At 71.7% G+C, this 57,671-nt stretch carries 50 protein-coding genes (2 of these 50 only partly in view); 14 read left to right on the forward strand and 36 right to left on the reverse strand.

Translation table 11 applies throughout. From position 1 onward, the window contains the following. Positions 1-500: the 3' end of an NsdA family TPR-like regulatory protein gene (locus BL253_RS19295; protein ID WP_420801687.1), read on the forward strand. It extends 853 nt beyond the left edge of the window; the window shows 500 of its 1,353 coding nt (coding positions 854-1,353); its start codon lies off the left edge, out of view; the stop codon is at positions 498-500. Between the two features lie 166 nt (positions 501-666). Here BL253_RS19295 and BL253_RS19300 read toward each other — a convergent pair whose 3' ends face one another. From BL253_RS19300 to BL253_RS19325, 6 genes are all read right to left on the reverse strand, one after another. Further along, positions 667-1,512, reverse strand: a complete 846-nt coding sequence (locus BL253_RS19300; RefSeq protein ID WP_076818509.1) for an SAM-dependent methyltransferase — start codon at positions 1,510-1,512, stop codon at positions 667-669. A gap of 338 nt (positions 1,513-1,850) precedes the next feature. Beyond that, the gene (locus BL253_RS19305) at positions 1,851-3,215 is read right to left on the reverse strand and encodes a tetratricopeptide repeat protein (protein WP_076818510.1); all 1,365 of its coding nucleotides are present in this window, start codon (positions 3,213-3,215) and stop codon (positions 1,851-1,853) included. Positions 3,216-3,436: 221 nt separating this feature from the next. After that, positions 3,437-4,237: an NYN domain-containing protein gene (locus BL253_RS19310; protein WP_076818511.1), complete on the reverse strand. Its 801-nt coding sequence runs from the start codon at positions 4,235-4,237 to the stop codon at positions 3,437-3,439. 389 nt (positions 4,238-4,626) lie between these two features. Then, the gene (locus BL253_RS19315) at positions 4,627-6,582 is read right to left on the reverse strand and encodes a M13 family metallopeptidase (protein ID WP_076818582.1); all 1,956 of its coding nucleotides are present in this window, start codon (positions 6,580-6,582) and stop codon (positions 4,627-4,629) included. A 67-nt stretch (positions 6,583-6,649) separates the two neighbouring features. After that, the gene (locus BL253_RS19320; RefSeq protein WP_076818512.1) at positions 6,650-7,705 is read right to left on the reverse strand and encodes a YihY/virulence factor BrkB family protein; all 1,056 of its coding nucleotides are present in this window, start codon (positions 7,703-7,705) and stop codon (positions 6,650-6,652) included. A gap of 85 nt (positions 7,706-7,790) precedes the next feature. After that, complete coding sequence (locus tag BL253_RS19325) at positions 7,791-8,675, reverse strand: oxidoreductase (protein ID WP_076818513.1); 885 nt, start codon at positions 8,673-8,675, stop codon at positions 7,791-7,793. A gap of 413 nt (positions 8,676-9,088) precedes the next feature. Here BL253_RS19325 and BL253_RS19330 point away from each other — a divergent pair, with 413 nt between their 5' ends. Further along, positions 9,089-9,784, forward strand: coding sequence for a hypothetical protein (locus BL253_RS19330; RefSeq protein WP_076818514.1), 696 nt, complete (start codon positions 9,089-9,091; stop codon positions 9,782-9,784). Between the two features lie 63 nt (positions 9,785-9,847). On the opposite strand, the gene mscL is transcribed toward BL253_RS19330, so the two are convergent. Further along, entirely contained in the window at positions 9,848-10,390 is a 543-nt protein-coding gene (gene mscL, locus BL253_RS19335; protein WP_081438468.1) for a large conductance mechanosensitive channel protein MscL, read from the reverse strand. 309 nt (positions 10,391-10,699) lie between these two features. Here mscL and BL253_RS19340 point away from each other — a divergent pair, with 309 nt between their 5' ends. Further along, positions 10,700-11,077 (forward strand): ATP-binding protein, encoded by a 378-nt coding sequence (locus tag BL253_RS19340; RefSeq protein WP_241834942.1) that lies wholly within the window; start codon positions 10,700-10,702, stop codon positions 11,075-11,077. Between the two features lie 131 nt (positions 11,078-11,208). Here BL253_RS19340 and BL253_RS19345 read toward each other — a convergent pair whose 3' ends face one another. From BL253_RS19345 to BL253_RS19385, 9 genes are all read right to left on the reverse strand, one after another. Next, positions 11,209-11,637, reverse strand: a complete 429-nt coding sequence (locus tag BL253_RS19345; RefSeq protein WP_076818516.1) for a response regulator — start codon at positions 11,635-11,637, stop codon at positions 11,209-11,211. Between the two features lie 139 nt (positions 11,638-11,776). After that, a complete protein-coding gene (gene ppc / locus BL253_RS19350; RefSeq protein ID WP_076818517.1) occupies positions 11,777-14,776 on the reverse strand; it encodes a phosphoenolpyruvate carboxylase in 3,000 nt (999 codons plus the stop codon). Positions 14,777-14,896: 120 nt separating this feature from the next. Continuing rightward, positions 14,897-15,643, reverse strand: a complete 747-nt coding sequence (locus BL253_RS19355; protein WP_131831527.1) for a hypothetical protein — start codon at positions 15,641-15,643, stop codon at positions 14,897-14,899. A gap of 554 nt (positions 15,644-16,197) precedes the next feature. Then, the gene (locus BL253_RS19360) at positions 16,198-17,136 is read right to left on the reverse strand and encodes a hypothetical protein (protein WP_076818519.1); all 939 of its coding nucleotides are present in this window, start codon (positions 17,134-17,136) and stop codon (positions 16,198-16,200) included. Continuing rightward, the gene (locus BL253_RS19365; protein ID WP_076818520.1) at positions 17,133-17,702 is read right to left on the reverse strand and encodes a SigE family RNA polymerase sigma factor; all 570 of its coding nucleotides are present in this window, start codon (positions 17,700-17,702) and stop codon (positions 17,133-17,135) included. Before BL253_RS19365 ends, BL253_RS19360 begins: the two co-directional genes overlap by 4 nt. A gap of 277 nt (positions 17,703-17,979) precedes the next feature. Beyond that, positions 17,980-18,816, reverse strand: a complete 837-nt coding sequence (locus BL253_RS19370; protein ID WP_081438469.1) for a GNAT family N-acetyltransferase — start codon at positions 18,814-18,816, stop codon at positions 17,980-17,982. Between the two features lie 123 nt (positions 18,817-18,939). Next, the gene (locus BL253_RS19375; RefSeq protein ID WP_131831528.1) at positions 18,940-19,617 is read right to left on the reverse strand and encodes a hypothetical protein; all 678 of its coding nucleotides are present in this window, start codon (positions 19,615-19,617) and stop codon (positions 18,940-18,942) included. 29 nt (positions 19,618-19,646) lie between these two features. Further along, positions 19,647-20,315, reverse strand: coding sequence for an amidase domain-containing protein (locus BL253_RS19380; RefSeq protein WP_076818522.1), 669 nt, complete (start codon positions 20,313-20,315; stop codon positions 19,647-19,649). Positions 20,316-21,003: 688 nt separating this feature from the next. Continuing rightward, positions 21,004-21,384 carry a hypothetical protein gene (locus BL253_RS19385; RefSeq protein WP_131831529.1) on the reverse strand — a complete coding sequence of 127 codons (381 nt, stop codon included), beginning with the start codon at positions 21,382-21,384 and terminating at the stop codon, positions 21,004-21,006. A gap of 183 nt (positions 21,385-21,567) precedes the next feature. Here BL253_RS19385 and BL253_RS19390 point away from each other — a divergent pair, with 183 nt between their 5' ends. After that, a complete protein-coding gene (locus BL253_RS19390; RefSeq protein ID WP_076818585.1) occupies positions 21,568-22,341 on the forward strand; it encodes an SGNH/GDSL hydrolase family protein in 774 nt (257 codons plus the stop codon). Between the two features lie 103 nt (positions 22,342-22,444). Here BL253_RS19390 and BL253_RS19395 read toward each other — a convergent pair whose 3' ends face one another. From BL253_RS19395 to BL253_RS19410, 4 genes are all read right to left on the reverse strand, one after another. Then, a complete protein-coding gene (locus BL253_RS19395; protein WP_076818524.1) occupies positions 22,445-22,819 on the reverse strand; it encodes a hypothetical protein in 375 nt (124 codons plus the stop codon). Positions 22,820-22,934: 115 nt separating this feature from the next. Then, positions 22,935-23,453, reverse strand: coding sequence for a hypothetical protein (locus BL253_RS19400; protein WP_076818525.1), 519 nt, complete (start codon positions 23,451-23,453; stop codon positions 22,935-22,937). Next, positions 23,450-25,648, reverse strand: coding sequence for a PEP/pyruvate-binding domain-containing protein (locus BL253_RS19405; protein WP_076818586.1), 2,199 nt, complete (start codon positions 25,646-25,648; stop codon positions 23,450-23,452). Before BL253_RS19405 ends, BL253_RS19400 begins: the two co-directional genes overlap by 4 nt. Before the next feature lie 170 nt (positions 25,649-25,818). After that, on the reverse strand, positions 25,819-26,487 hold the full coding sequence (locus BL253_RS19410) for a phosphatase PAP2 family protein (protein WP_076818587.1): 669 nt from the start codon (positions 26,485-26,487) through the stop codon (positions 25,819-25,821). Positions 26,488-27,042: 555 nt separating this feature from the next. Between BL253_RS19410 and BL253_RS19415 the strand changes: the two genes are divergently transcribed. Further along, positions 27,043-27,813, forward strand: coding sequence for an SDR family oxidoreductase (locus BL253_RS19415; protein ID WP_076818526.1), 771 nt, complete (start codon positions 27,043-27,045; stop codon positions 27,811-27,813). A gap of 551 nt (positions 27,814-28,364) precedes the next feature. Here BL253_RS19415 and BL253_RS19420 read toward each other — a convergent pair. After that, on the reverse strand, positions 28,365-29,741 hold the full coding sequence (locus tag BL253_RS19420; RefSeq protein WP_076818527.1) for an ABC transporter substrate-binding protein: 1,377 nt from the start codon (positions 29,739-29,741) through the stop codon (positions 28,365-28,367). Positions 29,742-29,982: 241 nt separating this feature from the next. Continuing rightward, positions 29,983-32,343, reverse strand: a complete 2,361-nt coding sequence (locus BL253_RS19425; RefSeq protein ID WP_076818588.1) for an acyl-CoA dehydrogenase family protein — start codon at positions 32,341-32,343, stop codon at positions 29,983-29,985. Between the two features lie 248 nt (positions 32,344-32,591). Between BL253_RS19425 and BL253_RS19430 the strand changes: the two genes are divergently transcribed. The 3 genes from BL253_RS19430 (at position 32,592) to BL253_RS19440 (ending at position 35,427) form a co-directional block, all read left to right on the forward strand. After that, positions 32,592-33,587, forward strand: coding sequence for a Rieske 2Fe-2S domain-containing protein (locus tag BL253_RS19430; RefSeq protein WP_076818528.1), 996 nt, complete (start codon positions 32,592-32,594; stop codon positions 33,585-33,587). Positions 33,588-33,863: 276 nt separating this feature from the next. Next, a complete protein-coding gene (locus BL253_RS19435) occupies positions 33,864-34,910 on the forward strand; it encodes an LLM class flavin-dependent oxidoreductase (RefSeq protein WP_198946323.1) in 1,047 nt (348 codons plus the stop codon). Positions 34,911-35,049: 139 nt separating this feature from the next. After that, the gene (locus tag BL253_RS19440) at positions 35,050-35,427 is read left to right on the forward strand and encodes a nuclear transport factor 2 family protein (RefSeq protein WP_076818529.1); all 378 of its coding nucleotides are present in this window, start codon (positions 35,050-35,052) and stop codon (positions 35,425-35,427) included. Positions 35,428-35,505: 78 nt separating this feature from the next. Here the strand turns inward: BL253_RS19440 and BL253_RS19445 are convergent, their stop codons facing one another. Both BL253_RS19445 and BL253_RS19450 read right to left on the reverse strand, forming a co-directional pair. Beyond that, positions 35,506-35,979: a hypothetical protein gene (locus tag BL253_RS19445; RefSeq protein WP_198946324.1), complete on the reverse strand. Its 474-nt coding sequence runs from the start codon at positions 35,977-35,979 to the stop codon at positions 35,506-35,508. A 594-nt stretch (positions 35,980-36,573) separates the two neighbouring features. Then, positions 36,574-37,686 (reverse strand): ABC transporter substrate-binding protein, encoded by a 1,113-nt coding sequence (locus BL253_RS19450; RefSeq protein ID WP_076818530.1) that lies wholly within the window; start codon positions 37,684-37,686, stop codon positions 36,574-36,576. A gap of 116 nt (positions 37,687-37,802) precedes the next feature. Here BL253_RS19450 and BL253_RS19455 point away from each other — a divergent pair, with 116 nt between their 5' ends. Continuing rightward, a complete protein-coding gene (locus BL253_RS19455) occupies positions 37,803-39,434 on the forward strand; it encodes an AMP-binding protein (RefSeq protein ID WP_076818531.1) in 1,632 nt (543 codons plus the stop codon). Between the two features lie 50 nt (positions 39,435-39,484). Then, positions 39,485-40,657: a thiolase family protein gene (locus BL253_RS19460; RefSeq protein WP_076818532.1), complete on the forward strand. Its 1,173-nt coding sequence runs from the start codon at positions 39,485-39,487 to the stop codon at positions 40,655-40,657. A 32-nt stretch (positions 40,658-40,689) separates the two neighbouring features. Here the strand turns inward: BL253_RS19460 and BL253_RS19465 are convergent, their stop codons facing one another. Continuing rightward, positions 40,690-41,469, reverse strand: a complete 780-nt coding sequence (locus BL253_RS19465; protein ID WP_076818533.1) for an SDR family oxidoreductase — start codon at positions 41,467-41,469, stop codon at positions 40,690-40,692. Positions 41,470-41,618: 149 nt separating this feature from the next. Here BL253_RS19465 and BL253_RS19470 point away from each other — a divergent pair, with 149 nt between their 5' ends. The 3 genes from BL253_RS19470 to BL253_RS19480 all read left to right on the forward strand — a co-directional run bounded on the left by BL253_RS19470 (position 41,619) and on the right by BL253_RS19480 (position 44,440). Then, the gene (locus tag BL253_RS19470) at positions 41,619-42,677 is read left to right on the forward strand and encodes an NAD(P)H-dependent amine dehydrogenase family protein (RefSeq protein ID WP_076818534.1); all 1,059 of its coding nucleotides are present in this window, start codon (positions 41,619-41,621) and stop codon (positions 42,675-42,677) included. A gap of 294 nt (positions 42,678-42,971) precedes the next feature. After that, positions 42,972-44,072 (forward strand): NAD(P)-dependent alcohol dehydrogenase, encoded by a 1,101-nt coding sequence (locus BL253_RS19475; protein ID WP_076818535.1) that lies wholly within the window; start codon positions 42,972-42,974, stop codon positions 44,070-44,072. Positions 44,073-44,161: 89 nt separating this feature from the next. Then, positions 44,162-44,440, forward strand: a complete 279-nt coding sequence (locus BL253_RS19480) for a hypothetical protein (protein WP_076818536.1) — start codon at positions 44,162-44,164, stop codon at positions 44,438-44,440. A gap of 14 nt (positions 44,441-44,454) precedes the next feature. Here the strand turns inward: BL253_RS19480 and BL253_RS19485 are convergent, their stop codons facing one another. The 11 genes from BL253_RS19485 to BL253_RS19535 form a co-directional block, all read right to left on the reverse strand. After that, positions 44,455-45,309, reverse strand: coding sequence for an SDR family NAD(P)-dependent oxidoreductase (locus BL253_RS19485; RefSeq protein ID WP_076818537.1), 855 nt, complete (start codon positions 45,307-45,309; stop codon positions 44,455-44,457). Next, the gene (locus tag BL253_RS19490) at positions 45,306-46,328 is read right to left on the reverse strand and encodes an NAD(P)H-dependent amine dehydrogenase family protein (RefSeq protein ID WP_076818538.1); all 1,023 of its coding nucleotides are present in this window, start codon (positions 46,326-46,328) and stop codon (positions 45,306-45,308) included. Before BL253_RS19490 ends, BL253_RS19485 begins: the two co-directional genes overlap by 4 nt. Next, the gene (locus tag BL253_RS19495) at positions 46,325-47,194 is read right to left on the reverse strand and encodes an SDR family NAD(P)-dependent oxidoreductase (RefSeq protein WP_076818539.1); all 870 of its coding nucleotides are present in this window, start codon (positions 47,192-47,194) and stop codon (positions 46,325-46,327) included. The genes BL253_RS19490 and BL253_RS19495 overlap by 4 nt, the downstream gene beginning before the upstream one ends. 135 nt (positions 47,195-47,329) lie before the next feature. Beyond that, a complete protein-coding gene (locus tag BL253_RS19500) occupies positions 47,330-48,520 on the reverse strand; it encodes a cytochrome P450 (protein ID WP_076818540.1) in 1,191 nt (396 codons plus the stop codon). A 70-nt stretch (positions 48,521-48,590) separates the two neighbouring features. Beyond that, positions 48,591-49,424, reverse strand: coding sequence for an amidohydrolase family protein (locus tag BL253_RS19505; protein WP_076818541.1), 834 nt, complete (start codon positions 49,422-49,424; stop codon positions 48,591-48,593). 154 nt (positions 49,425-49,578) lie between these two features. Further along, positions 49,579-50,151 carry a cupin domain-containing protein gene (locus BL253_RS19510; protein WP_076818542.1) on the reverse strand — a complete coding sequence of 191 codons (573 nt, stop codon included), beginning with the start codon at positions 50,149-50,151 and terminating at the stop codon, positions 49,579-49,581. Positions 50,152-50,302: 151 nt separating this feature from the next. Further along, entirely contained in the window at positions 50,303-52,015 is a 1,713-nt protein-coding gene (locus BL253_RS19515) for a class I adenylate-forming enzyme family protein (RefSeq protein ID WP_076818543.1), read from the reverse strand. A 23-nt stretch (positions 52,016-52,038) separates the two neighbouring features. Further along, entirely contained in the window at positions 52,039-53,247 is a 1,209-nt protein-coding gene (locus tag BL253_RS19520; protein ID WP_076818544.1) for an amidohydrolase family protein, read from the reverse strand. Between the two features lie 86 nt (positions 53,248-53,333). Further along, positions 53,334-54,614: an acyl-CoA dehydrogenase family protein gene (locus BL253_RS19525; RefSeq protein ID WP_076818545.1), complete on the reverse strand. Its 1,281-nt coding sequence runs from the start codon at positions 54,612-54,614 to the stop codon at positions 53,334-53,336. Further along, entirely contained in the window at positions 54,611-55,753 is a 1,143-nt protein-coding gene (locus BL253_RS19530; protein ID WP_076818546.1) for an acyl-CoA dehydrogenase family protein, read from the reverse strand. The genes BL253_RS19525 and BL253_RS19530 overlap by 4 nt, the downstream gene beginning before the upstream one ends. Positions 55,754-56,030: 277 nt before the next feature. Further along, positions 56,031-56,816 (reverse strand): TetR/AcrR family transcriptional regulator, encoded by a 786-nt coding sequence (locus tag BL253_RS19535; RefSeq protein WP_076818547.1) that lies wholly within the window; start codon positions 56,814-56,816, stop codon positions 56,031-56,033. Between the two features lie 244 nt (positions 56,817-57,060). Between BL253_RS19535 and BL253_RS19540 the strand changes: the two genes are divergently transcribed. Continuing rightward, positions 57,061-57,671, forward strand: partial view of an ABC transporter substrate-binding protein gene (locus BL253_RS19540; RefSeq protein ID WP_076818548.1) — the start only. Its footprint extends 709 nt past the window's final position; the window shows 611 of its 1,320 coding nt (coding positions 1-611); its start codon is at positions 57,061-57,063; the stop codon falls past the right edge of the window.

Here is a 57,671-nt window from a genome sequence, read left to right on the forward strand (position 1 = left end):
GCGACGTCACCGGCCGGGTCGGCGCGATGCTGCACATGCGCAAGGCCCGGGCGCACGCGGCGCTGGGCGACCAGGTCGCGTGCATGCGCGAGCTCGCCGTCGCGGAGGCCGCGTTCGAGCGGACGACGGCGCGGGAGCCGGCCTGGGCGTACTACTTCGACGAGGCCGAGTTCCAGGCCCAGGTCGGCTGCTGCTACGTCGACCTCGGCCATCTGCTGTCGGCCGACGGATGGCTCAGCCGGGCACAGGCGGCCCACCCGGCGGAGAAGGCCCGCGACCGGGCGACCTACCTGCTGCGCCGCGCGGGTGTGCGGATCGACCTGGGTGACGTCGACGCCGGCTGCGCGCTGGCCGCGCAGGCCGCCCCGTTGCTCACGGTCATCCGGTCGCGGCGCAACGCCCGGCGCGCCGACGAGGTCCGCCGCCGCCTGCGCCGGCACGCGTCCGTCCCCGAGGCCCGCGACCTTGAGCGGCACCTTGCCGAGATCACCGCCGGCTGAGGCCGGCCGGCCCTGCCCGCGTCGGGACCGGACGCATGGATGATCGGCCGCCGAGGGGCGGCCGAAAGAAAGACGCGAGCGCGAAGGAGATCTCCTGGACCTGGCCGTCCTGCTGGCGGCGGCCCTCGACGGATCCGGCGGAGTCGAGACCCGGTGACGCATGGTGTCAGCGCTTGCGCGCGAGGCCGCCGTAGAGGTTGACCTGCGCGTCGGTGACGGTGAGGTCGGTGCCGGCGTCCGGTCGCCAGCGGTGGACGACCTGGACGCCCGGCTCGACCATGTCCAGCCCGTCGAAGAAACGGCTGACCTCGGCGCGGGTGCGCGCCCGCAGGGGGATTCCCCGTGCCCGGTAGATCTCCGTGACCTGCCTGGCCTCCTCCGGGGCGAAGTCCGGGGTGACGTGGGTGATCGCCAGGAAGCTCCCCGACGGAAGGGCATCGAGATAGCGGCGCATCAGGCCGAACGGGTCGTCGGAGTCCGGGATGAAGTGCAGGATCGCGATGATCGAGAGCGCGATCGGCTCGTCGAGGTCGAGGGTCTCCAGCAACGTCGGCGAGCCGAGGATCTTCTCGGGTTCACGCAGGTCCGCGTCGATGTACGCGGTCCTGCCCTCGGGCCTCCCCTTGAGCAGGGCACGGGCATGGGCCAGGACGATCGGGTCGTGGTCGGCGTAGACCACCCGGGCCTCGGGGGCTACCCCCTGCGCGATCTCGTGCAGGTTGGGGGAGGTCGGGATGCCGGTGCCGATGTCGAGGAACTGCCGGACGCCGACCGCCCCGGCGAGGTGGCGGGCGACGCGGTGCAGGAAAGCCCGGTTCGCCTGCGCGGAGATCCGCGTGTTGGGGCCTGACTTCAGCACGAGCTCGGCGGCCTCCCGGTCGGCGGGGTAGTTGTTCTTACCGCCCAGGAAGTAGTCATAGACGCGCGCCGAATGAGGAACGTCCGTGCGCAGCTCGACCGGGTCGACCCTGGCCACCGCGCCGTCCCAGCTGAGCGTGGGCTTCTCGGTCACGGAAGACCTCCCGACATACGCACCCGTAGGTATGGATACGGCCTCCGTACACATGGGCGGGCGTCGGCCGCGCCCCGGACCACGGAAGGACCAGCAACATCCGCAGCTTAGCCAGAGGAGCCGCGGCCCAGGCGGTCCGGGGTCGCGGCCCCTCCGGGCTCCGGCCCTGGGACCAGCAGTTATGGCGAGGGCGCCAGTATTGTGGCGCTGATCACTCGGCGTTCGTCGGCGCGGGCCGCGGAGCGCCATGCGAACCGCGGCTGCCGCGGACCGCGGCGGCCCCGGAGCAGCCGCGGCCGCGGCGTCTTCCTGGCCGGCTGGTCGGCTCTCCTTGCCCGCTACCAGGCGAGCCAGGCCTCGTCGCCGTCGTTGGCGAGGAGCAGGGCGCGGGACGAGGGCTCGGCCGGCGGCTTCCGCGCCACCCGTTCGGTGACCAGGGCGCGGGTGAGGTTGGCCTGCCCGGACCTCGCCGCCGCGGCTATCAGGGTCAGATCGATGATGTCGCGCTGCGCGTGGCTCCCGCCGACCGCGTTGGCCTCGGGGCGGATGTCGATCAGCAGGTCCACCGTTGCCGCCGGCTCGTCGGCGGAGAACGTCGAGAAGGCGGTGAGCAGCGCGAGCCCGGCCCGTTCGGCCGCCCTTCTGTTGGTGGGGGCGGTCAGGCTCCTGTTGGCGGCGATGACCTGGTCCGCGCGGGCGCGATCGCCGGCCAGCCCGAAGGTCATGACCGCGTGCCAGTCGTTGAAGATGTACGCGGGCGCGCCCATCAGGTCGGAGACGTCCGCCGCGAGCGCGGCCGCGCGGGCGCCCACGTCCGTTCCGTACAGCGCGAGCCGCCACAGCAGGGCCGCCGCGTCGACGACGTTCAGCCACTCGGGCGACCTGACCGCGCGGATCCGCTCGTCGTACAGCGCGAGCGCCTCGTCGGCCCGTCCCAGCTCCAGCAGGTACAGCCCGAGGTGCCACCAGTTGTGCACCGCGAAATAGCTGTCCCGCCAGTCGGGGGCCGAGGAGTTCAGGAACGACGCTCCTGGCTCGAGGCTGCCTTCCATCTCGAACACGTGGGCCAGCGCGTGCACGGCCCACACGTCCTTCGGGTCGCGGGCAAGCGCGCGGCGGGCCGCCTCCTCCGCTCCTCGGTAGTCCGCGTTCTCCTCCAGGCCGAACGCGTACATGCCCTGGACGAACCCCCAGGCCGGGTCGCCCTCCGGCCAGGCGGGGAGCACCMGCGCCACCACGTCGCGCAGCGCGTGGCGGTTGCCGAGGAAGAAGTAGAGATCCTGCGCCACCTTCAGCGCCAGCAGGTCACGGGGGTTGACGAGCAGGGCACGCTCCAGTGCGCGGGTGGCCGCCCGCCAGTCGCCGTCCGCCCACGCCCGAGCGGCGGCCAGATGATGGGCCTCGCGCGGGGCCGCGGGCTCGGCGGGTGCGTCGGCGAGGCCGGTGGCGGCGACCTCCAGCGGCTTGAGGAGCTCGCCGGCTTCGGCGCCGCCCTCGGCGGTCGTCGCGTAGAGGGACAGGTAGGCGCGGAAGACCCGGGCGAGCGCCAGCTCGCCGTCCGCGGCGATCGCGGCCTCGGCACCGCCGACCGGGTCCCCGGCGAGCGAGACGAGATCCTCGATCGCCTGGTCCAGCAACGTGACAGCGGCCCGGTCGGCCGCCCGCACCGGGACGCCCCAGCGGTCCGTGTAGGTCTCGCTCATGACGTGATTATCCGCGGTTCCAGGCGAGCGGGCGTGAACGCTCGGAGCCGCGTTCGCGACAGCAACGGGTCGGTCCGGCGGGTGGGAGYCAGTCCGTCGGGGTAGGCCCGCCGCTCGATCGGGACGCGGAACCAAGGTCGGATGGGACGACACCATGCGCCTCTCGATCCGGAAAGGCCTGAAGATACGACGAAAGGGATCAGGGGCGATTCGTTGCCGTCCTACCCACCCAGAGCGCCGATTCTGGGTCTGTCGCCCTGAGCGTTTCGTTTGTCGCGTACGTAGATGATCCCGGGCTTTCCGTCGCCCGGGCTGCGACGGCTCACTTCGAAGAGGCTGATAGCGGCCAGCAGGTCGCTGAGCTTGGTATAGCCGTAGCTTCTGGAGTCGAAGTCCGGCTTTCGCTTGGTGATGATGTTGCCTACCGACCCCAGCGCCGCCCAGCCGTCGTCGTCGGAGGCCGCGTCGATCGAATTGCGCAGCAGGCCGATCAGGTCGGCATCGCCGTTGAGCTGCGGCGTGGGTGTGCGGATGGTGGCCAGTCTGGGTGCCGTGCCGGCCGCGGCGATGGRCTCGGCTTCGGTAGTGAGGTTCTCGACGTAGATGAACTTGTCACAGGCGGYGACGWAGGCCTTCGGGGTCTTGYGCTCGCCGAAGCCGTACACGGTCAGGCCGGACTCCCGCACGCGCTGGGCGAGCCGGGTGAAGTCACTGTCGCTGGAGACGATGCAGAACCCGTCGAAGCGGCCGGAGTACAGCAGGTCCATCGCGTCGATGACCATCGCCGCGTCGGTGGCGTTCTTGCCGCTGGTGTAGGCGAACTGCTGGATGGGCTGGATCGACTGGGCCAGCAGCTGGTCCTTCCATCCCCGCAGACTGGTTCCGGTCCAGTCCCCGAAGGCACGTTTGACATGCGCGGTGCCGTACTTGGCGACCTCGGCCAGCAGCCCCTCGATGCTCGCGGGCGACGCGTTGTCCGCGTCGATCAGCACCGCGAGCCTGGTCGTGTTCTCGCCGGCCATGCGCACACCTCAATCGTCGATACCGCTTCAGGCGCGGGGTGGCCCGGTCAGATCATCCCTGAACGGGCGACCGTCTTCTCAGCGGTGCGTCCTTCTCGGCGGTCCTGCTCAGGCCCGGCCGCCACACCACCGAGCAGGAGCTGCGCGACTACTGAACGTCGAGGCTGAGCGCGTTCGCGGTGCCGAAGCGCATCCACCTGGTCGACCGGATCCCGCACACCTCGAAGCGCGAGGGAAACCGGCACCTCCTCGCCGAGAGGTTCGCCCGGCCCGCGTCGGCCAGCGCCGAACAACCGCCGGCTGCTCCTGACAGAGCCCCAGCCTGCGCGTGATGGCCGGGGCGCCGGACTCGCGAGCCCGGCGCCCCGATGCCGCCGGTGGCTGCCCGGCTACCAGATGCGGACGCGGTCGGACGGGTCCAGCCATAGTCCGTCGCCCGGTGCGGTGTCGAAGACCTCGTGGAACTCGTCGAGGTTGCGCACGATGTTGGCGCGCAGCTCCGGCGGGCTGTGCGGGTCGGTGGTCAGGTACTGCCGCTCGAGCTCGAGGCGGCGCTTGCTGCGCCACACGAAGGCCCAGTTCATGAACAGCCGCCGCCGGTCGTCACGCGACGCCTCGCCGCCCTGGGAGATGACGTAGGCCTGGTGCGCGATGGTCAGGCCGCCGAGATCGCCGATGTTCTCGCCGACGGTGAGCGCGCCGTTCACCTTCTCGCCCGGCAGGTTGCGCGGCTCGAACCCGTTGTACTGCTCCACCAGCGTCTTCGACTTCACCTCGAAGGCGGCCTTGTCGTCCGGGGACCACCAGTCGTTGAGGTTGCCGGCGCTGTCGTACTGCGCTCCCTGGTCGTCGAAGCCGTGGCCGACCTCGTGGCCGATGACCGCGCCGATACCGCCGTAGTTCTCGGCCGGGTGCGCCTCGGGGCTGAAGAACGGCTTCTGCAGGATGCCGGCCGGAAAGCAGATCTCGTTGGTGCCGGGGTTGTAGTAGGCGTTGACGGTCTGCGGGAGCATGAACCACTCGTCGCGGTCGACCGGAGAGCCGATCTTGGCCAGATCCCGGTCGGTCTCAAACGCGGCGGCGGCCTGGGCGTTGCCCATCAGGTCGCCATGGCGGACGATCAGCCGCGAGTAGTCCCGGAACCGGTCGGGATAGCCGATCTTCGGTCGGAACGTCTCGAGCTTCTCGTACGCCCGCCGCTTGGTCCCCTCGGTCATCCAGTCCAGCCGGGAGATCGACTCGCGGTAGGCCGCGAGCAGGTTCGCGACCAGGTCGTCCATCTGCGCCTTGGCGTGCGGCGGGAAGTGGCGGGCGACGTACTCCCTGCCGACGGCCTCACCGATCGCGCCCTCGACGAACGACACCGCCCGCTTCCACCGGGCCCGCTGCTCGGGGGTGCCGGAGAGCGTGCGGCTGTAGAAGTCGAAGTCGGCCTCGACGAAGGCGTCCGGCAGGTAGGGGGCGGCCGCGCGCAGCACGTGGCTCAGTGCCCACTCCCGCCACACCTCGATCGGCGTCTCGGTCAGGACGGTCGCCAGGTGCTGGAGGTACGACGGCTGCCGCACGCACACCTCGGCCAGCGTCGCGTGCGGACCGGTCAGCTGGCCGCCCAGGCCGGTGACGTAGACGTCCCAGGGGAAGGCCGGGCAGAGCGCCGTCAGCTGCTCCGCCGTCATCAGGTTGTAGGTCTTCTGGACGTCGCGGGTGTCGGCCCGCTCCCAGTGGCCCTTCGCGAGCAGGGTGTCCAGGGCGAGGATCCGCCCCGCGGCGCCCTCGGGATCGGGGTGCTCGGCCARCCCGAGCATGCGGGTCAGGTAGGCGACGTACTTCTGCCGGATCCCGGCGAACTTCTCGTCGCGGTAGTACGACTCGTCGGGCAGGCCGAGGCCCCCCTGGACAAGGTGGAACAGGTAGCGGTCGGAGTCGCGGTCGTCGGTGTCGACGTAGGAGCCGAACAGCCCGCGACCGCCGATCCGCTCGAGCCCACCGAGGAACGCGGCCAGCTCGCGGATGTCGTTCAGGCCGCCCGCGGCGTCCAGCAGCGGCCGCACCGGGCCCAGGCCGAGCTCCTGGATCGTCTCGACGTCCAGGAAGGAGTTGTAGAGGTCGGCTATCTTCCGCGCGTCCTCGCCCTCGGCGGCCGGGTCCCGCGCGGCAAGATCGGTGATGATGTCGCGGACCTGCTGCTCGGCGGCGTCGGCCAACTGCACGAACGGGCCCCAGCTCGATCGGTCGGCCGGGATCTCCGCCTCGGCGAGCCATCGTCCGTTCACATGGCCGAAGAGGTCGTCCTGCGGTCGTACGTCGAGGTCCATGCCCTCACGGGCGTCGTCGAGGATGCTCACGAACGAAAGTCTCCAGTCCATCGGCCGTTCAGGGAAGTCGTCGGCCAAGAACCTTCGGCCGGCGACCTCAGCCGGCCGCGTCAGGCGTCGCTGGATCCTGCCGCTTCGTCCTGCGGGGGCGGCGGGGGAAGCCACGGGTGTCGCGCGGCGGGGTGTACGGCTCGGCGCCGGCCGGATGGCCGCCGGCGATCGCCCGCTGGCGGGCCAGCTCGGCGTCGAACTCCAGTCCCAGCAGGATCGCGAGGTTGGTCAGCCACAGCCAGACCAGGAAGATGATGATCCCGGCGAGGGTGCCGTAGGTCTTGTTGTACGAGCCGAAGTTGGCCACGTAGAACGCGAAGGCGCCCGAGGCGATCATCCAGATCACCATGGCGAGCACGCTGCCGGGCGTCAGCCAGCAGAAGCCCTGGTGCCGGACGTTCGGCGCAGCCCAGTACAGGATCGCGATCATCAGGATGACGAGGACGACGAGCACGGGCCACTTGGCGTACGACCAGACGTCGACCGCGGTTCGGCCGATCCCGAGCGCCGCCCCGGTCTGACGGGCCACGGCGCCGCTGAACACCACGATCACGGCGCTGAGCGCGAGCAGCACCATCAGCGCGACGGTCACCCCGATCCGCAGCGGAGCGATCTTCCAGACCGGACGGCCCTCGGGGATGTCGTACACGGCGTTGGCGGCCCGGATGAACGCGGCCACATACCCGGACGCGGACCACAGCGCCCCGGCCAGGCCGACGATCGCGAGCACGCTGCCCGTGCCGGAGCTGTCGCGGATGCCGTTCACCGCGTTGCTCACCACGTCCCGCGCGGAACCCGGCGTCAGGTCCTGCAGGTTCTCGAGGATCGTCGCGGTCGCGGACTTTCCGACCACGCCCAGCAGCGACACCAGCACCAGCAGGGCGGGGAAGATCGCCTGAATGGAGTAGTACGTCAGAGCCGCCGCCCGGTCGGACAACGCGTCGTCGTTGAACTCCGCGATCGTCCTGCGCAGCACCGCCCACCACGACGCCGGCCGCAGGTCGCGCAGCCGGTCCGGCTCGGCCTCCTGGACGGCCTCGTCCGGCCCGGTGCCCACCGCGAGCTCCGTGGGCTGGCCGCGCCTCCGCCTGATCGACACCATGCCGGCGCTCTACCCCGGTGTCGCCGCGATAACGCGGGCGGACTCAACCACTGCCGCGTCACCCGGTGGTCCCGCTCGAGGAGTGTCAGCCGGGCCCGTCGCTCACGGCCGCCAACAACGGCACCACCACATTGCTGACAGGCATCGGGATGCCGTGAGCCCGACCACGCCGCAGTACGACACCGTTGCGGATGTCCCATTYGAGCGGCCGGTTGGCTTCACGGTCGGCGAGGATGGAGGTTCCCATGTCGGCCGGGTTAGCCCGGAAACCGTCGACGATCTCCTGCGGCACCTCGTCACCCAGGACCGCGCCTTCGGCCCGGGCGACCTCGAGACATTCCCGTAGGTAGTGCAGGGACAACTGGGCGATGTCGGCGCGGCCAAACATGCCGGACCGGCGGCCACTGAGAGCCATCAACCCGGCGACCGCGTTCTGAAGCAGCTTGCGCCACGCCACGGACGTGAAGTCCACGGCCAGGTCGACCGAGCACCACGTTCCGCGCAGTGCCTCAAGCACCACGCGGGCTGCCGGTACGTCCGGCACGGTCAGGCGGGCTTCGCCGCGCAGCCACACCGAACCGCCCGGCTGGGCCTGGGCCGGGAACCACACGACAGAGGGCAGTACCGGGCAGCCGGGGACGTGGGGCGCGACGGTCGATTCCTGCTCGACGCCGTTCTGCAGAACACAGACGACGGTGCCCGCATGGCACAGCGCCGCCAACCACGGCGCCGCCGCGTCGACCTGCGTCGATTTGACGGCGAGGAAGACGAGGTCGACCGGCTCCTTGGTCCGCGCCGGATCGATCCGTACAGGACCCGGCACGAMGACGAGGCCTTCGGCATTCCGCAGCTCCAGGCGCTCGCGGGCCGTGCGGCCACACAGCACCGGGGTGCGGCCGGCCTTGTGCAGCGCCGCCGCGACGGTGGTGCCGATCGCCCCTGGGCCCACAACCGCGACGGTTGGATTCATGGACGTTGCCGTCTTCTCTGGATAGTCAGGCTGGGCTTGCGAGAGTCAGGCTGGCTTGCGATCTCTGATCGTGGAGGCTTCCTTCATGCTGCCATGTGACGGAGCGTGTCCGGGCGAGCGACCGTCTGGGCTCGGTGGAGGGCAACGGCGCCCCGCTGGCGGCCGTGACGTTGGCTCCGGCCGGACGGCGCTGGGCCGACCGGAGTGGTGCGTCGAACTGTTGGGACCACCCGCTGGCCGGGGCCAGGTGACGGCGGGTCCGCGTCGGATGGCATCGTGGGCCGAAGAAGTCCGGGCTGGTCAGAACCCGAACCCGGGTAGACCTACGGCCCTGGGCCGGCCAGCCGTCCCGGGACGTCCCGCGGCCAGCGTCGCCGGTGGCGGGAACGGGGCGGGAACGGGAGAGGGAACCGATGGCAGCCACGCGGAAAGAACCACTCCGCCGCGGCGAGGCACGCCTGCCGGCGGCGCTCGCGACCGCCGCCGCGATCGCCATCTACGGGCTTCTCCCGGGCCGGCTCGTCCTCGGGCCCCGACTGATCATCCCGGCGCTGGAAACCGCCCTGCTCGCCAGCCTCGTCGCCATCAACCCGCGCCGGATGACGAAGCAGACCCGCTGGTCGCGGGCGGTCTCCCTGAGCCTGGTCGCCCTCATAGCGCTCGCCAACCTCACGGCCCTCGGCATGCTCATCCGCGACCTGGTGGACGAGAACGTCCACGACGGCCGTCCGCTGCTGCTCGGCGCCCTGCAGATCTGGCTGACCAACATCATCGTTTTCGGGCTGGCCTTCTGGGAGCTTGATCGCGGCGGCCCGGTGGCGCGGACTCAGACCGACCGGTCAGCGCTGCCGCCCGCGGACTTCCGCTTCTCCCAGGACGAGGATCATGACACCGTCGACGAGGTGGCGCGCGGCTCCAGCCGTGCCACCGGATGGGTGCCGACCCTCATCGACTACCTGTACGTCTCGACCACGAACTCGACCGCGTTCAGCCCCACCGACACGATGCCGCTCTCGAGCCGCGCCAAGCTCCTGATGGCCGTCGAATCCATCGCCGCGCTGCTGACCTCCATCCTCGTCATCGCCCGCGGCGTCAGCATCCTGCAATAACTCCGCTATCCCGCCGTGGTGGCCGGCCGCGTTGCTCCGCCGCGGGCGGCCACCCAGCGACGTTCAGCGGGTCGGCGACGGCGTGATGGTCTTGACGGTTCCTTCGCCGGTGTCCGGCCGGGCGGCCGCCAGCTGGTCCTCGCCGGCCCCGGCGGTGAGCAGGTCGCGGATCTCGGTCAGCAGGCGCGCCTCGTCGCTGATCGAGGGTGCCTCTTCCTCGTCGATCTCTCCCCGCCGGCGCATGTCGTTGAGCTTCGCCAGCGGGAAGACGACGACGAAATAGATCACCGCGGCCACACTCAGGAAGGTGATCATGTCGTTGATGAACGTGCCGTAGTGAAAAACGCTTCGATGTATCCGGAAGGTGAGGTTGGAGAAGTCGGGTTTCCCGAAGATCGCCGCGATCAACGGCGTGAAGATGTTCTTGACCAGCGAACTGACCAACGCTGTGAAGGCGGTTCCGACCACGACGGCGACGGCCAGGTCGACGATGTTTCCCCGCGTGATGAACTGCCGGAACCCCACGAGTGGGGACCGGACGGCCTTCGCGGCCACGACCGCGTCGCCGAGTACCTCCCGCCGACCCGGCAACCTCAACCGACGCATGGCCTTCCACCCCTCTGATGCGTTCCGTCACTGGTCGACTCATATCCACCCGAACGCGTTTCATTCGCCCTCGACGCGGGCGGCTCCGATCCGGCCCCGCGGAGCGGACGAGTCGTGGCGGTCGCCGCCCGGTGGCACGGCGGCTCGCGGCGGGTGYGCGCCGCGACGGCGCCGACACCCTGGAATGGGCGGCCGACCTCGCGATGGGTCCGGCATGTTTCTCACCCGGCCCGGCCCGGTTTGAATCGCGCCGGCCGTGCGCAGGTCGCATGCATGACGACACGGCCGGAAGGCGCGCGAGGGCGCCTGGTGGGACGCTTCACTCTGCCGGCGGCGCCGCACTCACCTCGGCAGGCGCGACACCGGCTCACCCCGCTCCTGCACCGCCTGGGCATCGAGGGAGAGCTCGTCGATGTCGCCCTGCTGCTGACCAGCGAACTCGTCACCAACGCCGTCCTACACGGCCGAGGCGATCCGACCGTCGAGATCCGGGCCTCGGACCTTCAGGTCTGGGTCGGCGTCAAGGACCCCGACAGCCGCATCCCGCGCACGCAGCACGCCGACGCCGGCGCACTCGGCGGGCGAGGCCTGCACCTGGTCGACACCCTCGCGCACGCCTGGGACGCGGCGCCGATAGCCGGCGACGGCAAGACCGTCTGGTTCACGCTGCCGCGACAGTCGTCCTGACGTGGGTCCGGCCAGCCGGACAGTGCGGCCAGTCGGACAGTGCGGCCGGCCGGACGACGCGACCGGCCGGACGACGCGACCGGCCGGACGGCGAGGCCGGCCTGACACGACGGCCTTGGCGGCGATCCGGCTCAGGGCCGGTACGGCTGCGCGGTGTCGAGGAAGAACGTGTCGATCCGCTGCACCGCGGCGCTGAACTCGTCGAGGTCCACCGGCTTCTTCACATAGGCGTTCGCGTGGTTCTGATAGGCGGTGGTGACGTCGCCGGGCGCGCCTGAGGTCGTGAGCACCACGACAGGGATCGCCTGCAGCTGAGGATCCGCCTTGACCTGCGCGAGGAACTCCCGCCCGTTCATCCGCGGCATGTTCAGGTCGAGCACGATCAGATCGGGATGATCGCCGATGTTGGACTGGTGCAGCTGGTCGAGGGCGTCCACCCCGTCGCAGGCTCGACGGACCTCCCGCACAATCCCTCGATCCTCCAGCGCCTCCTCGATCAGAAGCGCGTCTGCCTCGTCATCCTCGACGAGCAGCACCCGGTACGGCCGTGACGCGATCACGCTGGCTCCGAAGCTACGAGAACAAGCACCGTCGGGAATCTCCCGGGGAGGACCCCGTACCCGCCCCGGAAGTACCCACACCCTAGCGACCCGCACCCTGTGTCCCGCGCCATAGGCCCTGCCCGGGCGTGAGCCCAGATCAGCCCGTGTTGCGCAGGCCCGCGGCGATGCCGTTGATGGTCAGCAGCAGTGCCCGGCGCAGGCGCGGGTCGATCTCCCCGGCCGGGTCGGCCTGGGCGTCGGCGCGAGAGCGGGCGAGCAGGGAGACCTGCAGCGCGTGCAGCGGGGCTAGGTACAGGTCGCGCACCTCCAGCGTCTGGCGGAGCACCGGCGYGTGCTCCAGCAGCGTCGACGTCCCGGTGACGGTCAGTACCTCGGCGACCGTGCGCTCGTGCTCGGCGCGGATCACGTCGAACAGGCCGGCGTGCTCGGCGGGTACCAGCGTGGTGACGTAGTCGGCGGCGATGCGCAGGTCGGTCTTCGCCAGCGTCATCGACACGTTGGAGAGGAACGTGCGGAAGAAGTGCCACGACCGGTACATCTCGGCGAGCGTGTCGCCCGCGCCGGCCGCCCGCGCGGCGGCGAGCCCCGTGCCGACGCCGAACCAGCCGGGCAGGATGATCCTGGACTGGGTCCAGCCGAACACCCACGGGATCGCGCGCAGGTCGGCCAGCCCGCCCACGCCGCCCGGCCGGCGCGACGGGCGGGAACCGATGTTGAGGTGGCCGAGCTCGTCGACGGGCGTCGCCGCCAGGAAGAACGGCACCAGCGCGGGGTCGGCGGTCAGCGCCCGGTAGGCCGAGCGCGCGGACTCGGCCACCGCGTCCATCGTCTGGTCCCACTGGGCCAGCACGTCCGACGGCAGCCGGGACGCGCGGTGCAGGATCGACGCCTCCAGCACGGCGGCGAGCGCGATCTCCAGGTTGTGGCGGGCCAGCTGCGGCAGCGTGTACTTGTCCGAGATCACCTCGCCCTGCTCGGTCACCTTGATCGGGCCGTCGAGGGTGCCGAACGGCTGGGCCAGGATCGCCTCACCGGTCGGCCCGCCGCCCCGGCCGACCGAGCCGCCGCGGCCGTGGAACAGCCGCAGCACCACGCCGTGGTGGCGGGCGACGTCCCGCAGCTCCCGCTGCGCCCGGTGGATCTCCCACTGGGACGCGGTGATGCCGGCGTCCTTGGACGAGTCGGAGTAGCCGAGCATGATCTCCTGGAGGTCGCCGCGCGCGGCGACCACCGCCCGGTAGGACGGGTCGGCGAGCATCCCGTCGAGCAGCCGCCCGGCGGCGCGCAGCTCGGCGACCGTCTCGAACAGCGGCACGAACCCGATCCGCGCCCGCGCGCTCACGTCGCGGCGAGCGCTCGCGTCGGCGCCGCCGCTCGCGTCAGCGCCGCCCGCCGCGCCGGCGTCGGGGACCGGGTCAGGATTGATGTCGACGAGGCCGGCCTCGCGGGCGAGCACCACGACGGCGAGGATGTCGTCGACGTCGCGGGTCATGGAGACGATGTAGCTCTCGATGACGTCCTCGCCGAACCGGTCGAGCGCGACCCGGATGGTGGTGAACAGCTCCAGCACGGCCGCCGCGGTCGGGTCGGCCGGGACGGGCGCCGCCGCGCCGGACAGCGGCCGGCGTCCCGCGAGCTCCCTCGAGAGCAGCGCGATCCGCTCGGCGCGGCCGAGGTCGGCGTACGGGCGGGGCAGCTCGCCGAGCCGGTCGTAGAGCACGCCCAGCGCGGCGTGGTGGCGTTCGGCGTGCTCGCGGATGTCGAGCGTCGCGAGCGACATCCCGACCGCCGCCGCCACCCGGATCGCGCGCCGCAGCGGCCCGTCGGCCACCAGCTCGCCCCGGTTCTCCGACAGCGACCGGTGCATCACGGTCAGGTCGGCGAGCAGCTCGCGGGCGCTCAGGTAGTCGCGGCCGGGGACGTGCGCGGTGCCGGCGGCCAGCCGGTCGCGGGTCGCCGCCAGCCGGGCGAGGATGTAGCTGCACTTCAGCCGGTACGGCTCCGCGGCGTTGAGCCGGATGAACCGGTCGTACACCTCCGGATGGGCGGCCCGGTCGGCGTCGAGGCCGGCCAGCAGCTCGTCGCTGACCTCGACGACCAGCGTCGAGGCCGTCAGGTCCTTGATCAGGCTGTCGACGGCGCCGAGCAGCACCCGGATGCCGAACTCGTGCTGCAGCGTGAGCACGTCGAGCGTGACGGCCGGGGTGACGTTCGGGTTGCCGTCCCGGTCGCCGCCGGCCCATGAGCCGAACCGCAGCGGTCGCGCGGTGACCGGCAGCCCGGCCCCGACCTGGGAGAGCGCCCCGTCGAGCTCCTCGAGCAGGCCTGGCAGCACGTCGGTGGCGATCGACGTCAGGTAGTAGGCGGCGGAGCGGGCCTCGTCGGTCGGCTTCGGGCGCTCCACCCGGATCTCGTCGGTCTGCCAGAGCACGTCGACCGCCTCGGCGAGCCGGCGGTCGACGACCGCCCGGCGCGAGGGGTGCGCGCGAGGGTCGTCGGCGGCGTCGAGCAGCTCGGCGACCGTGCGCAGCACGTCGAGGACCGACCTGCGGCTCGCCTCGGTCGGGTGCGCGGTGAACACCGGGCGCAGTTCGAGGCGGTCCACCAGCTGGGCGGGCAGCTCCGGGTCGAGCTGTCCCGCGGCCACGGCGGCGGCGATCCGGGCGCCCGTCTCCTCGAGCGCGCCGCGCGGTCGGTCGGCCAGCTCGCGCGCCCGGTGCAGCTGCTCGGTGATGTTGGCGAGCTGGAAGTACGCGGTGAACGCCCGCGCCAGCACGATCGCCGTCGGGTGGTCGACCGCGGCGAGCACCCGCTGCAGGTCGTCGCCGTCACCGTCACCATGACCGTCGCCGCGGGCGAGCGCGCGCACCCGCTCGACGAGCTCCAGCAGCTCGGCGCCCTCGTGCCGGGTCAGTGCCTCGCCGAGCAGCTGGCCGAGCCGGCGCACCCCGGCGCGTACCCCGGCGTGCCGCACGTCCGAGGCCACCCCGCCGGCGAACGTCCCGGCGTCGCGGCTCCCGGTACCTTCGGGGCCGCTCCCGGCGGTGACGCCGGGCAGTCCCCGCGCGGTGCCCGGCGTGGGACCGGTCCCGTCGCCGGTCGTCCGTGCCTCGCCGCGGTGGTCCCTGGACGTCACGCCGCCTCCGGTGGTCTCAGGCTTCGCGCGGGACGCGCTCAGCGATATGCGAACGATGTCGGCGCGGTCGGCCCTGGCCGAGCTCGCCGCCCGCTCACTGCCATGTTCCCCTGGTTCCGCTCACTGCCATGTTCCCCGGAGGTAGCGGGCAGGGCGTGCCTGTGACGAGCCGGAGGTCTCGAAGGAGGGCTGGCCCGGGTTGTCCGTGATGGTGCCGTCGCGGGCGCCGTCCGGACCGACGGTGAGCACCCGCCGCTCGCCGCCGACCTCGAGCTCGACCTCGACCCGCCAGCGGCAGTCGCAGGTCGTGGCCGTCACGGCGAGCAGGAACGAGCCGCTCGTGCCCGGGCGCAGCATGCTCTCGGGCCCGGCCGGCGCGGGAACGACGACGCGAGCGCCGGCCGCCGACAGCACCATGTCGAGATTGACGCTCGTCACCTCGCCCGCGAGGCCGGGCGGCGCGGCGCACGTGAGCAGGAGCCCGCGCCTCGGTTCCTTTGCCAGGCCGTCGAGGCGCGGGGTGAACCCGACGACCTCGACCGTCTCGTCCGGGCCGGCGGTGAGGTCGAGCTGGACCGGGGTGGTGTCCGCGGGCACCGCGCCGAGCGACGCGGCCCAGCCGGCACGGCCGTAGCAGTCGTCGCGGCCCCCCGGAGGCGCCGGTGGCACGCCCGCGTTCTCGCCGGTCACATAGCTGGCGACGCGCGGGGTGCTCGCCGCGCCCAGCGTCATCCGGTCCGGGTCGGTCTGGACGGTGAGGGTGTATGGAGTCGCGCAACCCCAGTCGAAGTCGCGGCAGACCCAGCCGCGCGCCCGGTCACCGGCGGGCGTGACGGTGAGGGTGACCGTCCCCGCGGCCACCAGCACGACGGCCACCCCGGCGCCGATGAGGATCCGCGCTCGGCGCCGCGACCGGCCGGGCGTCTGGCCGGGCGGCGGGGCGGCGGCCCGCTTGGCCGGCGCCGCGTCGTCCCCCGCCTGCCGAACAGCCCGCCGACCTGTCGTTTGCCTGCGCGCGGTGGCATGCCTTCCGGCGCGGCTGGCGGCCGGCCGGCCGGAGGCGCGCGGGTCCGCCCGCGTGTTCGAGCCCGACTCCCGTGGCGTCGCCGTTCCGGACGCGGGTGTCCCCGAGGATGGCGAGCCCGCGGTGTGCTCACGCGGCCCCCGCCGTTCGCGCCAACGCGCCATCCCGGTCCCGCTTCCCGCCGTCACATCAGGACAAGGGTCCATGACTAGCATGTCCGGGTAACAGGCAAGCGCGCTGCTGGGTTTCGCCGACGAGTCAGAGCGTTGGTCTAATCCAGCCGAGATAGACGGACTGTTGGGGAGCGGGACTGACCGTGCCGCCGACGAGTCGAGTCACCGGTCGGTCGGTTTTCATCGGTCAGTCTTCATCGGTCTTCCCGGTCGCTCTTTCCGGGTCAGGATTCGTGGACCTGGAAGATCAGAGTTCCGGTGGCGTCGTAGGCGTAGAGCCCGAGTGGTGAGCCAGCGATGGTCTTCTCGTCGAGTGGAACGGGAAGAGCGAGTTCGATCCGGGTGATGAACGCGCCGGTGTTCGGGTCGACAGGGACGACGGTCGCCTCGCCGGTGGGCAGCGCCGCGAACAGCACCGCCACCCGGGAGGAGATGCGTCCTCCCGCCAGCCAGGTCACCAGGCCGCCGGTGTCRCCGCCGAAAGAAGTAGCTGCATGAAACAGCTCGATCGGAGCGTCCGGCGCGCGTGCGAGGTCGTGCGGCTGGTTAACTGCCCATGCATACTGTTTGGTCGGCATGCGGTTGAAGTCCAGGGAGCCGTCCTTGGCCGTTGGGACCGGGCATTCCTCGGTCCAGTGGTCCCCGGCGGCGACCAGCACGGAGGTGCCATACCGATCCTGGACCGCGGTGAGAATCCTGCTCGGGCCGGACGGCACGTCACCTATGCCGGGCACGTCGGTCATCCGCGGCTCCGGACCGCAGCCCCGGGTGACCGCTGCCTGGTCCGCGGCGGACAGCGTGAGAATCCGGCTGGTGTTGACGATCCGAACAGGAACCTTGGGCTGCCCGTCGCCAGTGGGAACATCGAGAGGGATTCCGGCCGGGCCCAGCCGGCTGAGCGGAAGAGACGCCGTGCCTCCGTTAGGCCCGTTGGTGAGTACGACGGCGAGGGCGATGACAACGCAGGTGATCGTCGCCACGCCGGCTGGTACGGCGAAGGTGAGCCGCCTGCGGCGCCGCACGGCGGGCACCGTGGCGAGTGCGGCCGGCAGGAGCTCGGGTGGTGGGTCGACACGTAGCCGAGACGTGGCCGTGGACAGCCACGTCGTGACTGCCTCGTTCGCCGGATCCGCGCCGTCGACGCGGAGGTGGGTGTCGCTCACGATGTCTCCTCCCGACTCGACGCGGCACCCGGGCGGGCGGGACGGCGCGGCGCTGTCGTGATCTCCGTGATGGCCAGGGCCGGGTGAGTTCGTAGCTTCGCGAGCCCCTTGGCGGCCTGGCTCTTCACGGTGCCGGTGGAGCAGCGCAGCAGCGCGGCGACGTCGGCTTCGGAGAGATCCTCGCAGTACCGCAGGATGACGACGGCGCGTTGCCGCGGCGGCAGGGTCGCGAGCGCCGGCGCGAGCCCGGCGCGGTCCTCGACGGCGGCCAGCTGCGCCGACACCTCGGCTCGTTCTGGCGGGACGTCGACGAGGACCTGGCCGACTCGGCGGCGGCGGAACCTTCCGGCGTTGGCGTTCACCATGACGCGCCGGGCATACGCGTCCGGCCGGTCGTGGCCGCGGACCCGGCGCCAGACGACGAACGTGTGGGCCAGCGTCGTCTGGGTCAGGTCCTCGGCCTCGCCGGGATCCCCTGTCAGCAGGTAGGCGAACCGCAGCAGCTCGGCCACCCGCGGTCCGAAATACGCCGCGAATCCGCCATCGCCACTGTCATCACTGTGCACCGCGACCTCCTACCTCTACAGAGGCCGACAGGCCCGGAAAGGTTGCCTGGCAACCGGATCCCACCATCGGACGCGCTCCGCCGCGCTCCCCGGGCGAGGTGCTCCRTCCGCCGCTCGGGACAGCGCGTCGGCCTCGACGACGGCCGGCCACTCGGGCGCGCCGCTTCACAGAACGGGAGATCTACGGGCGCCCTGGCGGCGCCTGCGGCCGCGGGGAGCCATGCTCGCGAGCGACCAGCTTCCGGTCGCCGCAGGCCGGGCTGGATGTCGCGCGACATCAGACCTGCTCGAACGGGTCCCGTGACTTTGACTTGTCCAGGTGGGACCGGTGGATCGCGACGACATACTCGTCCCAGAACCGTCCTCCGAGAAAGCTGTGGCCCCGGAAGCATCCTTCCACGTCAAAGCGGTGCCCTGCGCCGCTCGCGATCAGCTGGTAGTTGTACTCCGGCACTTCCATGTATATTTTCCGGATGTTCCAGACATGGAAGATATATCGGACGAACAGGTCGACCGCGTCCACCGGAAGGCCCGTCCGGATGTAGGCAGGCGTGAAGGCCGCGCCGAGGTAAAGGTATCCGCGAGCCATGTCGGCGTTATAGGCGACCACGTGACCTGCCGGCTCGCGACTGACGACGTCGATGACGACGAACTGGGCGAGCACCGTCTGCCAGAGGCTCGCCTGGAAGGCCTCCATGGTCGGGATGACCCCGTGGAAGCGCCAGCGGAAACCGACCTCGGGCATTGTGGCGAGATCGTAGAGAAACGGCACCGACTGTGGCGTGACCGGCACAAGTGAAAATCTTGAGTTCTGAAGTCTTGGGGAGAGGCCGTCGAGACCGGCCGGCGGGCGAGGCCTGGCGGCCGGTGCCCGCGCTCCGGCGGCCAGGACCCGGTCGATGGAACCGAGAGTCTCCAGGTCGGACAGTTCGAGGGAGTCTGTTTCCAAGCCGTTCGCCGAGAGCCAGACCAGCATTTCCAGCCGTTGGATGGAGTCCAGCGACAGGTCCGAGTCGACCGAGAGCGACGGGCGCAGGTCAAGGRAGGCGTCACGGAGGAGACCACGTATGAAGGAAGACAACCTCGCGCTGACCGTCTCGTTGGCCAGATCCAAGTCAACACTCCACTGAAAAGGTGTGAAGAACGCGTCTGACTGCGGGTGGCGCGCACCCGCAGTCAGACGCCAGATAACCGGGTGCCAGAGTGCGGCGAGTCCGGGCCGTTCAGCGAGGTGAGACTAGCGGCCTTCCTCCCAGACGCCCCAGACCAGTTGCCACGGTGAGGTCGCGCTGGATCGTTCGACCTGGATCTTCAGTCTGTTACCCGGCGCCGCCTGCCAGCCCTTGAGATAGAGGAACTCCTCATGCACTGGTACTGAGACGCACGCCGACAGGGCTGCCGCCGTGCCGCTCACTTCGCCCTTGTCTACGACGAGCCGATAATCGCTGTATAGCAGGCTGGGATCCTCACCCTTGGCCGCTTCCAGCGCCTGCTCAAGGACGGACGTCTGAGCGGCCAGCACCCTGGGCGCGAACAGTGGCCGCATCGCCGCGCTGCGTGCCGCCTTCCCACTGTCGATCGCCCCGGCAAGCTTTGACGTTGACAGGCTCTCGGCGGGAACGGCCGTCAGCTTGATGAAAGATTCGTAGTCCAGGATAGCCGTTGAAGCTATGGAGGRCAGTGCCTTGGCGTCTTGCGTCGACGGACAGTCGAGCTTGTAGCTGCTCTGAGTCGGGAATGCGGTGACCGGCGCCGCACGGGCGATGGCCGCCAGCTTCGCTGGGTCGGTCACTCCTTCAGTGGAGGGTCCTTGGACGGGTCTCTCCGAAGCCGCCAGGTTGGAATGAGATGACGAGGGCATGTTGAGCGCAATCGCTATGATGCCGCCCGCCATCAGCGCGGCGGAGGCGGTCACGATCGCGCGTCGCGTGGCTCCCACCTACCTCACCTCCCGACGTACTGGACCGTCACGGCGTGCATGCCGCCCCGAGTAATCAGATTGCCGTTCCGATATCCGTAGTTCCACGGCGCCTTGTATCGGTCCTTGTCGTGCTGCTGGACGACGTCGCCGCTGAAGTAGTCGACGTGCCCGCTGGGAGGGTCGGTGTATGTGATGTTGGTGCCATAGCTGTCCTCGATCACGAAATGGGTGTAGTTGTGGGTGTTGGGGTTGTTGTCGTCGTTCCAGTCCCACATGATCCCGTCACCGGGGCTTGCCGAGTTGTAGTCCGCGGACGGCGTCTCGACGTAAGTGACCGCGGCGTAGAACTCCTCCACCCAGAAGTGCTTGAAATTGTTGACCAGTCTCCAGTTGGGCGAGGAGTTGCCGGTCGACTTGGTCCCGTACCAGTCCAGGTCCGGCGGCCCGAGGCCGCCGAACTGCTCTGGTATTCCCGCCTGATGCCATACCTGGCTCAGGAAGTTTGTGCAGTCGTTCGGGTCGAAATTGTAGTAAGCGGAGTTCCGGTACCCGTGGGTCTCCCCGGTGTTCTGTGTCCATTGCCGCGCGTACGCCTGCGCCGTGGACCGGTTGAAAGTCCAGGCCGCGAGGTCGTGGGGACCGAGATCGTCCGGTGCGGCCTTCTCGGATACTTCCGGGATCGCGACTGCCACAAAGCTGGCCGCGATGACGAGTGGAAGCGAATGTGCTAGTGCGGAAACGTAAGGCCTTGTAAGGCCCATGTGCGGCTCCAGGTGGAGGAATTGAACCGATCCGCGTGCTGAGTCCTAGCGTGCGCCAGGTTAGCAGTAGCGGACAGAAGCCGCGAGAAGCAAAGAAGCTGTCGGCGGGCGGATCGACGGCAATCCCCGTGTTGACCTGGAGATGTCCGGGGTCGGATTACCCAAGGTGACAGCCGGGAGTGGCGTTCCGTGACGCATATCCCTCAACAAAGGCCGCGAGAATCTTTGGCCGACGTCGGGTGACTGCTATCGCCGCTGTACGCGGGCCCTGCCTGACGCTGGAGCAGGCTCTCGGCGGACAATGCCGATAGCTGTCCGCGTGACGTACGGTGATTGGTTTTTGGCCGGCCTACGGGCGAATGTCGCAGACCGTTATCAGCTTCGCGCGCAACTTCTACGGGCCGTCGGATATGAGGTACCGACCGGCCGCCCACCGGGCGTCATGGCCCGGCCGGGCGGCTCGACCTGGTTGTCTGCCCAGACCTGATCAGGTTGAGTTTCGGCACGTCGGCACGTCGGGCGCAGCCTCGGCGATCTGACCAGCCGATACAGGCTGGCGGGTTGAAGACCAGGCGACTCCCGGGCCGGCGTTCCTGCTACTCGCGGGTTGCGGGGTTGTTCACGAGCATCCGCAGGATGCGTCGACTGGTCGTGCATGCCGACGGAGCGCGGCCGTGCTGGCAGCCGTCGCTGCCCCCTTCAGGGGCGCCAGCCGCGGCACGCGGCCAGCGCGGGATCGGGGCCCGGCGGCGGACCCGTTCGCGGTGAGCGCCTCGACGACATGATCGGCGATCGCCTCCGCGGTCGCCAGGGCGCCGGCGTCACCGATCGCCAGGCCGTGGAAGCGGAACAGGCAGAAGAAGAGGTCCTCGCGGAAACCCGACACGGCCGGGTCGTGATCGCCGCACACCACTCCCGGCCGCCCTTCGGGCAGGGAGACGGCTAGCCGGCGGGTGGGCTCCGGACGATCTCCGCAGACCACACATCGTTCAAAGATCATATTCTTTTTACCCCCGTTGCGGCCTGTAAGTGCCACCGAGGCATCATGACATACGAGACCGGATGAGCTGGGCATTCAGGTGCGTCGGCCGCCGCGCGTGTCGGGCGACAACCACCGCCAGTCAGCGACGAGGTGGCTTCGAGGCCCGGCCGCGCCACCGGGCACCTCGTGGAGGAGGCGGCGATGCGCTATGTCGCGATCGGGGACAGCTTCACCGAGGGCGTCGGCGACGAGCGGGATGACGGCCGTACCCGCGGCTGGGCGGATCTCGTCGCGGCCGGGCTCGCCGCGCACCACCACCCGGCCGAGGTCTGGTACGCCAACCTCGCCATCCGCGGCCGGCTGCTCGAGGCGATCGTCCACGAGCAGCTCGACGCCGCCCTCGCCCTCGACCCGGCGCCGACGATCCTGACGCTCAACGGCGGCGGCAACGACATGATGCGTCCCGGCGCCGATGTCGCCCGGCTGCGCGCCCTGACCGCCGAGGCCGTCGACCGGTGCCTGCGGGCAGGAGTCACACCGGTCGTGCTCGCCGGCGCCGACCCCTCCGACCGGCTTCCGTTCGGCCGGACGCTGCATCGGCGCGCGGCCGAGCTGACCGACGCGGCCGCCGACCTGGCCCGGGAGAGGGGGACGCCGTTCGTCAACGTCTTCGCCGACGCCGAGATCCGTGAGGCCCGCTACTGGTCCGACGACCGGCTCCATCTCAACCCGCTCGGTCATCACCGGGCCGCGAGCCTCGTCCTCACCGCCCTCGGAGTCGCGGCGCCCCCGTCGCCGCCGGCCGACGAGATGCTGGCACGGTCCGGCCGTCTCGCCGAGGCCGGCTACTACTGGCGCCACGTCCGCCCCTGGATGGCGCGGCGGCTCACCGGGCGTTCCTCCGGCGACGGGCGGGACGCGAAACACCCGTCCTGGGTGCTGGTCGAACCTGTGGTGAACGCGGCCGAAGCCTGATCCGTCGGGCGTCGCGCCCGCGCCCGTCCATTGCCCGCACCGGCGCCGGCGCCCAGTGGCCGCGCTGCCCGCGTCACCCATAGGCCGCGCCGCCGCGTGACGGTCAGGAGCTGGCGATGCGGGTGACCGAGCCCCTGATCCGGTCCAGGGTCAGGTCCTCCAGACAGCCGCGCAGCCGGCGGCGGGTGTCGGCGGGCAGCGACGGGTGGACCTCCGCCTGGTAGGAGCCGTCGGCCTGGCGGACCGGGTCCGACGTGTCCGACCATCCGAGTGTGCCGACGCATGTCTCCCACAGCGTCGTCGCGGCCAGGTCGGCACCGTGAGAGAACTGCTTCTCCTGGACGGTGAACACCACCGTCGTCGTGGCGGCGGCACCGGAGCCGCCGTGGTACTCGGTCGCCTCCTCCAGCGCGTGCACGCCGAACAGCACGGCGCCGATCACGACCAGCAGGATGACGACGTTGCGCGCGGTCCTCATCGCCAGGCGGCCCTGYGAGCCAGCCGGGCCGCCGCGACGGTGCTGGCTGTTCGGTGTCCCGTCCCGTCCGTTCGGTGTCCCGTCCCGTCCGTTCGGCGGGCGGCCCCGGCTGTCGTCATCGGGGGGACGCCGGGTGGCGCAGCAGCCGCAGCGGGTCGGTGCTGTCGTCGAGCAGGCCGCCGGGCGGCGGGCCGAGCCGGGACATCCGCGCGGCGATGTGCGGGTCGGAGCTGTTGCGGGCGGTCGCCCGGCCGATCCGCTCGACCAGCCAGGCGGCGCCGGACAGCGCCAGGCCCGTCCCCATCAGGATCGGGATGAACACCGGCGCCGACGAGCCGGATCCGCTGGATCGCAGCCAGGAGAACGCGGCCGATGGCTCGGCCGGCGCCTCGTGCAGCCGGGTGGCGATCCGGGATCGGCGCGCCGGGTGCTCGGCGCCGGTCTCGACGGCCCGGGCGAGCTTCGTCAGCCGGGCCGAGATGACCAGCCCGACGAGCGCCACCTCCACCGCGAGGAAGATCAGACCGCTGACGACCGCGCGGTTCCACTCCCAGCGGTACAGGTAGACGAAGAAGTACAGGCCGGAGCCGAGCAGGGTCAGCCCGCCGACCCCGATGACGAACAGCCGTCTCATGATCCTCCCCCGGCTCGGCCGGCCGGGGTCCCGCCGGCCCGCTTCGCTCCGGCCTGGCCCGCCGCGGCCCCGCTGGAGAAGCCGGCCGCGGGACCGGCGGTCCCGTTCGCGGCCGGCGCGCCGGCTGGGGCGTCGCCGGCGGCGTCGGCGAGACCGCTGTCATCCGCGGCGTCATCCGGCCGGCTCACGGTCCCGTCGCCGCCGTCGACGATCAGCTCGTCGCCCTCGGCCAGGTCGTCCAACCCGTCGGGGAAGCCGACGACGGTCGGCACCCGGTACTCGCGGGCGAGGATCGCCAGGTGGCTCAGCGGGCTGCCGGAACGCGCGACGAGCCCGGCCAGGTCGGGCAGCAGGGCCGCGAGCGTCGGGTCCAGGCTCTCGACCAGCAGGATCTTGCCGGCGGCCTGCTCGGTGTCGCGGGTCAGCGGTGCCTGCGCCCGCCCGGAGCTCACGCCCCGCGGACCGCCGCCGGCGCGGCCGTCGGCCACCAGGCTGCCGTCCGGAGCCAGCCGGAACGCCGCGGGCAGCGACGGCACGAGCGGCTCGTCCGACCGGACCGGCACCGCGACGGCGACGTTGTGCGCGACGGTGAGGGTCATCAGCGCGTCCAGCGTGAGGTGGCGGACGTCGGCGGCGTGGTGCAGCTGACCACGCCGTGCCATCCGCCGGCCGAGCTCCACGGCGGCGAGCGCGGTCAGTTCCTGCAGCCAGCGGGCCCGCAGCCGCAGCGTCTCGCGGGCGAGCGCCATCGGGTCGTCGCCCTCGCCGGTCGGCGTCGCGACGTAGGCCGGGGTCGGCGGCAGCCGCCGCTCGCCGCCGACCCGGGGCGGGACCAGCGCCAGCGCCTCCGGGAAACGGGTGATGATCTGCTCGTCGTCGAGGCCGTCCTCGCGGCCCAGCGACACGGTCGCCACCGCGACCGCCGCGCCGGTGGTGGCGCTCGCCCGGGCGTTCAGGAACAGGCCGGCGAGGATCTCGTGGGCGTGCACGCCCATCAGCGTCGAGCGGGCGTTGCGCAGCAGCACCGGTAGCTGATGGTCCGCGAGCTGTTCGAGCGGCGGCACCGCGCGCAGGCTCTCGTCGACCTCGGTCGCCAGGTCCGCCACGATCGCCGGCATCGCCACCCGCAGCCGCCCGATCCGCCACGCCGCGCGCAGCCGCCGGTAGCCGGGCCGCGGGTCGAACGGCGTCCACCAGCGCTTCCGGCCCCGCAGCACGCCGAGCGCCTCCAGGTCGACCGCGACCCGGCCCTGGATGTCGAGCACATAGGGCTGCTTCGGCGGGCGGCGCCCGAGGGTGCCGGACAGCCGCAGCGCCTCCTCCAGCCCCTCCTCCAGCGGCGGGACCCACAGGTCCAGCTCCAGGCGGGACAGCGGCTCCGGGAACGTCTCGGCGACGGGACCCGGGCCGAACAGGTGGCTGCGCCGCGCCGGCACCGCGCTCGCCGTCACCGGCCGGCTCTGCAGCAGCCGAAGCGTGCCGTCCGGCTCGATCAGCCATTCCATGTCCTGCGGCCCGCCGAACAGCCTGCGGGTGCGCCGGGCGAGCCGGGCCAGCCGGAACCGGTCGTCGGCGTGCAGCGAGGCCGGGACCGGCCCGTCCACGGACCGCAGCCGGCCGAGCCGGGACAGCACGACGCTCGTGCCGCTGACCTCGCCGCTGACGATCAGCTCGGGCAGGCCGTCGGTCATGGACACCAGCAGCCGGGACCGGTCACCGGTCAGCGGGTCCAGGCCGAACATCACCCCGCCGAGCCGGGCCTGAGCCATCGGCTGGACGAGGACGGCCATGGCCGCCGCCTCCGGCCCGATCCTGGCCGAGTCCACCACGTCGCCGACCGCCTTGACGAAGGCGTCCCACCCGGTCACGTGCAGCACCGAGAGGAACTGCCCGGCCATCGACGAGGTCTCGGAGTCCTCGGCGACCGAGGACGAGCGGACCGCCAGCGGCCGGTCGCCGCCGTCGGTGAGCCGGTCCCAGTGCCGGCGTGCCTCGTCGTCGTCGGCCAGGGCGGCCGCGATCGCGGGCCCGTCGAGACCGGCGCTGGCCCGGGTCGTGACGACGAACCCGGGGATCACTGGCAGCCCGGCGTTCGCCGAGACCGCGAGGTTGGCCGCCTTGGCCCCGACCAGCTCGACGCCGGTCGCCGCCGGGTCGTCCAGCCAGACGAGGCGTGCCTCGCCGCCGTCCGCCATGACCGCCTCCGCGAATTCTGTGAATTCGATGAAAACGACCATACCGACCGCGGGCGGCACGGTGCGGTGGTGAGGCGTTCACCACTCGTTCAGCAGTGGGTCCCGGCCCGGTCAGCCGGACGGGACCGGGCCAGTGGGCCGGACAGGCCGCGGCCGTCCAGCGTCAGCCGTCAGGCGGACATGGCCCGGGCCGCTCGGCGGCTTCGGCGGCTCCGGCAGGGTGACCCGGCGTGGGCGCGGTTGAACAGCCGGTCCACGGCGACGAGCAGCAGCGCGTCGAGCAGCAACCCGGCGAGCACGTCCGACGGCCAGTGCACGCCGAGATAGACCCGGCTGGCACCGATGGTCACCACCAGTGCGCAGGACACCGCGACGCTGGCCCGCCAGACCCAGCGGTTGGAGACGTACAGCGAGATCACGATGGGCACCATCGCCCACAGGGCGGCGGCGGYCATCACATGCCCGCAGGGGAACGAGGGCCCGTTGCCGGCGACCATCCGGTCGATGTTCGGCCGGGGCCGGTCGACCAGGAGCTTCATGGCGTGCTCGACGAGGGGGCGGGCGGCGGTCACGGTCCAGATCGTGTAGCCGACGGTTCGGCACCGCGCCCAGGCGGCCAGGCCGAGCAGCGGGCCCAGTGTGTACACGACCTTCGACGAGCCGATGAAGGACGCCCGGCGGAAGAGCCAGTTCAGGGCGGGGGAGCGGTGGTCGATCACCCATTGTTCGACCGGGTGGTCGAAGGCACGGACCATGGTCGAGTCGGCCCAGTGGACGGTGACCGCCAGCGCGGCCACGACACCGGCGAGCGAGGCGATGCGCCGCCAGTCGGTGACCATCAGTGGTGCGGCCGAGGTYGGCACGTGGGGCCGATGAAGGGTGAGAGGGAGGGCTGCGTCAGCCGTTGTCACAGTCATCCCGCTCCACCCTAACGGTCCACGGAAACGCCATTCGAACCGGTACGACCCTGGCTCCAGCGCGCCCCTTGATCCCTGGTCGGGGTGCTCGTGGGTCGGTCGCGGCCGGGAGTTGTTGATCCACCTTGGTGTCCCCGCCTGGGCGGTGCGCCGGCCGCGGCGCCACGAGCCGTCAATACATATAGATGTCTTTGATGGGATGCGATAGAACAGCAGGTGGTGGGGGCCGAGCACGGTCCGACGGCTCCCGAGTTGGAGGTGTGGCGATGACCTTCCGTAGCAGGCGCGGAGACCAGRCCGAACAAGCCCGGCCCATGACCGCCTTATCCACGAAGGGCGGCGGCTCGAGATGACGCGACCGAGGCCGGCTGGTGCCGGCACCACACAGGTGCCCGGCGGCCATCAACCGCTGGCGCCGTGCGCCGGTCGCGAACGACGGCCCGAGGGCCGCGTCGGTGCGCCGGCACGGGTCATCGCATGAGGCGCGCCGTCGTGGTGGGAGCCTCGAGCGGCCTGGGGCGCTGCATCGCGCTCGGCCTCGCCAGGCAGGGAACGCGGGTGGCCATGCTCGCCCGCCGGCGCGACCGTCTCGAGGCGGCGGCGCGGGAGGCCGGCGAAGGGGCGGTGGCGATCGCCTGCGACGTCACCGACGAGACGTCGTGCCGTGACGCGGTGGCCGAGGCGGCCGGCGTGCTCGGCGGCATCGACGCCCTCGTGTACTCCACCGGCGTCATCACGATCATGCCGCTCGAGGAGATGAACGCGGCCGCGTGGGCGAAGCTGTTCGCGACCAACGTCACCGGCGCCGCGCTGGTGACGGCGGCCGCGCTGCCGCATCTGGCCCGCGCGGGCGGTTCGGCGGTCTACCTGTCGTCGGTCAGCGCGTCGGGGGGCCCGCCCTGGCCCTTCGTCGGCGGCTACGCGGCGAGCAAGGCGGCACTCGACAAGCTCGTCGAGGCCTGGCACGTCGAGCACCCCTCCGTCGGCTTCACCCGCCTCACGATCGGGGACTGCCTGGGCGGCGAGGGCGACTCCGCGACCGGGTCGCTGGTCGGCAACGACCCCGAGCACATCAGCCGGGCGGTCACCGAATGGCGGCGGCTCGGCTACTTCACCGGGCACTTCATCGACGTCGACCACCTCGTCGACGTCACGATCGCCGCGCTGCGCTGCGGAGCGAGCAGCGCGATCCCGTCGCTCACCCTCGTCCCGCGAGCCCCCACCCCGCCGATTCCTTCGGCGGTGTGACGCCCGTGCCGCCGTCCCTAGCCAGAAGCGCACCTTTATGCGCGTCGTGGTGCGTGACCGTGCCGTCGCCGTTGCTGTGACATAGCGGGTAGCGGCCGTGGCCGTCATGGCCCGAAAACGGCCCTGCCAGTCCATGACGGACCCCTGCGGGCGCTACCCGCGCTGGCAGCGACTGCGACACCACCGGTGGCGCCGCTGGCGCGGTGGCCAGCGCGTAGGCCGCGGCCGAGCGCACCTCCGCGTCGGCGTCGTCGAGCAGCGGGATCAGCAGCGAGAGGTCCGCGGTGATCGCCGCACGCGCCGCCTCCAACGTCAACTGGACGGGTATTCGGAGACATCGAACCGGACCGTGTCGCCAGGCGGAGCGTCTCGGGTGTTCGCGAGCGGACGGTTCCCCTGCCCAGGACCGATCCGGCGCCGCCGTTCTCAGGGGCGCCGCACCGCCAGGCGGCGCCCCTGAGACATGCTCACCTCGGTGATCCGTGCACCGGCCCCGCGGCCGTCACGCGCGTGTACGCAGGTGCCGGTGCCGACGCGCGGATCAGAGGCTGTCAGCCGGTCGTGTAGGCCCCGCAGGACAGCTTGCTGGTGACGTCGTACTTGTCACCGTTCAGCTGCACGACCGAGGTGCACGGCGTCGAGAGGAAGTGGTTGAGCGGCCAGCGGGACTCGGCCACCGCGTTGTCGACGTAGTACGAGAAGTTGCCGTTCATGAGCTTCAGCAGGGTGTTGAGGTTCAGGTCCTTGCCGGCCTTCGTCGCCGCGGCGACGAACATGTCGGCGGACCAGTAGCCGGCCATCGTCGGCAGGCTGATCGCGGTGCCGGGGGCGTACTTGTTGATGTCGTCGACCATCTGCTTGATCGCCGGAGTGGCGACATCCGAGCCCGGCTGCCACTGCAGCGACGTGTAGGCGCCTTCGAGGCCGGGCAGCTTGGCGGCGGCCAGCCGGGGGTCGTAGCCGACGGTGTTGAGGTGCTTGCCCTTGAACCCGGCGGCGTCGAGCGCCTCGGTCAGCTTGGTGGTGGCGGTGAAGTCCGTGCCGTAGAGCACGACGTCGGGGGGTGCGCCCTTGTTCGCCGACATGATGCCGCTGACGATCGGGGTCGCGTCGCTGAGGCCGGAGTCGGGGATGGGCGTCTCCTGGTAGACGACGTCGAGGCCGACCGACCTGATCTGCCGGGCGATGGACGCCAGCCCCGTGCGCGCGGTGTCGTCGTCGTTGCCCACCAGGGCGACCGTCTTCCCGGTCGCGTTACCGCCGAACAGGGCGTTGAGCATCACGCCGTAGGTGGTCGCGGTGGCCTTGAGGTCCTTGCCGGGCAGCAGGCATCCGGTGATGCCGAACCCGATCGAGGTGTTGCAGAAGCCGGAGTTGAATCCCCAGCCGAAGAACGGGACGGTCTGGGCGCAGAACGTGTCCAGGTAGCTGGCGCCGCTGGTCATCACCGGCACGGCGGCGAAGATCTTCTTCTGCTCGACGAGCGCCTTGGCCTGGGAGCTGTTGCGGGCCGGGTCGTTGCCGTCGTCGAGGGTGCCGACGTAGTTGATCTTCCGTCCGTTGATGCCGCCCTCGGCGTTGACACGGGCGAACCGCGCCTGGGCGCCCGCCTCCGTGCCCGCCATCGACGCACCGGACGCGCTCGTCAGGTAGGCCAGACCGCCGACGGTGATCTCCGTGTCGGTGATTCCCCGGGTGGGGTCGGCGGCCGTCTGGGAGCACTTCAGTGTGGACAGGTCCGGCTTGAAGCCGCCGTCGCTCCACCCGGAGGCCGGCCCGGCCTTCACGTCGGCGACGCCGACGGTCGGAGCGCTGGTCGCCGTCGTGTCGGTCTTGTCGTCCGAGCAGGCGGCCATCCCGGCCATGACCGCGGCCGACGCGGCCAGTACCGCGACGAGGCGGGTCGTTAATCGTGCCGGCAGTCTCATAGCAGTCCTTCGCGATAAACGCGGCGGGCCACGAGGCCCGCCGCGGCTGGATGAATCGCCAGACCGCTCGGCGGAGACGGCTCAGGCCCGCCGGCGGTGGTGGCCACATCGGCCCAGATCCGTCCGGACCCACCGACCGGCGGGGGCGTCTCTGCGGCCTATAGAGCTATATATATAGATGATTTATTCGAGAAACGGAAGCACCAGGTCGAGCCGATCGGGCGGCGACCCCACCATCCGGTCAGCCTGACGAACGGGTGCCCTGGCGGGTCTTCGGGAGGCCGAGGCGCTGTTCGGCGACGAGGTTGCGGGCGATCTCGGTGGTGCCGCCCTGGATGGTCACGACGCAGGAGTGGCGGGCGGCGCGCTCGACCTCGCCGCCGGCGGCCGCTGGGACGACGCCCTCGCCGGAGGACGCGCGCAGGACGCCGCCCAGGCCCACGGCGTCCTGGAGCTCACGGCTGGCGCGCTGGTAGGCGGTGGACGCGAACAGCTTCGCGATCGTGCCCGCGACCGCGGGAGACTGCCCGGAGACGTTCAGCCACGCGGTGTACTGGGTGAGCAGGAAGGCGGCCTCCGCGTCGGTGCGGGCGCGCGCGATCGCGGCCAGGACGGTCGGGTCGTCGGCCGGCCGTCCCTCGCCTGGCCATTCGCCGACGGGCCCGGGAACGCGGGCCCAGGCCGTCACGTCGGCGAGCAGGGGCTCGAGCATCGCGGTACTGCCCATGACGCCGCGCTCCAGGCTCAGCCCGATGGCCATGACCCGCCAGCCCTCGTCCACCTCGCCGACCCGGCAGGAGTCCGGGACGATCACGTCGTCGTAGAAGACGACGTTGGTGCGCTCGTCGGCGATCGTGTGGATCGGCTGGATCGTGATACCCGGGGTGCCCATCGGGACGAGGAACATCGTCAGGCCGCGGTGCTTGGGGACGTCGGGGTTCGTGCGGGTCAGCAGCAGGCAGTGCGCGGCGGTGTGCGCGAGGGTGGTCCACATCTTCTGGCCGTTGATCCGCCAGGCGGTGCGCGCGTCGTCGACGGGGACGGCCCGGGTCCGCGCGGCCGCGACGTCGGAGCCCGATCCCGGCTCGGAGTACCCGAGGACGGCCGTCGCCTCGCCGGTCAGGAGCCGGGGCAGCACCTCGGCCCGCAGCGCCGGGCTGCCGATCTGGTCGAGCACCCCGGCGACGATCATCGTGGTGCCGATGCCGTGGTACGGAGCGTCGGCGAGCTCCAGCTCGCGGAAGAGCGCGCCCAGCTCGTAGGGATCCCTGGCGGCGCGCGCGCCTGGTGCCGAGGCGGCGAGCCAGCCGCGCTCGGCCAGCGCCTGGTGCAGCGCGGGGACGTGCACGGTGCCGGTCCTGCGTGCCTCGCGGCGGACCTCGTCGGTCAGCCAGGACCGGACGAAGGCCCGGACCTCGGCGGCGAACGCGGCGACCGACGGGCTGTGGGCGAAGTCCGTCCCGCCGTCGCCGCCGTCGCCACCGTCGCCACCGTCGCCGCCGCCGGCACCGTCCGCGTGGGTACCCTCGGCGCCGGGCCGGGCCGGCGTGCCGGTCGACGTCGGGTGCTCGGGGTCGGCGGCGGCGACGGGGTCCTCGACGAGGGTGCGGCCCAGCTCGCGGGCCAGGGCGTGTGGGGCGCCGGCGAGCGCGGGGTAGGCGCGGGCACGGCGGAAGAACAGCTGCGCGTCGTGCTCGACGGCGACCCCGAGGCCGCCGTGGTACTGAACGGCGCGGTCGGCGGCGTGACGGGCGGCGCCGGTCGCCACCAGGGCGGCCATCCCGGCGAGCTGGCCGCCGTCGGCGCCCGTCTCCGACCGCCGCCAGGTGTCCAGGCTCCAGGCCGCCTCCCGGGCCAGCAGCGTGGCGGCGTCGACCAGCCCCGGCAGGTCCGCCAGGCCATGCTGCACCCCCTGGAACGAGCCGATCGGCACGCCGAACTGGACGCGCTCCTTCACCCACCGGGTCGCGAGCTCCAGCGCGCCGTCGGCGAGCCCGGCCAGCCACCCGGCCATCAGGACCAGCCACTCCGAGCGCGCCCGTTCGAACGCGGCCACCGCCGGCCCGCCGCCGAGCACCGCCGCGCCGCGCAGGTCACGGTCGGCGATCGGCAGGTCGCCCTGATTCGCGGCGGCGGCACCGGGCGGAGTGGACCGTGCCGCGACGAGTTGACCGTCGACGACCGCCAGGACCAGGCCGGCGACCGCCCCCGCCGGCACCGCCACGCCGACACCCGCGCGCACCCGCGTCGCCAGCGTCGCGACCAGCTCGCCGGCGACGACGGCGGGCAGGTCGGGATGCTCCGGCGCGGCCGTCGCGAGCAGCCGCGCGGCCGCGACGTGCTCCGCGAACGGCACGGGCGCGAGCACCCGGCCCAGCTCCACGGCCGCGACGACCGGTGCGTGCAGGCCGGCCCCGCCGCCGTCGTGCTCCTCGGCGACCGCGAGCCCCGGCAGCCCGGCGGCGCACAGCTCGGCCCACAGCACCGGGTCGTGCCCGAGCGGCTCGGCCGCCCGCGCCGCCGCCAGCCCCGGCCGCCGGGCGAGCACCGTCAGGGCCAGCTCCCGCGACGCCCGCGACGCTTCGTCCAGTGACAGGTCCATCCGCGTCTCCCGAGGGTCGGCCGCCATGCGGCTGGGGCGTCTGGCCCGACACCGCCCATCGATATGTATATATTATTCGAGCCGGCGTCCCGTCCACTGAGACCCATCCAGGCCGCCCGCGCACTGACCCGGCGTGTGGGGCCCATCCAGGCCGCCCGCCCCGGCCAGCGGCCGCGGTCACGCGCCACCCCTGCCGCCGCTTCGACCTGACGCCGGATAAATCTCGAGCTTTAGCGAGGGGACGTCAGATGAAGTTTCCGTTCACCTGGAAGCCCACCGGCTGGTTCATGGTCGGCTGGTCGGCCGAGTTCCCCACCGGCCAGGTCCGCCCGCTGCGGTACCTCGGCGAGGACCTCGTGGCCTACCGGGACGACAACGGCGAGCTGCACGTCCTGGCGGCCCACTGCCGCCACCTCGGCGCGCACCTCGGCCACGGCGGCAAGGTCAACGGCGACTGCGTCGAGTGCCCGTTCCACGGCTGGGGCTGGGGGCCGGACGGCCGCAACCGCTACATCCCCTACCAGGACCGGCCCAACCGGGCCGCCCAGCTACGGGTCTACCCGGTACGTGAGCAGTACGGCTGCGTCTTCATCTGGCACCAGCCCCACGGTCAGGCGCCCCGCTGGGAGATGCCCGACATCTTCACGATCTTCCCCCAGTACGAGACCGACCCCGCCGCCTACTACCCGCCCTACCCGGCCCTCTCCCGCAAGATGGAACGCGAACCGGTCCACCCACAGATCCCCGGCGAGAACGCGGCCGACAGCATGCACTTCCAGTACGTCCACCACGCCACCGTCACCCCGGTCCTGCTCAACTGGGAGTCCGACGACCACGGATGGCTGTTCGAGACCGGCTGGCCCGCCAAGCRCAGCGACGACCCGGACGCGATGGCGCTGCGGATCCACAGCCACCTGTTCGGCCTCGGCGGCGCGATCAGCGCCTTCGCCGGCGCGGACAACTACCGCCTCATCTTCGCGACCACACCGGTCGAGGACGGCTGCTCGGACATGTTCTACTCGATCTGGTGGCCCCGGATCCCCGGCGACACCTCCGACACCCCCCCACCCGACGTCCTCGAACGCCTCGAGAAGGAATTCCTCTCCACCCTCGACGACGACCTCGAGATCTGGCGCTACCAGGACTACATCGAAAAACCCACCCTCGCCATCCAGGACGCCAAGCCCTACATGGCCTACCGCCGCTGGGCGACCCAGTTCTACGAGACCCCGCCCGGCGAGTAGCCGCCGCCCGCGGCGGAATCCGGACATCCGCCCGACTCTGCCTGGCGAGCGGCCGTGTCAGGTCCGGTGATCCGGAACCGGCCAGGCTCGCTGCCGTGCCTGTCATCCAGGGCGCGACAGGCTCGGCGTCGAGCTTCTGAACAGCGAGGGGCTCCGAATGTCAGGCCTCGCGAATCGGCGACCGTGGCCGCTGGACTACTTGGCGCATGTCGCTCAGCCCGCGGCCCGCGGAAGGTCCGCGCCGCGCGGCGACGCCCGTCTCGGAAAGGTGGTCGCGTGTCGGTGGTGGCTGACGAACGGGAGACCGGCGAGCGGCCGGCGGCGGCGGGTCCGGCGGAGGGCCTGGCGGGGGGTCCGAAGGTCGGGCTGTTCGTCGACGCACGGAACCCCCAGCCGTGGCGGCGCCCCTGGCGGGAGCACTACCCGAGGCTGCTGGACCTGGCCGCCGAGGCCGACCGGCTCGGCGCGGACTGTATCTGGCTCACCGAACACCACGGGTTCGACGACGGCTACCTTCCGCAGCCCCTGGTGCTGGCCGCGGCCATGGCGAGCCGCACGACGCGGGCGAGGATCGGCACGGCCGTGCTGCTGGGGCCGATCCGCGACCYGGTCCACCTGGCGGAGGAGGCCGCACTCGTCGACCTCGTGTCGGGTGGGCGGCTGGAGCTCGGCCTTGGGGCGGGGTACGTGCCAGCTGAGTTCGAGCTGTTCGGCGTCGGCATCACGAAGCGGTTCGCGGCCCTCGACGCGGTGTTCACCCGGGTCCGCGCCCTGCTGAACGACGGCGGGGGCGGGGTCACCCCGGCGCCGCTGCAGCGCCCGGTGCCGATGTGGCTGGGCTACGGCGGGCCGGTGGGGGCGCGCCGGGCCGGGCGGATGGGCGCGTCGCTGCTCACCATCGGCCGGCGGGCGGCGGCCGCCTATCTCGACGGCCTGGCCGAGGGTGGTCACGACCCCGCGTCGGCCAGGTTGGCCGGCGACGTCGACATCGTGGTGGCGGACGACCCGGAAGCCGCCTACGAGCGGATCAGGCCGCACTACCTGTACCAGCTGAACTCCTACCGACAGGCCGCCGGGTGGGAGCCGCCGCACACCGACGCGGAGCTGGGCGACCGGCTCGGGCACGGCCGCGCCCGCGTGCAGCTGAACCTGCTCGTGCTGTCGCCCGACGAGGCCGTGGCCGAGGTGCGCCGCCGTGTCGCGGGCCTGCCGGTGGAGCACGTCTACACCTGGGCGACGGTCGCCCAGATGCCCGAGGACCTGGTCGCCCGGCACCTCGAGCTGTGGCTCGGACCGGTACGGGACGCCCTATCGCCGGCCTGACCGCCCTGCCACCTGACCGCCCTGCCACCTGACCGCCCTGCCACCTGACCGCCCCGCCGCCTGACCGCCCGGCCGCCGGGGCTGACCGCCCGGCCATACGCATGTCGACACCCACGACCACGACCAAGGAGGCGCGGCGATGGACCTGGCCGACCGGCTGGCACTCGGCGAGCTCCCGGCCCGCTACGGCGACCTCATCGACGACCGCAACTGGCGGGACCTTGACCAGATCTTCCTGGCGGACGCCACGTTCGAGATACCCGGCCAGGTCCTCGACGGGCTGGCCGAGATCCGGGCGTTCATGGTCCAGGCCCGGCACCCGCGGACCCACATCATGACCAACATCTACGTCGACGAGACGCCGGACGGCGTCATCCTCCGGTTCCGCCTCGTCGGCATGCGGCCCGACGGCCGGATCAGCTCCGGCCGGTACCGCGACGTCGTGGTGAGGCGCCCGGACGGCTGGCGGGTGGCAAGGCGGGTCTTCACGGCGACCCCGTACGAGGAGTCGGCTTAGGGAACGTTCGCCCGACCGTAGCCGCGGAAGATCGCGGCAGATCGGGTCGCGAACGGCTCGGCCGGTCGGGCGCGAGGGTCAGGGCTGGTGGTCAGCGGTGGCCAGGCGTTCGGCCAGCCGTTCAAGGCCGTTCCTGACCATCTGGCCGTAACCGTCGTTCCCGAGTGCCGTCGCGGCGGTCTGGCCGCGTCGGAGGTGTTCACCAGCTCGATCGAGATCGCCCAGCCTGCGATAACAGTCGCCGGCGTTCAGGTGTAGCGAGGGGTAGAAGCCTGCCACGSCAATCGCTACGCCGGCCTGCGCGGCACGTTCGTCGGTGATCAGGTCGGCTGCCGCCAGTGCCCGCAGGTCCCAGAGCAGTTCGTCGTTCACATCGTCCTGGACGTCCGCCATGGCGTGCGCGACCGCGCAGCGATGCAAGGGGTCCCCGCCCTCGCGGCCGATCTCGCTCCAGACCTCCGCGAAGACGCGCCGCGCGCCCTCACGTTCCCCGCGCTGGCCCAGCCCCAGGCCACGGCCGATCCGGCTCATCGTCTCGTCCGGCTCGACCACAGTTCCTCCTGACAGAGACGGGAACCAGCCGCGCCGCCAGCCGGAACTGGTTTCCCGGCGACAGCCAAGGACCGACTCCGCCATGTCGGCCGCCGCGCGGGTCCGGCCATGCTCGCGCGAACGACCCGGTGCCGGTGGTGCCCGGTCCACCCGGGGCGCCGCCTGCGCCCGCGGCCGTGTGGCCTTGTGCTCATCTTGTCCGACGTCAGAGTCACAACGAGCGCCGTTTCACGCCCCGGACGTCTGACAAGACGTCCGAGATCCCCCGGGCGCCTGCCACGACGCGGGAGAGAAGCACCCGGGCTGCCGCTCCGATCTGCCCGTACGTCCATCCATGGGTTGTGGCGGGCGGGAGGCCGGGATCCGCCCCACAAGCGATGACCGGATCCGACGAGGGATCGTTGAGCAATTTCGGTTGACGGTTCTGACCCTGGCGATCTTGACGATCTTGACGGCCTCTTGTGCCGCCGTGGCCGGCGGCTACTGGCCATCGCGCGTGGGCCGGGTCGGGCTGATTTGATCACCAACGGTGGCTGCTCGACGTCGTTCCCTGTGGTTCCCCTCCTTCAGGGGGGCGCCGGGCGGCCGACGAGGTCAGCTGGGCTCGAACCTGGCGACGAGGCGGTGGGACCTGCGGTCGGGCTCGAAGGCGCGGGCGACGAGGTAGCTCGAGCCCATCCAACCGCGGCGGGTCCACTGCCCGAAGGAGATCGATGTTCCCGGGGCGCCGGAGGCGGCCGGCACGAGTTTCACGCGTTCGAGGGCGTCCCGGACGCCCCGTGGCGACAGCGGCTCGGCACCCGCGAACGCGCGCGCCAGCGCCACGCCCGCGTCGTGGCACAGCCCCGGCGCGTAGTACTCGGGCCGGCGGCCGTACGCGGCCTCGAAGCGGTCCAGGAACCGCTGGCCGACGAGGTTCTCCTCGTCGTACTGCTCCAGCCCGACCCAGCCGACGTACGCGTCCCAGATCTCGTCCGAGAAGTACGCGTCCTCGAACGCGGTGCCCATGTACCGCGGCGGGTCCCACCCGACGGCCGCCAGCGCCTCGTTGACCCGGATCACGCCGTAGCCGAAGCCGAGGTGCACGAGCGCGTCGGGCCTGGACCCGTGGATGGAGCGCACCGCGGCGGCGATGTCCTGCCCGGTCTGGGCGATGGTCTCCTCCGCGACGATCCGCGGCCCATGCTCCCGGCAGGCGTCGCGGAAGCTGCGCGCGTACAGCTGACCGATCACCGAGCGCTCGGCGAGCACCCCCACCGTGCGGGCGCCGGCCTTCGCGGCGAGGTGGGCGAGGATGATCGGCTCGTCGGTCATCGACCCGTTCGGGAGCGCGAAGGTCCATTTGCCCAGCCACTGGTCGGCGCCGCAGACGCTGATCGACGGCACCCGGAACCGCCGCTCGATCTCCGGCCGCAGGGCGATCGTGTTCTCGGAGATGTGCGGGCCGAAGACCGCGAGGCAGCCCTCGTCGACGAGCTCGCCGTACGCGTCGATGACGGACTTCACGCTGCCGGTCGGTAACCCGGCGGCGTTCCGCTCGACGAGCTCCACCGGCCGGTCGAGCAGGCCGGACTCCCGCGCCTCGCGGAAGACGAGCGCCAGCGCGTCGAGGAAGTCCTGCCGGGTGTCGTACGAGCTCCCGGGCGGGATGGTGAAGTCCTGCAGCACCCCGAGCCTGATCGGCTCCGCCTGGTGTCCCACGGCCACGGTTCGTCTCCTGCCTCGTCGGCTGCCTCGATGGAACAACAGGGCGCGTGCTCGCTGGAGGCTGTTATATGTAGATGTATCACTGTGGCGGTGTCGGCGAGGAGGGGACGAGTCGGGTGAGTGACGGCGTCTGGGGGAGTGCCCCGCGGCACACGACCACCGAGCTGCTGGTGCGGCGGATCGAGAAGGAGYCGGACACCGAGTACCTGGACGTCTGCGGCACGAGACTGACGGCCGTCGAGGTCGGCGCGGCGGCGGCGCGGCTGGGCGGCGGCCTGCGGGAGCTCGGGGTCGCGCCGGGTGACCGGGTGGCGATGCTGCTGGAGAACTCGCCGGAGATGCTCGTCGCGTGGTGGGCGGCGCAGTGGGCGGGCGCGGTGGCGGTGCCGATCAACACCGCGTACAAGGGCGAGTACCTGCGTCATCAGCTGCGCGACTCGGGCGCGACGGTGCTGGTCGTCGCGGCCGACCTCGCGGACCGGGCCGCGGCGGTGTCCGGTGATCTCGACGAGCTGGCGCACGTGGTGGTGACCGGCCCCGACGCGCCGGTGTTCCCGGGAGCGACCGGTCACCGGCTCGACGACCTGCTCACCGGCACGCCGCTGGCGGAGCCGGTCGCCCGGCGCCCGTCGGACCTGGCGACGTTCATCTACACGGGTGGGACGACGGGCCTGTCGAAGGGCTGCATGCTCAGCCACAACTACCACGAGGCGCTGGCCCGCCAGATCGGCTACAGCTGGGGCCGGACGGCGGACGACGTGATCTGGACGCCGCTGCCGATGTTCCACTACAACGCGCTGGTCACGGCGGTGATCGGCACCCTGGTGTACGGCGGGCGCGCGGCGATCTACCGGCGGTTCTCGGTGTCGAACTTCTGGCCGGAGATGAACCGCACCGGGGCGACGATGACCTCGACGCTCGGGACGATGGCCTACCTGCTGGCGCACGACGTGGACCGGCCGGAGATGCCACGCTCGGGGGCGGCGGAGGCGAACCGCTCGTTGCGGCTGATGGGGGCGGCGCCRCTGCCGCCCGAGGTCGACGACGTGATCCGTTCCCGGTTCGGGATCGACACGTTCTCCGGCGCGTACGGGGTGACGGAGGCGAGCCTGATCTCCTGGCAGCCGCCGGGCGTGCGCAACAGGCCGCGGGCCGCCGGCGTGGTCAACACGGAGTACTTCGACGTGCGGATCTTCGACGACGAGGACAACGAGCTGCCCCGCGGCACCGACGGCGAGATCGTGATCCGGCCGAAGCTGCCGCATGTGATGTTCGAGGGGTACTGGGGGCGGCCCGAGGTCACGGTCGAGACGAGCCGGAACTGGTGGTACCACACCGGCGACATCGGGAAGGTCGACGAGGACGGCTACCTCTACTTCGTCGACCGCAAGGCCGACTACCTGCGCCGGCGCGGCGAGAACATCGCGAGCTTCGAGGTCGAGCGCATCCTGATGGGCCACGGCCAGCTCGCCGACGCCGCCGTGCACGCCGTCCCGAGCGAGCTGACCGAGGACGACGTGAAGGTGACCGCGACCCGGATCGCCGGCTCGACGCTCACCGAGGAGGAGCTGTTCCGGTGGTGCGTCGAAGCGCTGCCGTACTTCGTCCTGCCGCGTTACATCGAGTTCCGGGACGAGCTGCCCCGCAGCCCGGTCGGCCGGGTCCTCAAGCGGGAGCTGCGCACCGAGGGCGTCACCCCGGCCACCTGGGACGTCGAGACCTCCGGCGTCACCTACGAGAAGCGCTGACCTATCCCACGTCCCCCGTACCGCACCGTCGCCTCCTGGAGGAGCGCACCGTGACCGACGCAGTCATCGTCTCGACCGCCCGTACGCCAATCGGGCGGGCCCGCAAGGGATCGCTGGTCGGCCTGGACGCGTTCCAGCTCGCCGAGGTCGCGGTGCCCGCGGCGCTGGAGCGCAGCGGCGTGCCGGCCCGGGACGTCGACGGCCTGGTGGTCGCCGAGGCGTACCAGGGCGGTGGGGTCCTCGCCCGCAACATCGCCGTGCGGCTCGGCCTCGACGACCTGGCCGGGATCGCCACCAACCAGCACTGCGCCGGCGGTCTGGCCGCCGTCGCGATCGCCGCCGGGAGCATCAGGGCCGGCATGGACAAGGTCGTCATCGCCGGCGGCGCGGAGAGCCTGACCAACAGCGCGATGACCACCACCAGGAGGGGGCCGGACGGGCAGCCGGTGACGTGGGTGTCCGCGTCACATCCCGAGACACCGGACGCCCCGGCGTTCGACATGTCGATCACCGTCGGCGAGAACACCGCCCGCGAGCTGGGCCTGACCCGCCTCGACGTCGACGAGTGGGCCGTCTACAGCCACGCCCAGGCGATCGCCTCGATCGAGGGCGGCTACTTCGTCGACCAGATCGTGCCGGTCGAGGTGACGGCGCCGGACGGCACCACCAGGCTGTTCGACACCGACGAGTTCCCGCGCCGGGGCACCACCGTCGAGACCCTCGCCCAGCTGCGGCTGCTGCACCCGGAGCTGCCGGACGCGACGGTGACCGCCGGCAACGCCGCGGGCCTGAACGACGCCGCCGCCGCGGTCACGCTGGCCAGCGGCGAGTACGCGGCGGCGCACGGGCTGGCCCCGCTGGCCCGGGTCCGGTCGTGGGCCTCGGTCGGGATCGCCCCCGCGCTGACCGGGCTCGGGCCGTCGCTGGCGATCCCGAAGGCGCTGGACCGCGCCGGGCTGACCCTCGCCGACATCGACCTGTTCGAGGTCAACGAGGCGTTCTGCTCGGTCCCGGTGGCGACGATCCGCAAGCTCGGCGTCCGACCGGAGATCGTCAACGTGAACGGCAGTGGCGCGAGCCTCGGCCACCCGATCGCCGCCACCGGTGCCCGGATGGTCGTGACCATGGTCCACGAGCTGCGCCGGCGCGGGAAGTCACTCGGCGTCGTGTCCATGTGCGCCGGCGGCGGCATGGGCGCCGCCATGGTCATCGAGGCACTCTGACCCCGCCGGCGCGGACGCGTCCGCGCCGGCGGTCACGTCGTCCACTGGCCGCCGTTGACGCTCAGGTGCTGTCCGGTGACGGCGGCGGCCAGGTCCGAGCACAGGAACAGCACGGCGCCGGCGCACTCGTCGGGGGTCGGCAGGTGCCGCAGCGGGAGCGTGGCGCCGCGCCGGTCGAGCCACTCGTCGACGGTGATGCCCTCGGCGGCCGACTGGTGCTCGGCGGCGTGCAGGATGTTGTCGCCGAGCACGCCGCCGAGGAACACTCCGTTGACGCGGATGCCCCATGGCCCGGCCTCGACCGCCAGGGTGCGGGCGACGGCGGCGAGTGCCGCCTTGGAGGCGGTGTAGGCCCCGAGGTTGGGCGGGTTCGACAGCACGGCGCCGCTGTTCACCAGGACGACCGCCCCGCCGCCGCGCGCGCGGATCGCCGGGAGCGCGGCCTGGACGAGGTACAGGGTTCCGTAGAGGTTGACGTCGAAGATCGCCCGCCAGCTCTCGGGGTCGGCGTCGACGATAGGGGCCCAGTCGCCCTCGTGGTGGGCGTTCTGGACCAGGAAGTCGACGCCGCCGAAGCGTTCCACCGCGGCCTCGACGAGGGCGGCGCAGGAGGCCCGGTCGGTGATGTCGGTCGGTACCACCAGCGGCTCGCGCCCGGCCTGGCGCACCTCGTCGGCCACCGCCTCGAGGCGGCCCGGCTGCCGGGCGGCGAGGACGACGTCGACGCCGCGGCGGGCGAAGCCCAGCGCGATGCTGCGGCCCATGCCCGGGCCGATGCCAGTGATGACCGCGACCTTGTCGTCCTCGAACACCGGCCCTTCCTATCACCTCTCCACTTCGTAAAGCTATATATGTTTAGAGGGCGTGTTCGGGCGGGCCTCGACTCGCGGACCGCGGGTCACGGCGCCGGTACCGGGGGTGTGCCCGGCGCGGGGAACATCCAGAGACGAGGGGATCGATCATGGAGACCTCACCTCCGTTACGGGTCATCCAGTGGGCGATGGGCAGCATCGGGCAGATCTCGGTCCGGCACCTGGTCGACAACCCGGCCTTCGAGGTGGTCGGCTGTTACGTCACGTCGGACGAGAAGGACGGCAGGGATGTCGGCGAGCTCGCCGGGATCGACCCGGTGGGTGTGCTCGCGACGCGGGACGCCGAGGCGCTGCTGGCGCTGGACGCCGACTGCGTGAACTACGCGCCCCTCTACGTCGACGTCGACGAGATCGTCCGCATCCTGCGCAGCGGCAAGAACCTGGTGACCCCGTCCGGCTTCACCTACCCGCCCGCGCTCGACGCGGACCCGCGGGACCGGCTCGAGGCYGCCTGCCAGGAGGGCGGGGTGTCGCTGTTCGGCTCCGGGATCCACCCCGGGTTCGCCGGCGACCTGCTGCCCCTGACGTTCGCCCGGCTGGCGTCGCGCATCGACGAGCTCGTCGTCCAGGAGGTGGGCGACTTCCGCAACCATCCCTCGGCCGCGATGATGTTCGACGGCCTCGGCTTCGGCCGGGACCCCGACGACCTGAAGGCCGACCCGCCGCGGATGTTCGACACCATGGGCCGGACCTTCAAGGAGTCGATCCACCTGCTGGCCGCCGGCCTGGGCATAGAGGTCGAGGACTACGACTTCGTCTGGGACACGGCGGTCGCGGTCCGGGACGTCACCGTGCGGGCCGGCTCGATCAGGAAGGGCCACGTCGCCGGGATGCGTCTCGAGTGGCGCGTCTGGAACGGCGGCAGGCCGGTGGTGATCTTCCGGTCCTACTGGCGGATGGACGACGTTACCGAACCGGACTGGGGCTACGAGAACGCCAAGTACTCCCTGTACTTCACCGGGCTGCCCTCGTTCCGGGTGAACTACGAGCCGACGGAGCCCGGCCCGGACGGCGACATCGGCTACTGGGGCCGGATCTGGACCGCCATGGCGGCCGTCAACGCGATCCCCACCGTCGTGGCCGCGCCCCCCGGCCTTCGCACCCACCTGGACCTCCCCCTGACCCAGCCCCCGAACCTGCACCGTTAGCGCGGGCGTCGGGGCGGGCTGGCCGAGGTGGTCCACGGCGGCCGTGACGAGAATATATATAATATGGATTACCTTCGATCTTGATAGATATAGATGTATAAGGAGATGATTTTGTCGTCCGGCACCGTGGACGCTGGGCCCAGGCGGGCGGCGTCGGGCCTGGACCGACCGGCGGGCGGGCGCGGCTGATCGCCTGGGGGCGCGGCGGTGGCATCGATGGCCGAGGGCCCACGGCATCGCCACGCCCAGGACATCCAAAGATCCGTTCACCTCGGAGAGCTGGGAGAGCGCGGGATGAAGGCGACTGCGGCGGTGCTGCGGCAGGCGGACGGGCCGTACCTGATCGAGGAGGTCGAGCTCGATCCGCCGGGGGCCGGCGAGGTGCTGGTCCGCGTCGTGAGCGCGGGCATGTGCCACACCGATGTCGTGCCGCGCCGGGAGGGCGCCCCGTCGCCGCCGCCGATCATCACCGGGCATGAGGGTGCCGGCGTGGTCGAGGCCGTCGGCGAGGGCGTCACCCGGGTGTCGGTAGGCGACCACGTCGTTCTCTCGTTCGACTCGTGYGGCGAGTGCCCGAGCTGCCAGCGGGGCGCGCCGCCGTACTGCGACCTGTTCCTGTTCCGCAACTTCTTCGGGCGCCGCCTCGACGGCACCACCGGGGTCCGGGACGCCGCCGGCGGCGAGGTCGCGTCACGCTGGTTCGGCCAGTCGTCGTTCGCGACGCACTGCGTCGCCGCCGAGCGCTGCGTCGTCGTGGTGGACCGCGACCTGCCGCTGGAGAAGCTCGGGCCGCTCGGCTGCGGGATCCTCACCGGCGCGGGCTCGGTGCTCGTCGACCTGAGCGTCCGGGCGGGCGCCAGCCTCGTCGTGTTCGGCGCCGGCGCGGTGGGCCTCGCGGCGGTGATGGCGGCGAAGGTCGTCGGCGCGGGGCCGGTCATCGCGGTGGACCTGCACCGGCACCGGCTGGAGCTCGCCGCCGAGCTCGGCGCGACCCACGTCCTGGACGGGGCGGCCACCGACCTCGTCGCCCAGATCCAGGGCCTGACCGGCGGCGGCGCGGACTTCACCTTCGACACCACCGGCAACGTCGGGGTCATCGCGAACGCGGTCGGCGCGCTGCGGATGGGCGGGCACTGCGGGCTGGTGGGCATTCAGACCGAGCCGATCACGTTCGATCCGGTCGCGCTCCTGGGCAAGCGGGTGTCCGGCATCCTCGAGGGCGGCGCCGACCCGCAGGTGGTGATTCCGCGGCTGGTCGCGCTGTGGCGGGCGGGGAGCTTCCCGTTCGACCGGCTGATCGAGACCTTCCCGCTGGAGGCGATCAACGTCGCCGAGGAGGCCTCGCTGTCCGGAAAGGTCGTCAAGCCGGTGCTGCTCCCGTCGGTGGGTTCCTGAACCGACCGGCGCGATGCCCCACGGATCCGCTGTCCACGGATCCGCTGCCCATGGATCAATGGATCAACAGCCTCCCCGGAGATGACGGCATGACCACGGTGATCGAGCGCGACCAGTTGTTTGTCGGCGGCCGTTGGCGGGACCCGGCGTCGGCCGGCGGCCAGGGCGTCGACCTGTTCGAGGTGAGCGGCGAAGCTGAGCCGGACGTCGCCGTCGACCAGGTAGGTCCGCCCGCCGAACCGGGCCGTCCGGTCGAGCAGCTCGCGCAGCGACCGGGCCCGGTGGCGGAACACCGGCATCCGGACGCCGCGCACGTCCTCGTCCGCGACCTCGAAGTACGACCCGGGCGCCAGCAGCGCGGCTCGTAGGTCGGTGTCGGCCATCAGCTGGTCCTCCGTGGCTGGTCCTGGAGCAGCCTTCGGCGCAGGTCGCCGTCCTCCATGAAGACCGGGACGTTGTCCGGCCCGAGGTAGGAGGGGCGGATGGTGGAGCCGCCGTCGACCGTGAGGGCCTGGCCGGTGACGAAGCCGGCGAGGTCGCTGAGGAGGAACATCACGGCACCGGCCAGTTCCCGCGGCGTGCCGCGGCGCCCGAGGGCGAGCACGGCGTCCCGGGCCTGGTCGGCGGTGTCGTTGCCTCGGCTGTGCGGGGTGCGGATCGTCCCGGTCGCGACGGCGTTGACGCGGATGTCGCGCGGGCCCCACTCGGCGGCCGTGGTTCTCGTGAGCGAGATCAGCGCGGCCTTGGCGGCGCTGTAGGCGAGGCTGTACGGCGCCGCGAAGAACGCGGCGACCGACGCGATGTGCACGATGCTGCCGCCCTGGCCCGCCGTGGTCATCGCCCGGGCGGCGGCCTGGCTGGTGAGCAGCGCCGAGCGCAGGTTGAGGTCGAGGACGTCGTCGAGATCGGCGAGCGGGAAGTCGTCGGCCGGCTGCCAGTGGTGGGGCCGCTGGCCGCCGACGACGTGGACCAGTCCGTCGACCGAGCCGAACGCCGCGATCGCGTCGGCGAACGCGGCGTCGACCTCGTCCTTCCTGCGCACGTCCACGATCACGCCGTGGAACGGGCCGGGGACGGCCGCCTCGGCCGCGGCGAGCGCGGCCGCCTCGGCGTCGAGGCCGACGACGTTGGCCCCGAGCTCGGCGGCCGCCGTGCACACGGCGGTGCCGATGCCACCGCCGCCGGCGCCCGCGACGACGATGGTCCGGCCGTCGAGTCGCAGCAGGTCGCCGATCATGGCCGGAACTGTCCGGCCGCGCGGGCGAGGGGCAGCTCCATCAGGTTCACGATCCCCGGCTGGGCGGCGCACACCTGTGGGATGGCGTTGACCGCGGGCATCGCCGTGGTGACCGTGCCGTCGAGGTGTTCGCCCTGGGGTTCCAGCCGGACGCGGACACCGGGGACGCCGTCGAGCTCGATCACATATCCGTGGGTGACGGGCCAGTTCGGGGTCATGTCCTCGCCGAGCTTCCAGACGAAGCTGCACTCGATCAGCGAGCGGCCGTCCCTGTCGCCCGACACGGTGCCCTTGAAGCCGGCGACGCGGCCCTTCTTCACGGTCATGAAGCCGAAGTCGGTGTCCTGGTTGGCGGTGGCGAACTCGACCCGGAAGCCGACGGCGTCGATCCGCACGCCGAGCGCCTTCGCGAGTACCGGGATCTGGTCCTTGAACGAGCCGCAGGAGGCCTCGCAGGCCTGGTGGGCGGCCGGGTCGTCGGGGTCGAGGTCGAAGCCCTGGGCGCGGAACATCTGCTCGTTGGCGTAGCCGGAGATGTCGAGCGACTCGAGGATCGAGAGCCGTTCGACGCGGCTGCACATGGCGCTCGCGGCCACGGCGACCATCGGCGCGTGGCCGGGGTAGATGCCGGAGGCGTAGAGCGACGAGCCGCCCCGCAGGCAGGCGTCGCGCAGCCGGTGGGTGGCCTGCTCGCCGTAGCCGAAGCCGGCCATCATGTACATCGTCGACACGACGTTGACGCCCGACTCGAGGATTCGCTCGAGGTGGTCGAAGTTCGGCCGGTACGCCATGTAGGAGACACAGTCGGGCTCGAGCGCGAGCAGGGCCTCGACGTCGTCGGTGGCGGTCACGCCGATCGGTGGCAGGCCGCACAGCTCGCCGACGTCGCGGCCGACCTTGTCGGGGGAGTGGGCGTAGCAGCCGACGAGGTCGAGCACCGGATGGTCGACCATGCCGCGCACGGCGGCGCTGCCGGTCTTGCCGGTCGTCCACTGGACGACCCGCAGGCGGCGGCTCACCGGGCGACCCGGTCGGGGCGGCGGGTGGAGGTCTCCTGCAGCGCCCGCCACACCAGCGTCGCCTCGTCCCGGGGCAGCGCGAAGCACCGCTGCGACACGAAGGCGTCGTCGGGGTGGGTGTACGCCACCGGACCCCGGCCGAGGCCGTCGTAGGACGCGGTCGCCACCTCTTCAGGGGAGCTCGGCCGCATGAGCCGCGAGCGGGCCCGGTCGAGCGGGTCGTCGGTGTCGACGCGGCTGCACAGCTCGGGGTCGAGCGTCTCCTGGAAGGAGTTGTAGTTCGGCGAGGAGGTGGCACCGACGAACACGTTGACGGCGTCCACGCCGCGGTCGGCCAGCTCGGTCCACAGCGACTCGGTGAGGATCCACTGGAATCCCTTGCCGGCGTTGTAGGTGCTGAAGTTGACCGCTCCCTGGGTGCCGCCCATCGAGCTGATCATCACGATCCCGCCGCGRCCGCGCTCGGCCAGCCGGCGGCCGAAGTGGTGGCAGAGGATCACCGGCGTGCGGCAGTTGACGTCGACGCTCAGCAGGTGCAGGTCGAGGTCCCCGTCGATGAAGCGGCTGTTCGGCCCGACCGCGGCGTTGTAGACGAACAGGCCGACGTCGAGGTCCCTCGTCGCGTCGGCCACGATGGCGCCGATGTCGGGCGACGCCAGGTCGGCCGCGATCGTGCGCACCTCGACGCCGTGCTGGGCGGCGACCTCGGCCGCGGTCGCCTCGAGCTGGTCCTTGCCCCGGGCCAGCAGCACCACGTTCAGCCCCCGCCGGGCGGCCTCATGCGAGAGCGCGGCACCGATACCCATCGACGCGCCCGCCACCACGACCCACGGCCCATAGCGGGCTTGGAACTCGTTTTCCGCCATCGCGCGGTCCTCCCTCTAAGACGCCAGTATTTTTCATAATGTATGCAATGTGATGTTGGAGCCCGGGACGGGGAAAGTCGTGATCACGGTCGGAACCGGCCCGGGCACCGGCGCCGGCCGGTGGGCGGCCGAGCGCTACACGAGAATGGGCAGGCGCAGCGGGCCGCGGACGGTGCTGGTGTACAGCATCTCGGTGCGGGCGCGGTCAACGGACCATTCGGGCCAGCGCTTGAGGGTCTCCTCCAGGCCGATGCGCCCTTCTCGTCGGGCCAGTGCCGCTCCGAGGCAGAAGTGGACGCCGTAGCCGAAGGTCATGTGCAGGTCGACCTTGCGGTGGATGTCGAGCACGTCGGGGTCCGGGTACTTGCGCTCGTCGTGGCCGGCCGAACCGGTGATGAGGATGACGCGGGAGCCCGCCGGGATCGTCGCGTCCCGCACGGTGACGTCGCGGGTCGTCCAGCGGGCGTTCACCGGCGACGGCGGCTCGTAGCGCAGGATCTCCTCGATCGCGCCGGGGATCAGCCCGGGGTCTCGTGCCAGCTCGGCCCGCTGGTCCGGGTACTCGTCGAGCACGCTGGCGGCCCAGCCGACGTGGCGGGCCACCGTCTCGCTGCCGGCGCTGAACAGCAGGATCGCGAAGCTGGCGAGCTCCGCGTCGGTGAGCCGGCGCGCCTGGCCGGTCACCTCGTCGGCCACCTCGGCGTTGACGAGATCGGTGAACACGTCGTCGCGGGGATTGCCGCGCCGGTCGGCGAAGTGCGCGCCGAGGCGTAGCCCGAGCTCGGTCAGCGCGCCTATCGAGGTCTCGTTGTTCATGCCGACGCCCTCTTCCATGTGGAAGACGTTGTCGACGACGTGGCGCAGCTCCTCGCGCTCGCTGCCGGGAACGCCGAGCAGGATCGAGATGACCGTCGGCGGGAGGATCGCGGAGAAGTCCTGGACGTAGTCGAACCCGCCGGAGCCGACCTGGGCGTCGAGGAGCTCCGCGCAGATCTCGTGGATGCGCTCCTCCAGCGCCGACACCCGGCGGACGGTGAACGCGCGTGAGACCAGCTTGCGCAGCGTCGTGTGCTTGGGCGGGTCAAGCCAGATCATCATCGCCGTGTCCTGCGGCTCCGGCGCCATCGTCTCGAGGGTGGTTCCGTGGCTCGAGCTGAACGTCTCGGCGTCCCGGTGGGCCGCCTCGATGTCCTCGAAGCGGGATAAGGCGTAGAAGTCGAACCGGTCGTTGCGATACACCGGCGCCTCGTCCCGTAACCGCCGCCACAGCGGGTAAGGGTCGTCGCGCAGCTCGGGAGCGAGCGGGTCCCAATAGAGATCGGTCATGAATGCCTCCGGCTGGTCTGGTTCTGTGACCGGGCACCACCGTGTCCGCGCCCGGCAGGCGGGCGGTCCGTCAGGACGAGGTCCTGCCGCTGAAGAAGAAGGCGTCGGCGTTGCCGTACAGCCAGTTGTCGCGGACCTCGTCGGTCAGGTCGAGGGCGGCGGCCTCGGTCAGGGTCCGCTTGAAGGACAGGACCGGGTAGTCGGAGGCGAAGATGACCCGGTCCTTGCCGCGGGTCGACATGAAGTGCAGCAGCGAGGCCGGCAGCCGCTTCGGCGACCACGCGGACGTCATCATGCGCAGGTTCTTGTATTTGATCATGAGGCGGATCGCGGTGTCCCACCACGGGTCGGCACCGTGGATCATGCACAGCTTCAGCTCGGGGAACCGGTAGCAGACCCGGTCGAGGTGGATCGGGTTCTGCGGCTCGGCCGGCAGCGGCGGGCCGGGGATGCCGGTGTTGACGCACAGCGGCAGCTCGAGCTCGCAGCACTTCGTGTAGATCGGGTAGTAGACCGGGTCGGTGGGCGGGTACATGCCGTCGCCCCAGAAGCTCGGGCCGACGTTCGTGCACACGACGGGGTAGTCGCGGACGTAGGACTCCAACGCCCGCACCGCCGGCATCGGGCGCAGCAGGTTGAAGCCGCCGATCGCGAGGGCGAAGCGGTCAGGACGGGCCTCGGCGAACTTGAACGCCCGGCCGTCGGTCTTCCCGACCTTCGCGATCAGGATCGCCCGCTCGACGCCGTTCGCGTCCATGTCGTCGAGAAGTTCGGGCAGCTCGGGGCTCTTGAAGAAGTCGTCGCCGCCCTTGAAGTAGTCCTCCTTCACACGGACCATCCAGTCGGGCTGCGTCTTCACGTCGCCGAAGTCGACGTTCACCAGGCAGTCCATGGCGCGGGTCATCGCCGGTCTCCTTCTCATGGGCGGGCGAGCCTTTTCCATCGTCTTCACGGCCCCATGTCGCGCTGGCGCCGTGGGAGGGCGAGAGGGAGAAGGCTCGGTGATCTCGGTGATCTCGGTGTCGCGGAACGTGCGAGAAGGGCTGGCGCCGGGCCGTTCAGGCCTTCGCCTCCGCCGCCCACTGGTCGCGGTTGGCCCGCATCGCCTCCAGGACGCGTCCCCAGCCGGGCAGGCTCTCGGTGATCTGCATGTCGAAGGGACTCGTGGTTCGGAACTCGAGGATCTCGACGCCGTCGGGGCCCGCGGTGTAGGTGTAAGGACGGTCCGCCGGCTGGAAGAACCCGTCGCCCTCGCCCAGCACGGTCCTGCCCATGCGCAGCTCGCCGCGGGTCACGTAGTAGAGGCAGTCGGCGCTGTGGGAGTGGCGCGGAAGCACGTAGCCCGGCTCGAACCGTGACCACACGAGGCTGACCCCGCCGGTCTCCGGGTCGCCGAACAGCACCTTGACGACCTGGCCGCCGCTCGACACCCACTCCATGAACTGCTCGGGCGCCTCGGGGGTCATGACCGGCATCGACATCATCCCGGCCTCGTGTAGCGACGGCGCCTCGGCGAACCGGAAGGTCTCGCGCCGGTGGGCCGCCTCCGCCGCCTCCGCCGCCTCCGTCGTCTCCGTCGTCTCCTCGGTCTCTTCCGTCACCTGGGCTGTCTGGATCGTTGTCTCGCTCATGCCCGCACCTCACTTCGTTCCTGGCCAGGGTTGCCATCGGACTGTTGGGACGGTGAAGCCCGACTTTCGTCGCATGCAGGGAGTCGTCCTGGGCCAAGAGGACGAGGATGCCGATCGGTAGCTGGGGCCGTCGGCAGCGGGACCGCTCGGGTTACCAGGTCCGTTCGGCGGCGGAGGCGGCGACCTGGGCGCGTAGGGCGGTCTTCGCGATCTTGCCGGTGGCGGTCGTGGGAAGCTCGGCCAGGACGACCAGCGCCTCCGGGCACTTGAAGGCGGCCAGACGGCCGGCCGCGAACTCCCGCAGGCTGGCCAGGGTCGGTGTGGTGCCGGGACGGGGGATCACCACGGCGCAGACCCGCTCGCCCAGCGCCCGGTCGTCGATACCGACGACCGCCGCCTCCGCCACCTCCGGATGCTCGTGCAGGACGGCCTCGACCTCCGCGCAGTAGACGTTCTCGCCGCCGCGGATGACGACGTCCTTCAGGCGGTCGACGACGTGGACGAAACCCTCGGCGTCGACGTAGCCGAGGTCGCCCGAATGGAACCAGCCATCCTGGAACGACGCGCTGGTCGCGGCGGCGTCGTTCCAGTAGCCGCGCGCGACCTGCGGCGAACGGAAGCAGATCTCGCCGACGTCGCCCGGATCGAGGGACGTGCCGTCGATGTCGACGACCTTGATGTCGGCGGTGAGGTTGGGCCGCCCGACGCTGTCGGGATGCGCGGCGAACTCGACGCCGACGTTCGTGACCACCGCGGAGGTGGTCTCGGTGAGGCCGTAGCCGTTCAGCAGCGCGACGTCCGTGCCGAACACCTGGATCGCGAGCGCCACCAGGTCGGGTGGGACGGCGGCGCCGCCGATGGAGAACAGCCGCGCGTCCAGCCCCAGCTCGCCGACGCCCGGGTACTCGAGGATCTGGCGCGCGACCGCCGGTACGCCGCCGAGCGCCGTCACCTGCTCGTCGACGGCGAGCCGCGCCCACTCCTGGACGTCCCAGCGGTGCATCAGCACCATCTTGCCGCCGCCGAGCGGACCGCCGACGACGGCCGACACCCCGCCGATGTGGAACAGCGGCCCTGTGGAGATCGTCACCGACTGGCGCGGCGGCCCCGGCTGGCGGCCGGCGATGATGGCCTCGCGCGCGCTGGCGAAGGCCATGTTCCAGAGGTTGGTGATCGTGCCCCGGTTGGTGTTGAGCGCTCCCTTCGGGCGTCCGGTGGTACCGGACGTGTAGAGGAGCGTCACCGGGTCGTCCCGGTCCAGCTGGGCGAACTCGTCGTCCRCGAGCGGGGCGGCGGCCGTCAGCTTGTCGAAGGCGACGTCGCCGGCGTCCGTGCGCACCCCGACCAGGGCCAGGCCCTCGGGCCGGCCCGCCGAGCGGATCCGCTCGCACCGGTCGTCGTCGGCGAACAGCACCGAGACGCCGGCGTCGCGTAAGGCGTATGTCAGCTCCCCGCCCGTCCACCAGGAGTTCAGCGGCACGATGACCGCGCCGGCCAGGGCCGCGCCCCAGAACCCGACGACGAACTCCGGCAGGTTGCGCATCGCGATCCCGACCCGGTCGCCAGGGCGGACCCCGAAGGTCGACCGCAGCTCGCGGGCCAGGCCGCGCGCCCGGCCGCGCACGTCGGCGAAGGTGAGCCGTTCGCCCTCGTAGACGACGTTGACGAGTGCCTCGTGCGCGGCGCCGGCCCGGAAGACGTCGACGATGGTGCGCGGCGCGCGGACGAAGTCCCGCAGGGAGACGCCGTCAAGCACGAGGTCCTCGACCTCGAACGGGCCTCCCGGGCCGATGAGCGGCGCGAGGCGGGGATCGTCGCGGTACACCGGCGCGACACCGGCGTGGTCCAGGGTGGGTCGGGTCATCGAGACATCCGTCCTTCGCGACGTCAGGAGGTGGGTAACCCGACCAGTTCGGCGCAGTTGGCGCGCATGATCCGGTGCACCTCGTCGGGGCTGAACGCGGTGAGCTCGTCGGTGAACGACGCCGGTTCGGCCAGGCCCTCGCCATGCGGCCAGTCGGAGCCGAACAGCACCCGCTCGACGCCGATCGTGTCGGCGAGCTTGCGCAGGTCCTCCTCGTAGTACGGCGTGACCCAGACGTGGCGCCGGATCGTGTCGAGAGGATCCTCGGCGAACAGGGCTGGGGCGCGGTTCGCGAGCTTGCGCAGGCCCTTGAGTAGCGGGTAGACCCAGTCGGAGCCGTTCTCGATGCTGGCGACCTTCAGGTTCGGGTGCCGCTTGAACACGCCGCCGACGATCAGGCTGGCCATCGTGTCGTGGATGGCCCGGTCACCGATGAGGACCCCGCCGAGCAGGTCCGGCGCGCGGAACGGGGCGAACTCCTCGGCGCCGCCCCACGAGGCGCCGATCATCGCGTTGTAGCCGCTGTCGCCGAGGTGGAACGCGACGGGCACACCGGCCTCCGCGAGCCGGGCGTAGACCGGGTCGTGCAGCTTGTCGCCCAGCGAGCGGCCCTTGGCGCCGCCCGTCGGGACCGGCGCCGGGCGCATGTGGATGACGCGCGCGCCGAGTTCGAGCACGCGGTCGATCTCCGCCAGCGCCGCGCCCGGGTCGGCCAGTGAGATCATCGGGGCGGCGATGATCCTGTCCTCGTGCGAGTAGCCCCAGTCGTCCTCGAGCCAGCGGTTGAACGCGGCCAGGCTCGCCATCGTGGCCGGGACGTCGTCGCGCAGCGCCTGCTCGACGCCGCAGCCCAGCGTCGGGAAGAGCAGCACCGCGTCGAGGCCCTGGGCGTCCATCGTCGCCAGGCGGGCCTCCCGGTCGCGGTACTCGGGCCGGATGGGCTCGACCCTGGTGAGGCTGCGCGGGTCGACCCCCTCCGGGATCTGGCCGCGGAACTGCAGGTCGAGGCAGCCGGGGACGATCACCGGGTCGAACGTCGGGTTCGGGATGAAGTTGTTGACCTTCCCGGCCATGACCATCTCGACGTGCCGGCCGTCCTGGACGACGCGCACCCCGCGGTGCCGGAACTTCCGGTCCAGGTGGCGGGTGAAGGCGTCGAGCGTCTCGTAGTAGTGGTTGTCCGCGTCGACCGGCCGCGCCGCCGCCGGCCCGGGCCCTTGTCCAACCGCCATGGCGGCCTCCCTGCGAGCGTCGAAGAGATATAGATGTTTCTACCTGGGTAGCCGGACGCCGCCAACCCCCGCCGGCCTGGGGATCGTCAGTGGGCGCCGCTCGCCTGTGGCCCGCGGGGGACGTCTCGGAAGGCGTCGGTGTCGGCGCGGCGTTCGCGCGGCATGCCGAGCAGCCGCTCGGCGATGACGTTGCGGGCCATCTCGGTCGTGCCGCCGCCGATGCAGGAGGCCTGGCGGATCAGGTAGCCGAGCCCGACCTGGGCGGAGGTCTCCTCGTCGGGTGACCACACCACCCCGGCGTCGCCGTACAGCTCGGTCGCGATCGCGGCGCGGCGGGCGTTCGCCGTCCCGCCGAACAGTCTGGGCATCGCGGCGGCGTGGTGGGGGAGCGAGCCCGCGGCCATCTTGTGGGTGACGGACTCGACCAGGGCCCGCAGGACCAGCGAGCTTGTCTGGGCCTCGCCGATGAGGGCCCGGGTCGCGCTGTCGTCGATCGTGCCGAGCCGGCGGGCGGCCCCGATCAGGGCCGCGAGGTCGTACGGGCCCTCGTTGGGCCGGTTGCCGCCGCCGGTGACGTAGGGGGAGCCGCCGGAGATCGTCCGCTCGTGGTGGAGCCAGCGCGTCATGACGCTCCACCCGGCGTCGACGTCGCCGATCCGGTCGGCGTCGGGCACGACGACGTCGGTGAGGAACTCCTCGCAGAAGTCCTTCGAGCCGTTCACGAGCTCGATCTGGCGGATCTGCAGGCCGGGGGCGGACATCGGCAGGCTGTACACGGTCAGCCCGCGGTGCTTCTCGACGTCCCAGTTCGTGCGGGCCAGGCAGAGCGCCCAGTCGCCCCACCAGCCGGAGGTGGTCCAGATCTTCGACCCGTTGAGGACCCAGCGGTCGCCGTCGCGGGTGGCGCTGGTGACGGCGCCGGCGGCGTCGGACCCGCCGCCCGGCTCCGACAGCAGCTGGACCCAGATCTCCTCGCCGCGCAGCATCCGCGGGATGTGCCGCAGCTTCTGCTCCTCGGTGCCGAACTCCAGCAGCACCGCCATGCAGGGGATGAACGTGGACGCCTGGATCTCCGACGGGTAGTCGTAGCCCTTGATCTCCCGGTTGAACGCGGCCTGGTGCGCCGGGGTCAGCGCCTGGCCGCCGTACTCGGCCGGCACGCAGATGCCGGCGAATCCGCCGTCGAAGAGCCGGCGCTGCAGCTCACGGCACGTCGCCGCGCGCGCCAGCACCTGTTCGTCGGTGGGGTGGGTGGCGGCGTGCAGGAAGAACGTGTCCTTGGCGGGATCGGCCGGTGGCATGTTCTCGGCCAGCCAGGTCCGGGCGCGCGCCGCGAACACGTCGACGTCGATCACGGTCTCGCTCATCTCCCACCGTCCACGGCGGCGTTTAGCAGCCGCACGAGCCGTTCGGTGAAGTACGCCGGCGTTCCGAACAGCTGCGCGTCGACCGTGGCCCGGCGCAGGTAGAGGTGCAGGTCGTGCTCGAAGGTGACCCCGATGCCGCCGTGCAGCTGGACGCAGTCCTGGATCACCTCCGGGCCGGCTCGTCCCACGTGCGCCTTGGCCGCGCTGGCCCAGGTGCGGGCGTCGTGACCGCCCTCGCCGACGCGGCGCGCGGCCTTCTCGGCGACCGCGGCGCTCGCCTCGAGCTGGGTGCGCAGGTCGGCCATCCGGTGCTTGATCTCCTGGTACGACCCGAGTGGGCGGCCGAACGAGTAGCGGTCGTGCGTCCACCGCAGGGTCGTGGCGAACGCGCGCTCCATCGCGCCGACGATCTCGCCGGCCTGGAGCACGGCCGTGAGGTCGAGCAGCAGCTCGTCATGATCGTCGGCGGTGCCGGGCTCGCCGACCCGGGACGTCGCCGGCACGGTGACGTCCCGCAGCACCACGGCGAGGTGGCGGCGGGTGAGGTCGATGCCGCCCAGCGGGGAGGTCTGGACCCCGGGCGCGTCGAACGGGACCAGATAGTGCGACCTCGCGTCGTCCTCGCCGGTGGCGGCGGCGACCAGGAGGTAGCCGTTCGGCGCGCCGCGCTCGACGCGGGACGCCGTGCCGTTCAGGACGACGTCGTCACCCGACCGGGCCGCCCGCACCGCCGCGTGGGAGCGCCCGACGCTCCGGGGCGCGTGCGCCCAGGCCGCGGTGGCGGTGCCGCCGAGGAGCTCCGCCAGCGGACCCCCGCGCTGTTCCGCCGAGCCCCACCGGCCGAGCGCGGCCACGACGACGTTCGTCCCGATCAGCGGGCCGGGCGCGGCATGCCGCCCGAACTGGAACGCGACCGCGAGGAGGTCGGCGAGGCCGTTGTCGCTGACCGAGCCGCCACCGGCGGACTCCGGCACCAGCGGCGACGTCCAGCCGAGCTCGGCGCCCTGCTTCCACAGCGCCGCGTCGAACGTCGAGTCCCGCCGCGACAGCTCGCGTAATCGCGCAGGGGGGTAGGTAGCGGCGAGATACTGCTCCGTGGTGGCCTCGAGCAGGTCCTGGTCCGCTGTCTGGGTGAACATCGTCCTCCTGAGCGTCCGGCGCGGTGTCTTGGCTCTCCCGACTCTCCCGGCTCTTCGGCCAGCCACTCGGCGGCCGGGGCGGGGCAGGCGCCTCAGATAAAGCACCGCATTCTGTATACGAAAGTGACAGTACCAGCGGCTGACGACGGGCGGCGGCTCCAGCGGCCGGAGCCGCGGTGATCAACGTCAGGTTCGCGGACGCGGACGCGGGCGCGGGCGGCGCCGGCGCCGAGGCCGGCGCCCGGACGGTCGGTGACTCGGCGCGGAGCCGGTCTCGTCAGCTCCGCGCGGAGCTCGACGCCCTCGCCAGGCGGCGCAGGATCGAATGCCCGTCGCCGGAGAGCTCGAGGCGCTCCTCCACCTGCTGGTGCCATTCCCGCGGGCGGTGGGCGCCGAGGCCGTTGAGGCAGAACACGGAGAGGTCGATCAGGTCGGGCGGTCGCACCCCGTACTCGTTGCCCGCGGTCATCGAGGTGAGGAATGACGTCCGCGTCGACACCAGGAAGTAGGTCGCCGGCTCGACGGCGAGCGCGGTCAGCGCGGCGTCCGCCATGGCGGCCTCGATCAGCTCGCGGTACAGCGACGTCACCGGCGCCTGCGAGCGGGCGAGAAGGTCGGGATCGGCCTGGCTGAGCTGGAGGCGCAGCTGGACGAGCCCACGGTCGACGCCTGCCTTGTTGTGCATCGCCGGCAGGTGCGCCGCCGCGAGGATGGCGCCGGCCAGCCGCTCGAGTGGGTCGTCCAGGTCGGCGATCGCGGCGCGGATGATCCGCGCGTACGTGCGCATCGCCTCCTCGAACACGGCCAGCAGCAGGTCGTCCTTGCTCGCGAAGTACTGGTAGAGCGTCCGCAGCGACTGGCCGGCCTCGTCCGCGACGTCCTGGRCCGTCAGCGACTCCCCGTTCGAGCGCTCCAGAACCTTCGCCGCCGCCCGGATGAACCGGTTTCCGCGATCGATCGAACGCTGCTGCGCACCCTGCAACGACCGCGTCACGACACGCCGATGCCAGTCCGTCGCGGCGTCGTCGTTCCTGGCGTGCTCGGTCACGGCTTCCAGCTCCATTGCCCTCACGGTACCCGGCCAGGTAAGTCCCGCTGTCGAACCTCGGGCGGTCGAGCCGCGGGCGAGGTCGGCGGCCGCCGCGGGTCCGTCAGCGCCTTCCCCGAGGCGGTGGAAAGCAGTACTTTAATTTTCGAAAAGCGTTACTTTCCGATCTGGACTGTACCGCCCGGCAGCCCGGAGCGGCCACCCTGGCGGCCCCGGCGGATCCGGTGACGCGGCGTTGGTCGACCCAGCAGGGAGAATCATGGATCACACCAGCAGGCCCGCCGGCTTAGGCCGGCTGCCCGGGATGCGACACGTGGCGGTGGTGGCGGCCGCGGCGGTGCTGGCGCTCGTCGGCGCGGCGTGTGGGGGTAGCGACTCGGGCGGCTCCAACGGCTCCAGCGGTTCCGCCGGCTCCGGCGGTTCCAGTGACAGCGCGAACGCCTCGCTGCTCGGCCCGAAGCAGGTGGCGACCGGTACGCCGATCAAGATCGGCACGCTCAGCGACGGCAAGACGCCGGCGTTCGACAACACCATCCAGCTCGAGGCCGCGAAGGCCATCACGAAGTATCTGAACGAGCATCGCGGGGGTATCGCGGGGCATCCGATCGAGCTGGTCAGCTGCGRGACCCAGGCCGACCCGGGCAAGGCCACCGACTGCGCCAACCAGCTGGTCCAGGCGGACGTCTCGATGGCCGTGTTCGGCGAGATCACGACCATGGCGCAGGTGTGGAAGCCGCTGCACGACGCCAACATCCCTGTCTTCACCTACGGCACCACCGAGACGGCCGCCCTGCTCGACCCCACCTCGACCTTCTCGCTCGCCAGCCAGATCGCCGGCCTCGCCGACCTGCCCATCGGGGTCGCGAAGGA

It is taken from the genome of Pseudofrankia asymbiotica, assembly GCF_001983105.1.
Classification (GTDB): domain Bacteria; phylum Actinomycetota; class Actinomycetes; order Frankiales; family Frankiaceae; genus Pseudofrankia; species Pseudofrankia asymbiotica.

What these genes read in the sequence shown, in the direction of transcription:
- BL253_RS19320 (WP_076818512.1), bottom strand. Translation starts at nt 7,705, where the DNA reads ATGGTGTCGATCAGGCGGAGGCGCGGCCAGCCCACGGAGCTCGCGGTG.
- BL253_RS19330 (WP_076818514.1), top strand. Translation starts at nt 9,089, where the DNA reads ATGGCAGCCACGCGGAAAGAACCACTCCGCCGCGGCGAGGCACGCCTG.
- mscL (WP_081438468.1), bottom strand. Translation starts at nt 10,390, where the DNA reads ATGCGTCGGTTGAGGTTGCCGGGTCGGCGGGAGGTACTCGGCGACGCG.
- BL253_RS19385 (WP_131831529.1), bottom strand. Translation starts at nt 21,384, where the DNA reads ATGATCTTTGAACGATGTGTGGTCTGCGGAGATCGTCCGGAGCCCACC.
- BL253_RS19390 (WP_076818585.1), top strand. Translation starts at nt 21,568, where the DNA reads ATGCGCTATGTCGCGATCGGGGACAGCTTCACCGAGGGCGTCGGCGAC.
- BL253_RS19395 (WP_076818524.1), bottom strand. Translation starts at nt 22,819, where the DNA reads ATGAGGACCGCGCGCAACGTCGTCATCCTGCTGGTCGTGATCGGCGCC.
- BL253_RS19400 (WP_076818525.1), bottom strand. Translation starts at nt 23,453, where the DNA reads ATGAGACGGCTGTTCGTCATCGGGGTCGGCGGGCTGACCCTGCTCGGC.
- BL253_RS19405 (WP_076818586.1), bottom strand. Translation starts at nt 25,648, where the DNA reads ATGGCGGACGGCGGCGAGGCACGCCTCGTCTGGCTGGACGACCCGGCG.
- BL253_RS19415 (WP_076818526.1), top strand. Translation starts at nt 27,043, where the DNA reads ATGAGGCGCGCCGTCGTGGTGGGAGCCTCGAGCGGCCTGGGGCGCTGC.
- BL253_RS19420 (WP_076818527.1), bottom strand. Translation starts at nt 29,741, where the DNA reads ATGAGACTGCCGGCACGATTAACGACCCGCCTCGTCGCGGTACTGGCC.
- BL253_RS19425 (WP_076818588.1), bottom strand. Translation starts at nt 32,343, where the DNA reads ATGGACCTGTCACTGGACGAAGCGTCGCGGGCGTCGCGGGAGCTGGCC.
- BL253_RS19440 (WP_076818529.1), top strand. Translation starts at nt 35,050, where the DNA reads ATGGACCTGGCCGACCGGCTGGCACTCGGCGAGCTCCCGGCCCGCTAC.
- BL253_RS19480 (WP_076818536.1), top strand. Translation starts at nt 44,162, where the DNA reads ATGACCACGGTGATCGAGCGCGACCAGTTGTTTGTCGGCGGCCGTTGG.
- BL253_RS19485 (WP_076818537.1), bottom strand. Translation starts at nt 45,309, where the DNA reads ATGATCGGCGACCTGCTGCGACTCGACGGCCGGACCATCGTCGTCGCG.
- BL253_RS19500 (WP_076818540.1), bottom strand. Translation starts at nt 48,520, where the DNA reads ATGACCGATCTCTATTGGGACCCGCTCGCTCCCGAGCTGCGCGACGAC.
- BL253_RS19505 (WP_076818541.1), bottom strand. Translation starts at nt 49,424, where the DNA reads ATGACCCGCGCCATGGACTGCCTGGTGAACGTCGACTTCGGCGACGTG.
- BL253_RS19510 (WP_076818542.1), bottom strand. Translation starts at nt 50,151, where the DNA reads ATGAGCGAGACAACGATCCAGACAGCCCAGGTGACGGAAGAGACCGAG.
- BL253_RS19520 (WP_076818544.1), bottom strand. Translation starts at nt 53,247, where the DNA reads ATGGCGGTTGGACAAGGGCCCGGGCCGGCGGCGGCGCGGCCGGTCGAC.
- BL253_RS19525 (WP_076818545.1), bottom strand. Translation starts at nt 54,614, where the DNA reads ATGAGCGAGACCGTGATCGACGTCGACGTGTTCGCGGCGCGCGCCCGG.
- BL253_RS19530 (WP_076818546.1), bottom strand. Translation starts at nt 55,753, where the DNA reads ATGTTCACCCAGACAGCGGACCAGGACCTGCTCGAGGCCACCACGGAG.